Annotated in this window: 53 protein-coding genes (1 of these 53 running past the window's edge); 26 read left to right on the top strand and 27 right to left on the bottom strand. The window is 42.2% G+C overall.

What is annotated here, in order from left to right; translation table 11 throughout:
• From PI95_RS12280 to PI95_RS12265, 4 genes are all read right to left on the bottom strand, one after another.
• Positions 1-310: the 5' end (the start) of a diflavin flavoprotein gene (locus PI95_RS12280; protein WP_039747852.1), read on the bottom strand. It extends 1,400 nt beyond the left edge of the window; 310 of the gene's 1,710 nt are visible here — the first part of the coding sequence; it begins with the start codon at positions 308-310; its stop codon lies off the left edge, out of view.
• A complete protein-coding gene (locus PI95_RS12275) occupies positions 250-606 on the bottom strand; it encodes a hypothetical protein (protein WP_236117042.1) in 357 nt (118 codons plus the stop codon). The genes PI95_RS12280 and PI95_RS12275 overlap by 61 nt, the downstream gene beginning before the upstream one ends.
• Positions 607-739: 133 nt before the next feature.
• Positions 740-2,464, bottom strand: a complete 1,725-nt coding sequence (locus PI95_RS12270; RefSeq protein ID WP_039747850.1) for a diflavin flavoprotein — start codon at positions 2,462-2,464, stop codon at positions 740-742.
• A gap of 92 nt (positions 2,465-2,556) precedes the next feature.
• On the bottom strand, positions 2,557-2,712 hold the full coding sequence (locus PI95_RS12265; RefSeq protein WP_163518837.1) for a hypothetical protein: 156 nt from the start codon (positions 2,710-2,712) through the stop codon (positions 2,557-2,559).
• 27 nt (positions 2,713-2,739) lie between these two features.
• On the opposite strand from PI95_RS12265, the gene PI95_RS12260 reads away from it, so the two are divergent.
• Positions 2,740-3,504, top strand: a complete 765-nt coding sequence (locus PI95_RS12260; RefSeq protein WP_039747849.1) for a pantothenate kinase — start codon at positions 2,740-2,742, stop codon at positions 3,502-3,504.
• A gap of 32 nt (positions 3,505-3,536) precedes the next feature.
• Here PI95_RS12260 and PI95_RS12255 read toward each other — a convergent pair whose 3' ends face one another.
• From PI95_RS12255 to PI95_RS12245, 3 genes are all read right to left on the bottom strand, one after another.
• Positions 3,537-4,046, bottom strand: a complete 510-nt coding sequence (locus tag PI95_RS12255; protein ID WP_052325235.1) for a phosphate-starvation-inducible PsiE family protein — start codon at positions 4,044-4,046, stop codon at positions 3,537-3,539.
• Between the two features lie 314 nt (positions 4,047-4,360).
• Positions 4,361-5,212: a DUF6671 family protein gene (locus PI95_RS12250; protein WP_039747847.1), complete on the bottom strand. Its 852-nt coding sequence runs from the start codon at positions 5,210-5,212 to the stop codon at positions 4,361-4,363.
• 679 nt (positions 5,213-5,891) lie between these two features.
• Positions 5,892-6,119 (bottom strand): hypothetical protein, encoded by a 228-nt coding sequence (locus PI95_RS12245; protein WP_039747846.1) that lies wholly within the window; start codon positions 6,117-6,119, stop codon positions 5,892-5,894.
• Positions 6,120-6,233: 114 nt separating this feature from the next.
• On the opposite strand from PI95_RS12245, the gene PI95_RS12240 reads away from it, so the two are divergent.
• The gene (locus tag PI95_RS12240; RefSeq protein WP_163518836.1) at positions 6,234-9,080 is read left to right on the top strand and encodes a HEAT repeat domain-containing protein; all 2,847 of its coding nucleotides are present in this window, start codon (positions 6,234-6,236) and stop codon (positions 9,078-9,080) included.
• A gap of 334 nt (positions 9,081-9,414) precedes the next feature.
• Positions 9,415-9,717 (top strand): hypothetical protein, encoded by a 303-nt coding sequence (locus tag PI95_RS12235; protein WP_163518835.1) that lies wholly within the window; start codon positions 9,415-9,417, stop codon positions 9,715-9,717.
• A gap of 94 nt (positions 9,718-9,811) precedes the next feature.
• Here the strand turns inward: PI95_RS12235 and PI95_RS12230 are convergent, their stop codons facing one another.
• Both PI95_RS12230 and aroB read right to left on the bottom strand, forming a co-directional pair.
• Complete coding sequence (locus PI95_RS12230; protein ID WP_039747842.1) at positions 9,812-10,378, bottom strand: Uma2 family endonuclease; 567 nt, start codon at positions 10,376-10,378, stop codon at positions 9,812-9,814.
• A gap of 143 nt (positions 10,379-10,521) precedes the next feature.
• Entirely contained in the window at positions 10,522-11,619 is a 1,098-nt protein-coding gene (gene aroB / locus PI95_RS12225; RefSeq protein ID WP_039747840.1) for a 3-dehydroquinate synthase, read from the bottom strand.
• 129 nt (positions 11,620-11,748) lie between these two features.
• Here aroB and petL point away from each other — a divergent pair, with 129 nt between their 5' ends.
• Positions 11,749-11,844 carry a cytochrome b6-f complex subunit PetL gene (petL, locus tag PI95_RS12220; RefSeq protein WP_063842387.1) on the top strand — a complete coding sequence of 32 codons (96 nt, stop codon included), beginning with the start codon at positions 11,749-11,751 and terminating at the stop codon, positions 11,842-11,844.
• 72 nt (positions 11,845-11,916) lie between these two features.
• Here the strand turns inward: petL and bioB are convergent, their stop codons facing one another.
• Positions 11,917-12,927: a biotin synthase BioB gene (gene bioB / locus PI95_RS12215; protein WP_039747839.1), complete on the bottom strand. Its 1,011-nt coding sequence runs from the start codon at positions 12,925-12,927 to the stop codon at positions 11,917-11,919.
• Positions 12,928-13,055: 128 nt separating this feature from the next.
• Complete coding sequence (locus tag PI95_RS12205) at positions 13,056-13,238, bottom strand: hypothetical protein (protein WP_052325287.1); 183 nt, start codon at positions 13,236-13,238, stop codon at positions 13,056-13,058.
• Between the two features lie 360 nt (positions 13,239-13,598).
• On the opposite strand from PI95_RS12205, the gene PI95_RS12200 reads away from it, so the two are divergent.
• A complete protein-coding gene (locus tag PI95_RS12200; protein ID WP_039747838.1) occupies positions 13,599-14,678 on the top strand; it encodes a M4 family metallopeptidase in 1,080 nt (359 codons plus the stop codon).
• 175 nt (positions 14,679-14,853) lie between these two features.
• The gene (locus PI95_RS12195; RefSeq protein ID WP_039747837.1) at positions 14,854-15,147 is read left to right on the top strand and encodes a protealysin inhibitor emfourin; all 294 of its coding nucleotides are present in this window, start codon (positions 14,854-14,856) and stop codon (positions 15,145-15,147) included.
• Between the two features lie 169 nt (positions 15,148-15,316).
• Here PI95_RS12195 and PI95_RS12190 read toward each other — a convergent pair whose 3' ends face one another.
• Positions 15,317-16,243: a cobalamin-binding protein gene (locus tag PI95_RS12190; RefSeq protein WP_039747836.1), complete on the bottom strand. Its 927-nt coding sequence runs from the start codon at positions 16,241-16,243 to the stop codon at positions 15,317-15,319.
• A gap of 209 nt (positions 16,244-16,452) precedes the next feature.
• Here PI95_RS12190 and PI95_RS12185 point away from each other — a divergent pair, with 209 nt between their 5' ends.
• The 3 genes from PI95_RS12185 to PI95_RS12175 are packed head-to-tail and all read left to right on the top strand — an operon-like array spanning position 16,453 to position 19,223.
• Positions 16,453-16,854, top strand: a complete 402-nt coding sequence (locus tag PI95_RS12185) for a PAS domain-containing protein (protein WP_163518834.1) — start codon at positions 16,453-16,455, stop codon at positions 16,852-16,854.
• Positions 16,836-18,986 (top strand): GAF domain-containing hybrid sensor histidine kinase/response regulator, encoded by a 2,151-nt coding sequence (locus tag PI95_RS12180; RefSeq protein WP_039747834.1) that lies wholly within the window; start codon positions 16,836-16,838, stop codon positions 18,984-18,986. The genes PI95_RS12185 and PI95_RS12180 overlap by 19 nt, the downstream gene beginning before the upstream one ends.
• A complete protein-coding gene (locus PI95_RS12175) occupies positions 18,987-19,223 on the top strand; it encodes a hypothetical protein (RefSeq protein WP_163518833.1) in 237 nt (78 codons plus the stop codon).
• Here PI95_RS12175 and PI95_RS12170 read toward each other — a convergent pair.
• The 3 genes from PI95_RS12170 to pruA form a co-directional block, all read right to left on the bottom strand.
• Entirely contained in the window at positions 19,151-21,865 is a 2,715-nt protein-coding gene (locus PI95_RS12170) for a glycosyltransferase family 39 protein (RefSeq protein WP_163518832.1), read from the bottom strand. The two genes, PI95_RS12175 and PI95_RS12170, sit on opposite strands and share 73 nt — an antisense overlap.
• A 99-nt stretch (positions 21,866-21,964) precedes the next feature.
• The gene (locus PI95_RS12165; protein WP_039747833.1) at positions 21,965-22,399 is read right to left on the bottom strand and encodes a GNAT family N-acetyltransferase; all 435 of its coding nucleotides are present in this window, start codon (positions 22,397-22,399) and stop codon (positions 21,965-21,967) included.
• 116 nt (positions 22,400-22,515) lie between these two features.
• The gene (gene pruA, locus PI95_RS12160; RefSeq protein ID WP_039747831.1) at positions 22,516-25,536 is read right to left on the bottom strand and encodes an L-glutamate gamma-semialdehyde dehydrogenase; all 3,021 of its coding nucleotides are present in this window, start codon (positions 25,534-25,536) and stop codon (positions 22,516-22,518) included.
• Positions 25,537-25,853: 317 nt separating this feature from the next.
• Here pruA and PI95_RS12155 point away from each other — a divergent pair, with 317 nt between their 5' ends.
• The 4 genes from PI95_RS12155 to PI95_RS12140 all read left to right on the top strand — a co-directional run bounded on the left by PI95_RS12155 (position 25,854) and on the right by PI95_RS12140 (position 30,828).
• Positions 25,854-26,669, top strand: coding sequence for a Uma2 family endonuclease (locus tag PI95_RS12155; RefSeq protein WP_039747830.1), 816 nt, complete (start codon positions 25,854-25,856; stop codon positions 26,667-26,669).
• Between the two features lie 89 nt (positions 26,670-26,758).
• Complete coding sequence (locus PI95_RS12150) at positions 26,759-28,369, top strand: tetratricopeptide repeat-containing S1 family peptidase (protein WP_039747829.1); 1,611 nt, start codon at positions 26,759-26,761, stop codon at positions 28,367-28,369.
• 379 nt (positions 28,370-28,748) lie between these two features.
• Positions 28,749-29,006, top strand: a complete 258-nt coding sequence (locus tag PI95_RS12145) for a hypothetical protein (RefSeq protein ID WP_039747828.1) — start codon at positions 28,749-28,751, stop codon at positions 29,004-29,006.
• Between the two features lie 46 nt (positions 29,007-29,052).
• Complete coding sequence (locus PI95_RS12140) at positions 29,053-30,828, top strand: serine protease (protein WP_052325234.1); 1,776 nt, start codon at positions 29,053-29,055, stop codon at positions 30,826-30,828.
• A gap of 123 nt (positions 30,829-30,951) precedes the next feature.
• Here PI95_RS12140 and PI95_RS12135 read toward each other — a convergent pair whose 3' ends face one another.
• Positions 30,952-31,806, bottom strand: a complete 855-nt coding sequence (locus tag PI95_RS12135; protein ID WP_039747827.1) for an HIT family protein — start codon at positions 31,804-31,806, stop codon at positions 30,952-30,954.
• A gap of 236 nt (positions 31,807-32,042) precedes the next feature.
• On the opposite strand from PI95_RS12135, the gene PI95_RS12130 reads away from it, so the two are divergent.
• Both PI95_RS12130 and PI95_RS12125 read left to right on the top strand, forming a co-directional pair.
• On the top strand, positions 32,043-32,831 hold the full coding sequence (locus PI95_RS12130; protein ID WP_039747826.1) for an ABC transporter permease: 789 nt from the start codon (positions 32,043-32,045) through the stop codon (positions 32,829-32,831).
• A gap of 226 nt (positions 32,832-33,057) precedes the next feature.
• Complete coding sequence (locus PI95_RS12125) at positions 33,058-35,505, top strand: bifunctional serine/threonine-protein kinase/ABC transporter substrate-binding protein (RefSeq protein ID WP_163518831.1); 2,448 nt, start codon at positions 33,058-33,060, stop codon at positions 35,503-35,505.
• Positions 35,506-35,516: 11 nt separating this feature from the next.
• Here PI95_RS12125 and PI95_RS12120 read toward each other — a convergent pair whose 3' ends face one another.
• From PI95_RS12120 to PI95_RS12110, 3 genes are all read right to left on the bottom strand, one after another.
• A complete protein-coding gene (locus tag PI95_RS12120) occupies positions 35,517-36,377 on the bottom strand; it encodes a GDSL-type esterase/lipase family protein (protein ID WP_039747824.1) in 861 nt (286 codons plus the stop codon).
• Between the two features lie 356 nt (positions 36,378-36,733).
• Positions 36,734-38,452 carry a serine/threonine protein kinase gene (locus tag PI95_RS12115; protein WP_039747823.1) on the bottom strand — a complete coding sequence of 573 codons (1,719 nt, stop codon included), beginning with the start codon at positions 38,450-38,452 and terminating at the stop codon, positions 36,734-36,736.
• 94 nt (positions 38,453-38,546) lie between these two features.
• Positions 38,547-39,386, bottom strand: coding sequence for an alpha/beta fold hydrolase (locus PI95_RS12110; protein WP_039747822.1), 840 nt, complete (start codon positions 39,384-39,386; stop codon positions 38,547-38,549).
• A 157-nt stretch (positions 39,387-39,543) separates the two neighbouring features.
• Between PI95_RS12110 and PI95_RS12105 the strand changes: the two genes are divergently transcribed.
• Positions 39,544-40,089, top strand: coding sequence for an NADPH-dependent FMN reductase (locus PI95_RS12105; RefSeq protein WP_039747821.1), 546 nt, complete (start codon positions 39,544-39,546; stop codon positions 40,087-40,089).
• A gap of 100 nt (positions 40,090-40,189) precedes the next feature.
• Here PI95_RS12105 and PI95_RS12100 read toward each other — a convergent pair whose 3' ends face one another.
• Positions 40,190-41,302 carry a ferrochelatase gene (locus PI95_RS12100; RefSeq protein ID WP_039747819.1) on the bottom strand — a complete coding sequence of 371 codons (1,113 nt, stop codon included), beginning with the start codon at positions 41,300-41,302 and terminating at the stop codon, positions 40,190-40,192.
• A gap of 252 nt (positions 41,303-41,554) precedes the next feature.
• Here PI95_RS12100 and PI95_RS12095 point away from each other — a divergent pair, with 252 nt between their 5' ends.
• The 7 genes from PI95_RS12095 to PI95_RS12065 all read left to right on the top strand — a co-directional run bounded on the left by PI95_RS12095 (position 41,555) and on the right by PI95_RS12065 (position 49,624).
• On the top strand, positions 41,555-42,118 hold the full coding sequence (locus PI95_RS12095; RefSeq protein WP_039748875.1) for a hypothetical protein: 564 nt from the start codon (positions 41,555-41,557) through the stop codon (positions 42,116-42,118).
• Between the two features lie 212 nt (positions 42,119-42,330).
• Complete coding sequence (locus PI95_RS12090; protein ID WP_039747816.1) at positions 42,331-43,590, top strand: MFS transporter; 1,260 nt, start codon at positions 42,331-42,333, stop codon at positions 43,588-43,590.
• 30 nt (positions 43,591-43,620) lie between these two features.
• On the top strand, positions 43,621-43,770 hold the full coding sequence (locus PI95_RS12085; RefSeq protein ID WP_236117041.1) for a hypothetical protein: 150 nt from the start codon (positions 43,621-43,623) through the stop codon (positions 43,768-43,770).
• 72 nt (positions 43,771-43,842) lie between these two features.
• Positions 43,843-45,732 (top strand): biosynthetic-type acetolactate synthase large subunit, encoded by a 1,890-nt coding sequence (gene ilvB, locus PI95_RS12080; RefSeq protein ID WP_039747813.1) that lies wholly within the window; start codon positions 43,843-43,845, stop codon positions 45,730-45,732.
• Between the two features lie 152 nt (positions 45,733-45,884).
• The gene (locus PI95_RS12075) at positions 45,885-46,820 is read left to right on the top strand and encodes a GNAT family N-acetyltransferase (RefSeq protein ID WP_052325232.1); all 936 of its coding nucleotides are present in this window, start codon (positions 45,885-45,887) and stop codon (positions 46,818-46,820) included.
• Between the two features lie 696 nt (positions 46,821-47,516).
• Positions 47,517-48,803 carry a sedoheptulose 7-phosphate cyclase gene (locus tag PI95_RS12070; protein ID WP_163518829.1) on the top strand — a complete coding sequence of 429 codons (1,287 nt, stop codon included), beginning with the start codon at positions 47,517-47,519 and terminating at the stop codon, positions 48,801-48,803.
• Positions 48,803-49,624 (top strand): O-methyltransferase, encoded by an 822-nt coding sequence (locus PI95_RS12065; protein WP_039747812.1) that lies wholly within the window; start codon positions 48,803-48,805, stop codon positions 49,622-49,624. The genes PI95_RS12070 and PI95_RS12065 overlap by 1 nt, the downstream gene beginning before the upstream one ends.
• A gap of 31 nt (positions 49,625-49,655) precedes the next feature.
• Here the strand turns inward: PI95_RS12065 and PI95_RS35890 are convergent, their stop codons facing one another.
• Positions 49,656-50,021 carry a hypothetical protein gene (locus tag PI95_RS35890; RefSeq protein ID WP_236117044.1) on the bottom strand — a complete coding sequence of 122 codons (366 nt, stop codon included), beginning with the start codon at positions 50,019-50,021 and terminating at the stop codon, positions 49,656-49,658.
• Between PI95_RS35890 and PI95_RS12060 the strand changes: the two genes are divergently transcribed.
• Complete coding sequence (locus tag PI95_RS12060) at positions 49,909-51,192, top strand: ATP-grasp domain-containing protein (protein WP_236117043.1); 1,284 nt, start codon at positions 49,909-49,911, stop codon at positions 51,190-51,192. The two genes, PI95_RS35890 and PI95_RS12060, sit on opposite strands and share 113 nt — an antisense overlap.
• Before the next feature lie 70 nt (positions 51,193-51,262).
• Here PI95_RS12060 and PI95_RS12055 read toward each other — a convergent pair whose 3' ends face one another.
• A complete protein-coding gene (locus PI95_RS12055; RefSeq protein ID WP_039747810.1) occupies positions 51,263-51,871 on the bottom strand; it encodes a hypothetical protein in 609 nt (202 codons plus the stop codon).
• 211 nt (positions 51,872-52,082) lie between these two features.
• Here PI95_RS12055 and dacB point away from each other — a divergent pair, with 211 nt between their 5' ends.
• Positions 52,083-53,552, top strand: coding sequence for a D-alanyl-D-alanine carboxypeptidase/D-alanyl-D-alanine endopeptidase (dacB, locus tag PI95_RS12050; protein WP_336507206.1), 1,470 nt, complete (start codon positions 52,083-52,085; stop codon positions 53,550-53,552).
• Positions 53,553-53,829: 277 nt separating this feature from the next.
• A complete protein-coding gene (locus PI95_RS12045; RefSeq protein ID WP_039747809.1) occupies positions 53,830-54,099 on the top strand; it encodes a GlsB/YeaQ/YmgE family stress response membrane protein in 270 nt (89 codons plus the stop codon).
• Between the two features lie 122 nt (positions 54,100-54,221).
• Here the strand turns inward: PI95_RS12045 and PI95_RS12040 are convergent, their stop codons facing one another.
• The 5 genes from PI95_RS12040 to PI95_RS12020 form a co-directional block, all read right to left on the bottom strand.
• Positions 54,222-55,001, bottom strand: coding sequence for an FHA domain-containing protein (locus tag PI95_RS12040; protein WP_039747808.1), 780 nt, complete (start codon positions 54,999-55,001; stop codon positions 54,222-54,224).
• Positions 55,002-55,246: 245 nt separating this feature from the next.
• Positions 55,247-56,944, bottom strand: a complete 1,698-nt coding sequence (gene cobJ, locus PI95_RS12035) for a precorrin-3B C(17)-methyltransferase (RefSeq protein ID WP_039747807.1) — start codon at positions 56,942-56,944, stop codon at positions 55,247-55,249.
• A gap of 159 nt (positions 56,945-57,103) precedes the next feature.
• Positions 57,104-57,295 (bottom strand): hypothetical protein, encoded by a 192-nt coding sequence (locus PI95_RS12030; protein WP_163518826.1) that lies wholly within the window; start codon positions 57,293-57,295, stop codon positions 57,104-57,106.
• 40 nt (positions 57,296-57,335) lie between these two features.
• The gene (locus tag PI95_RS12025) at positions 57,336-57,488 is read right to left on the bottom strand and encodes a hypothetical protein (RefSeq protein WP_163518828.1); all 153 of its coding nucleotides are present in this window, start codon (positions 57,486-57,488) and stop codon (positions 57,336-57,338) included.
• A gap of 1 nt (position 57,489) precedes the next feature.
• Positions 57,490-57,671: hypothetical protein (locus tag PI95_RS12020; protein ID WP_163518827.1), on the bottom strand; the 182-nt coding region annotated here is incomplete at its 5' end.

Genomic DNA, 57,671 nt, shown 5'->3' with positions numbered 1-57,671 from the left:
GTGCAAGTTCTAATAAAGCTTTGATAGTTGCAGCGCGGTTGGGATTGACGTGACCGAGAATCACATAATCAATATCTTTAACATTAAACCGCTGTTGCAACGCTTGCAGGTAAATTTCTGTAAACGTTTCTCCCGGAGGATCGATAAGGGCAATTTTATCACCTTGAATCAAATAAGAGTTAGCAGTTGTACCTTTGGCAAGCGCGTATTCAATTTCAAATCTTAACCTTGTCCAACTGCGCGATCGCATTACTGTTGTATCTGTACCAATCGGTAGAACCTGAACGTCACGGGGTTTATTTGTTTGCATAGCTTTGTGGGGAATGGGGAGTGGGGAATGGGGAGTGGGGAGTGGGGAATGGGGAATGGGGAGTGGGGAATGGGGAGTGGGGAATGGGGAGTGGGGAATGGGGAGTGGGGAGTGGGGAATGGGGAGTGGGGAATGGGGAATGGGGAGTGGGGAATGGGGAATGGGGAGTGGGGAATGGGGAGTGGGGAGTGGGGAATGGGGAATGGGTAATTGCTACTCTCCTCCCTTGTCCCCCTTGTCCCCCAAGTCCAGTGCCAGTCGCTACAACTCTGGGAACCTCCCAACGGGAGAGCCACTACGAATAGACGGTACAGGCAACCGCGCCCGTGGACTCACCGCAACGCGCTGGCTCCCCTTGTCCCCCTTGTCCCCCACTCCCTACTCCCCCCACTTCCCCCACTCCCTACTCCCCACTCCCCATTCCCTTCTTTAATAGTGGTTTCCAACTTTTCTATGATGTACTGCTGTCAACGAATCTGGTTTGCTGACGCGACCGGCATCAACGGTACAGTAAACTATCCAATGGTCGTTGACTTCCATCCGACTATTGACTTCGCACTCAATGTATGCTAAAGCATCAGTTAAAATTGGGGAACCGTTACCAGCTGGCTGAGTTTTAACACCTTCAAAACGATCCGCACCTGGGGCAAACCGTTTCAAAAAGTGCTTCATCAGCGGTTGATAATTGCCTTCTTCTAAGACGTTGAGAACAAAGCGATCGCCTACTTGCATGAGTGATTCTATCGCTCTATCTTTGGCGACGGCAATGCTTAATCCTAATGGTTTGAAGCTGGCTTGACTTACCCAAGAGGCAAGCATGGCGCTTTTGACATCGCCTTTTTTTGCCGTTATGATGTATAATCCTCCGGTGATTCTGCCTAGTGCTTTATCTAAGTCAGCAGCGAGGGATTTCATCGCTTTCATGCTGCGATCGCGTGTCACCCATTGTCCTAAGTCTGTTCCTGCTTCTTCACACAGCTTGTATTTATTTTCGTTGGGTGCTTCTCTGATTTCAATCACCGGAAATGATACATGCAAACCCAAAGCGCGGAATTTGTTCAACAGAGGATAAGTTGGTTCATCATCACCACCCCCAGTTTCAAAGATGCCTACAGCTTGTTTTTCTTTGGCAGATCCTAAAACTGTGCTGAGTGCAGCTTGGATAATAGAATTACTCGAAGCTGCGGACATTCCCAAGACAATTCCACTACAACGGCTGACAAGTTCGCGTAATTCTTGTAAGTCTGTTGCCGATCGCAAGTCTACCATTTCTACAGCAACGCCGGTTTTGGTGATACCTGTGGCAATTGCTTGGGCAAGGCGATCGCTATATCCGTAATCGGAAACGTAAAATACGGCAACGGTAGTTTCTGCTTTTGTTTGGGTTTTGCTCCAATTGCGATAACGCTGAGTTAATTCTTCAACGTTGTGGTATAGTAGGGGTCCGTGACCGGTGGCGATCGTGCCGATTTTTGGCAGTTCGTCCATGCGCTTGAGGGCAGAAAGTACTGACCGCGCATTCGGTCCCATCAAACAGTCGTAGTAATATTGATAATCTGCTTCAATCGCTGCCAAATCATCATCAAAGGTGCTATCTGTGCAATAATGTAAGCCGAAAGCATCGCAAGTAAAGAGAATTTGGGTTTTGTGGTCGAAGCTGAACATGGTATCGGGCCAGTGTAAGTTTGGTGCAATCACGAATTCAAGTTCGTGTCCGTTGCCCAAATCTAGGCGATCGCCATTTTTCACAATCCGTCGTTTAAATGGACCGTGTACCATATCCTCTAGAAACTGAATTGCTACTTTAGAACCGACAACGGTGATTTCTGGGGCGATTTGTAACAAATCTTTAACTAAGCCGCTGTGGTCTGGCTCGGTATGACTGATAATTAGATAATTAATTTCAGTTGGGTTAATCAGTCCGGTGAGGGTATCGAAGAACAACTGACGAAACTTTTCATGAGAGGTATCAACTAAAGCCGTTTGTTCACCACGGATGAGAAACGAGTTGTAGGTAGTACCGTTTTGCAAACCAAACTCAATATCAAAGCGATCGCGATCCCAATCCAAAGACCGAATTGCTGTAGTTTGGTCAGCAATATCGGCAGTCTGCATAGTCAGTTTTTTTTCAGTTCTTTCGGTGAGTGCTACCATGACTCCCCTCCTTACGCAAATGAGTATTTTCCCTCTAGTTTTATTGTGACACGAGTTAATTGTTAATTTTTTTTAAAAAATCTATGGTTGACTTAAGAAAAATAAAAGTGTAAATCAAAACTGGGGAATGGGGAGTGGGGAATGGGGAATGGGGAATGGGGAATGGGTAATGTGTAATGGGGACGCTTAAAAAGAATTATTACCAATGCCCATTGCCCAATGCCCAATGACCAATTACCAATGCCCAATTACCAATTACCAATGCCCAATGCCCAATGTCAGAAAATCTTTGGCTAGCTTTAGAAATTGGCAATTCTCGCTTACATTGGGCATTATTTGCAGGTGAGAAACTTTGCCAAGTTTGGGATAGTGTCTATCTTCGTGCAGAAACCGTAGAACAATTAGCCCAAAAAGCAACCTTAGGTAATTTACTGTCTGTAATTTCTCCCCCCTCCCCCTCTCCCCCCCTCCTCCTCTCGTCCGTTGTTCCCAGTCAAACGCAGATTTGGCAAAGTTACCCTAATGTTCGCGTTATTACTTTAGACCAAGTACCGCTCAAGGGTATGTATCCGACATTAGGAATTGACCGTGCCTTGAGTTTATATGGTGCTGGAAGGACTTTAGGGTTTCCGATGCTGGTGATTGATGCGGGGACAGCACTGACATTTACAGGTGCTGATAGTCACCAAAGTTTAGTTGGTGGCGCAATTTTACCGGGATTGAATTTGCAGTTTGCGAGTCTTGCTCAAAAAACCGGACAATTACCACTTGTAGAGTTACCGCAAGAACTACCTCGGAGGTATGCTCTAAATACACAAGAGGCGATCGCTAGTGGGATAATTTATACGTTAGTAGCTGGAATCAAAGACTTTGTTGAAGCGTGGTGGTGCGATTTTCCCGAAAGTAAGGTTGCGATTAAAGGAGGCTCAAGCACGTTAATAGTAAATTATATGCGATCGCAGTATCCGGAAATTGCAGCGCGGTTGATTGTGGAACCGAATTTGATATTTTGGGGAATGCGATCGCTATTTTTTTTGTAGAGACATTTTGGTGAAACGTCTCTCCAATGTCTTCAACTTTTAGAAACAATCTCACTATCTATATGATAATTATTTTCATGAAATTGAAATGGCTTATCTGTTGAAAGTAGCTGATTTCTCTGAGATAATAGCTTTTCTGGGTCAATACCGCTGAAAGTTGGTGGTAGCCAAACTCGAACTACTAGCAGAGCTCCCATAACTAATAAAAAGACACATGCTGCTAAAATCTGAGTCCAATGTGTTTCTAGAACTCCTCGCACAATTACTTCTCGCAGCACCGAAACAATCGACACTTCCACCGCTACACCAATAGACACTCGTTGTTCTTGTAAGTAAATAATTAGCAATCGAAATAACTCGACCAAAATCAACAGAAAGAGAATATCTGAAGTGAAAACCTTAAAGTTTAAGGGAGGTAGCAATGAGTAAAACATTGCTCGCAGTTGAATTACCATAAAGCCAAATAAACCAAGACACAGAGAAACCACTATTAAATCTTGGATGGTTTCAAGACCCCGAACAATCTGACTGCGATTTAGCATTTTTGTTTTCCTTTTATAAACTTTTATACAACTTTATTACCCAAATACACGTATATAAACCAAGGGCTGAATTTAGTAAGGGTTTCAGCCCTTAAAACTGAAGATATGAGCGGTAAACCGCTCACTACAGTTAGTTATTAACTATGTTTGGTATTTATTGCATCTTTAAAAAAATATATAGATAAATTCCCAAAATAACAAGCCAATTAAAATATAAGTTTCTTTTATTAAATATAGAGACAGCTTAACTGTGAGAGAAAGTCACAGAATTTAGCTTAATTCCAACTAAATCAAGGATTTAACACTCTTTAGCATCAAGGATTACAATACATACACTGTCCGGGATCGGCATATTGACCATCAGGAAATAATTCTTCTTGACTAAAACCGCATTTTTTGCATTGATATTTGACAGCGCGAGTTAGCAAAGTAGGTGTATAACAACTTGCACAGGGTAATCCCTTAATTCGTTGAGTTATTTCAAAACCGGGTATACCACAACTGGGGCAAAAATTGTTAATCTTTTTTAATAAATTACGAGTGGCTTTTTCTATATTCTTCATTCGTGTGGGGTTATACATCGCTCGCATATCAGTTTCTATGTGTACCTTTCCAGTGGATGAATTTTTTAAGGCATAATTAACAGCTTCTTCAAGTTGTTCATTTGTAGTAATACCCTTGAATATTTCATGGCTATCTTTGGGTGAAGCAAGAACAATTAAACCATGTTCGGGAAAGCCAACTTTAAAAGCAAAGTTATATGCTTCTTGAAGATTTTGAACAAGCTGATAATTATGATTAGTGTCAAGAGAGAATTCTTCTCCAATAATTTCTAGTTCGTTTTCTTTATCTATAAAAATAACAATTTCTCTATTACTAGAAATATAAGGTAAACTAGGATGAGGACAAAAAGTACCTTCGCTAGCGATCGCTAAACTTTCACCTGTAATAGCAAGTGCTTTTTCCGCTTTTAATCTTGCAGCTTCAATTTGTGTCCCAGAACGTTCAATTTCTCTAGTAAATGTACCGAAAACGTCAGTATTTAAATTCGTCGGAACTATAACTTTAATTCCTAATTGTTCTATAAGTGGCGCAATGACTATCTCTTTTTGATGCATAGTAGCCAATATTGCGACTCGATTACTAAACAATTGCTGATTTTTCATTATCATCTAATTTGAATTCTTTGACTAGTTCAAGGGTACGTACCAACGATTGTACTGCCTTGACCCGCAGTGTCTGCACTTTCTCTTCTACTGTCACCTCAATCACTTCTGGTTTGCGATCGCGCGGGAATGACGCTAATAAGTTAACTCCTGATTTTTGATAAATTCTCGAATATCGAAGAGCGACAATACCAGCGCAACATTCTGGTAAGTCACTTTGACCGTATGCGATCGCAGTATCCGGAGATTACAGCGCGGTTGATTGTGGAAGCGAATTTGATATTTTGGGGAATGCGATCGCTATTTTTAGGGCTTACGCAAAGCCCCCCTTTATAAGGGGAGTCACTTGCACAAAAAGGGGTTTCCCGACTTTAGCTAGAAATAAGTTACAAGAAAAGTTGATGGCTGAGATAAATATTTGGATTAAAGAATATGTGGAAAAGTTGTTTTTCAGCCAATAAATGTCCCGACAGGTGGTTATCAGCAATTTGACGCAGGAGGACACCAAATATTGCTCAATTATCGCTCCTCACGCCAAATTGCCTCACAACTCACTAACCAACAACCCTTCGGGTTCACCACTTGCTACAACGGGGGGAACCCTCCGAAGTTCTGATCGGAGGAAACCTCCGCTCAGACTTCTCTTTGCAACGCAGTGGTTCACCAACAACTAACAATATTATTTGTTGTCCTTTTTCTGTTTATCTTGCAAGCTGCTGGCTTGTTTCAGCACCGGGATGCACTGATTAATCATCCACATCAAAACCTCGATTCGTGAGTCTCCCTGCTGAATGCGGTTTTCCGCTTGGATGCCAATAAGTGTTGTTTGCATCAGTAACAACACTATAATGATTTGGCGATAAAGCTTTTGACGAGTGCTTTGGCTTTGCTTGTGCTGAGTTTTCATTTATTTACCTCACCTCGATTTCAAATCCAGGTTAAGGTTGGGATTAATTGACAAGTAAATTTTCCCAAGCGTTGATAAAAGCCGTTTAGAATCTACATAGGGTGCTTGGGAAAGATGTCTGGCTTGGGAAAGCGAAGAACTTTTTGGAAAATTTTTTTTCTTTTCGATGACGGTACTTACATGGGGCGGAATCTTAGCTACGATACTGGAAGAAAACACGCAAAGATATTGCTCTGTGCTTTACTGTCCTTTGTGGAAGCTGGGGAAGAATCAAAAGACTGTAAAGCCGATTGGCAAGCGGGTACTCAGTTATGGGTAACGCATTCTACATTAGAAGGACTGGCAGAACTGACGAAGAGGTATAACGACAGCTTAGAGGCTGAAGAAATTAGGAATGCGCTCAACTGTCTGATAAGCTTGAAAATTCTTGATGATACACGCGGACAAAACAACGCTAAGACTAGAACAAACTCAAAGGTGTGGAGTTTCACGCTCAAGTTTCCCAGCATCGATAAAGAAAAGAACCTCAAGTGGTTGTTTGATCAAGGTGGGGAATGGGATAAATGCCGAAAAGCTCAAAAAAATTACTCTGGTAAAGTTGCCAAAGCTTCGGAAGAAAAATCTCAGGGTGCTAACTGGCAAGAAATCTGCCGCACGATGCTGGAAAAGCACAAGCGTCTCACCACAAATGAGTTGCTGTTTGATGATGATGACATGAAATTTGAGTTAAAGGAAATTCATGTCCCTTTAGCATTGGTGCAGCGTAGCAAGCCGAAGAAGTGCAGCCAGGATATTGACCCAGAACAAGGTTCGCGACTTTACGAACCGAGTTATGAAGAGAAGCAGCGGTTTGAACATCAGGCTTTTTTAGGGCAAATTATCCGTGATGGTGTTGGTAAAACCCAAGGACAACGCATTGCTTTGATTGGGGAACCGGGTGCGGGAAAAACTACTCAGTTGCAAACTATAGCTTTCTGGATATTAAACAACAATCTCGGTTTACCAATTTGGATTTCTTTGGCAGACTTGCAAGGAAAGACTGTAGAAAATTATCTGCTGCAAGATTGGCTGAAGAATGCTTTAGAAGTGGTGCGTGTAACAGAAGAAGAGGAAAACGCTATTGCAAAATTATTCAAGAATAATTGTGTGTGGTTGTTGTTGGATGCGGCAGATGAAATGTCCTCACTCCAACCATTAACTGAGATTTCCCAGCAGTTGACGGGATGGGTGAAAAATGCGCGGGTTGTGCTGACTTGTCGGGTGAATGTTTGGGAAGCAAACGCCGGCGCTTTAGCAGATTTTGAGACGTATCGATTGCTGAATTTTGAATATCCGCAACAGGTGCAAGAGTTTATTCGGCGTTGGTTTCACAATAAGGATGCAGACAAAGGGGAAAGATTATGGCAGGAATTAGATAAACCTGAACGTCAGCGCATCCAAGATTTAGTGAAAAATCCTTTGCGGTTAGCGCTGTTGTGTAGCACTTGGCAAGGTTCCGATAAAGGTTTACCGGAAACTAAAGCCGGACTTTATCAGCAGTTTGTGGAAGAGTTTTACAAGTGGAAAGAAAACCGCTTCCCTACTACCGAAGAGAAGCAAGAAGAATTAAACGCAGCGTTGGGACGTTTGTCAAAAAAGGCAATCGACCAAGAAACGTCACGGTTTCGGCTACGTCATAAGTTGGTGCGTGAGGAATTGGGTGATGCAAAACAGCCAAATTCTTTATTTTGGTTAGCGTTACAGTTGGGATGGCTAAATGAAGTTGGACTGGCTGCGGAATCAACAACGAAAGAGAAAGTTTACGCTTTCTACCATCCCACATTTGAGGAATATTTTGCAGCGTTAGCGGTTGATGATTGGCACGAGTTTCTGAATCATCCCCTCCCACTCCCCACTCCCTACTCCCCACTCCCTGCCGAAGGGGTTTATCGCATTTTTGCACCGCAGTGGAAAGAGGTGATTTTGCTGTGGTTGGGACGTGAGGATGTGGGGAGGAAGGAGAAGGAGGAGTTTATTAGTGCGTTGGTGGAATTTGATGATGGGTGTGGGGAATTCAGTGCTATTGATAAAGTCAAAAGGGGATTTTACGAGTTTCGCGCTTATTTTCTCGCTGCTGCCGGCATTGATGAGTGGAAAAATTCTTTAAAGGCAGATGCTATTGTGGCGGAAATCGTTAAGTGGGGCTTTGGTGAGTTTAAAGTTGAACAAAACGAGTGGGTAGAATTTCTCTACCCAATCGAAGAGGCAGCAAAGACAGCACTGACTCAGACAAATCGCATAAAAGCGATCGCTGCTTTAGTCGAGTTAATCGCCAAACCAGAACTGAATGATTCTATCCGAAGGCTAGCGGCATCTAGCTTAGGGAAAATTGACCCAGGCAACGAAAAAGCGATCGCTGCTTTAGTCGAGTTAATCGCCAAACCAGAACTGAATGATTCTATCCGAAGGCTAGCGGCATCTAGCTTAGGGGAAATTGGCTCTGGCAACGAAAAAGCGATCGCTGCTTTGGTCAAGTTAATCCACAATCCACAACTGGATGATGATACCCGAAGGCTAGCGGCATATAGCTTAGGGGAAATTGGCTCTGGCAACGAAAAAGCGATCGCTGCTTTGGTGGAGTTAATCGCCAAACCAGAACTGAATGATTCTATCCGATGGCAAGCGGCATCTAGCTTAGGGGAAATTGACCCAGGCAACGAAAAAGCGATCGCTGCTTTAGTCGAGTTAATCGCCAAACCAGAACTGGATGATTATACCCGAAGACGAGCAGCATCTAGCTTAGGGGAAATTCTGTCAGAGGAACAGATGCCGAGTGTTGTCACCAGGCTAAAGAATTGCTTATCACCTGAAGCTTACAAAAATGACTTTAAGCGATTTAATAATTGCTACTCCCTTATCTGGAAGTACGCCCAAAGTATGCCCTACCCCGCTTTTTATCAAGCTTGGCATCAGCAAGAGTAAGTGAAAGATGGAGAGTAGGAAAGAAAAATACTTTCTCCAGCCAAAACCGAAATCACGCACATCTCACGTCGCGGTAAGTTTTGCTCCACATTACATTCCTTTAACCTGACATTTTGCACCAATCCCAACAACCGCCTTAGAATTCATTCTAAGGCTAATAGCTAAAGTCGTCTAAAGACGACTAGATAAAGGTTTTAGTCCACTTAAGTGGACTTGAGCTATTAGCCCTGAGTTTTAACTCTGGGCGGGTCTGGACGTTAATTGAGAATAGTGCAAGATATTAGTTTAAGCGCACTCTTCATTTTTTCGCTAATTCTCGAAGTTTGACCTTCTGATGCTCATCGTTGACCTTCTGAAGCTCATCGTTGACCTTCTGAGGCTCATCGTTGACCTTCTGAAGCTCAACTTTGACCTTCTGAGGCTCATCGTTGACCTTCTGAGGCTCATCGTTGACCTTCTGAGGCTCAACATTGACCTTCTGAAGCTCATCGTTGACCTTCTGAGGCTCATCGTTGACCTTCTGATGCTCATCGTTGACCTTCTGAAGCTCATCGTTGACCTTCTGAGGCTCAAATATTGCGCTTTTTGTTTGTATACAATACAATCTGACCTCTCTGGTAAACCTCTTTCCCAATAGGGTTCGGATAAGGTTTTTTGATGAAAATTATAAATCGCAAAGACGCGATAAATCGCCGTCTCTACAAAAAACTGATTATTGTAAAGACGGCAATTTATCGTATCTTCGCCTTTTGAAACACTTGCTCAACACTAAATTCTAATCCCGCAAACAGCGAATCTGTAAGCAATTCCTCACCCATATAAGTCACAGGCGCCGCATCTGGATAAAAAACAGTGATGCTTCTTGCCTTACTATCTACCACCCAAACCCGCTGCACTTTAGCGTCTAAATAGTCTTTTGCTTTGGCTGCCATTTGTCCAAAGGTTTGTCCTGGGGAAATAATTTCAATTACTAAATCAGGTGGAACAGAACACGCTACGTCTTCATCCCAATCGGCGGGTAAATTTTCATTGGAAATGTACAATAAATCAGGTGTCGGTACCCAATTTCGCCCCCGACAGGTTAATGTAATTGCTAATTCTGGACAAACTTCACCTTTTCCCTCACACCAATCATCAATTAGGTAGAGAAAGGCACGAGTAAGTTTAGAGTGAAATTTTTTTGGGGACATCTTCGGAATTGCTTGTCCATTGACGAGCTCGTAGGTGATATCTCCCTCACCTGGGGGAAGATTCAAAAACTCTTGCAAGGTGAGTTGATTGTTTGCTGAGAGTATCATGGCACAAATCGGCTGGCGGGTAGTTTAATGGTATTGAGTTAGGATTTACGCTGTTATACACATTGATTGAAGTTTTATTCGTAGTAGGCACTTTAGTGCCTTTTTGAGCGCTGAAGCGCTCACTACGAATATATAAGCGATCGCTAACCTTGCATCCCGCGCAACACAGCTGTGATAATATCCGATGGTACTTCATCAGTCACCGTCACTACACCAATCTGCGTTGGCAAAACAAACCTAACTTTACCGTCTTTGACTTTCTTATCGGTTTGCAACGCCTCAATTATTCCTTCAATATCCACCCCTGCGGGTAACTTTGTCGGTAAACCGGCTTTAGCAATCAAAGCATCTTGCCTTTGTGTATCTTCTTTTTGCCACATTCCCAATTCCGCAGCAATTTGCCCTGCTGCTACCATCCCAATACCTACAGCTTCACCGTGATTTACTAAACGATAACCTGTCAAGCTTTCTACGGCGTGTCCGATGGTGTGACCATAATTAAGAATAGCCCGCAGTCCGGCTTCTTTTTCGTCTTTACTGACAACATCAGCTTTTGCTTGACAAGAACGAGTTAAAATGCTATCTATTAATTCTGGCTTGACGTAGCGGTGTTGATTTAGGTTCTTACTCGCTTCCATTTGGGCGAATAATTCCGCATCCCAAATCACACCGTACTTGATAACTTCTGCCATTCCAGCGCGAAACTCTCGCATGGGAAGGGTTTTCAGCACTTCTGGATCGATTAAAACCAAACGCGGTTGATGAAACGCACCAATCAAGTTTTTACCTTGGGGATGATTTACGCCAGTTTTGCCACCGATCGCCGAATCTACCATTGCTAAAAGTGTAGTCGGCACTTGCACAACGTTAATCCCCCTGAGCCACGTAGCAGCCGCGAAGCCTGTCATATCACCAACTACACCCCCCCCCAAAGCCACCATAGTTGAGGAGCGTTCTAGGCGGTTTTCTAGGGCAACGTCGTAGATTTTTTGAATTGAGTTCAGGTTTTTATAGCGTTCTCCAGGTGGAAGGGTGCAACTGACAACTTCAAAATTAGCAGCTTTTAAAGATGCGATCGCTCTTTCTCCATAATGCTTAAAAATCGTCGGGTTAGAAACTAGCAGTATTTTCTTACGTAGCTGCAAACTGCTCATCTGTTCGCCGAGATTATCCAGATTACCAGATGCGATCGCAATCTCATAAGACTGCTCCGGTAAATTTACGTTAATACGGTTCATCACTAAACCCCCCTATGCCCTCTTTTTTCGCATTCTACGCAGGTGGAGACAAGAACACAAGGGGGAAAAGTGACTAATAACTGTTGACTAATGCTTGAATAGATATTAGTAAAGTCTTATGGAGAAACGTAAATGTTTGCTGTGATATCTTATATTGGCTTTTTGGCTTTGTTCTTTGGTATAGCTGTTGGTCTGCTGTTCGGTCTGCGTAGCGCGAAGATTATTTGATGAATGATTATCTCACGCAAAGGCGCAAAGGCGCAAAGAAAACCTTTGCGTCTTCGCGTCTTGGCGTGAGATTTAATTAATAACTGCTTGAGGTGCTAGTTTATCGCGAGTTTTCGGAGGACGCATTTCTAAACCAAGTAAATTGAGCATTTCTTGGTCGGCGTTGTATCCTGGGCAAGGAGTGGTAACGGTTAACATGTGACCGTCGTCGCTAGAAAAGATAGAATTTGCTCCTGCCATGAAGCATAAGGCTTGTTCAACTTGGGAAAGTCTGGCTCTACCTGCACTGAGGCGGACATCAGAAGCTGGCATTAAAATACGAGCAGTGGCGATCGCTCGCACGACATCCCAAATGGGGACATCTGGCTGATTTTCTAATGGTGTGCCTGGAACTTGCGAGAGAATATTAATTGGTACGGACTCTGGATGTGGCTGTAGTGTTGCCAGAGTGTGCAACATCGAGACGCGATCGCCTACTGTTTCGCCTAAACCAAGTATACCGCCAGAACATACAGTTACATTTGTCGAGCGGACATTATCGATGGTGTGAAGGCGATCGCCATAAGTTCTGGTTGTAATGATAGTGTTGTAATATTCTGCTGATGTATCCAAGTTATGGTTATAGGCATACAATCCGGCATCTTCTAAGCGCTTTGCTTGAGATTCGGTCAGCATTCCCAGAGTGCAGCATACCTCTAAACCTAATGCTGTCACCTCTTTAACCATTTCTAACACTTGATCAAATTGCGAGTTATCGCGTACTTCTCGCCAAGCAGCACCCATACACACACGACTTATACCACTTTCTTTCGCTTTTTGGGCGATGTTAAGTACTGTTTCTTTTTCTAAAAGTGCTTCTGGCTTCACTGCTGTTTTGTAGCGAGAAGATTGAGCGCAATAGCTGCAATCTTCTGGACAAGCTCCTGTTTTAATAGAAATTAGCTTGCAAACTTGAATTTTTGTTGAGTCATGATATTGACGATGCACGCTAGCAGCTTGATAAATCAGCTCTAGCAATGGTGTATTATATATTGCCCCAATCTCTGAAGAGTCCCAATCGTAGCGTATTCTACTCACCGACATCACTATCCTTGTTGTAGAGTGGATTGATCGCAAGAGCGTGGGTAATTGGTAATTGAGAATTGGTAATTGAGAATTGGTAATTGGTAATTGAGAATTGGTAATTGGTAATTGGTAATTGCTAATAGTTTTTACCCATTCCCCATTCCCGATTTTCCTTTACCGATTCCCCATTCCCCATTCCCCCTTCGGGTTCGCCAGTCGCCTGCGGAGGGAAACCCTCCCGCAGCGCTGGACTCACCATTCCCTATTCCCCATTCCCCATTCCCCATTCCCCATTCCCCATTCCCCATTCCCCATTCCCCATTCCCCATTCCCCATTCTCCAATCCCCTTTATTAACAAAATAGTAATAAATAGCACAATTGTCCTTAATAGGAACTATTATATAAACCCGTTGGGTGTATTTAACGAGGTGTTGCTGATTGACGCTATTGTTTTGGGCTGAAACTCGCCGCATCAACGTTTCCCTTGTACTTTGATGCAACACCCTAACACAAAAGTACCCTGCGAGGGTACTGTAAAATCGATAGCGGATCTGTCGAAAATAGAAAGTAGAAGATTTTCTGAGAGACAAACCACGGATACGCTGTTGGTATTGGTTTTTCTGCTCCTTTCAACAGTGGAGTTTAAGCCACTTCTCATCACTTACTTTTAAAAAGGAGAACATCTTGCATGGCTAGAAGCAATAAAAGATCGTTAGGGTTTGACTGTAAGCATCAAATTTATTCTCGCTGCCCTATTTGTTGTATCATCCCCCCACATGTGCTGGAAAAGGTTGCTGTTAATGGCAATCCTGAACAGCGTCAGTGGGCTTTTCATACATTAAATGTTTCCGCACAGCTTCGCGGACGTCGCGATGTGGTAGGTGGTATTACATTTGAAGCCCAACCCGGTGTAAAGCGTCGCACCGTCTATGATGCTAAAAATGGCGAACAACTCCCTGGCACGCTAGTACGTAGTGAGGGCGATCCTGCCAGCAGTGACGTGATGGTGAACGAGGCTTACGATAGTGCTGGGGCAACTTATGATTTGTATTATGATGTCTTCGAGCGCAATTCTGTTGATGATAAGGGGCTGCGTTTAGACTCTACCGTGCATTTCGGTAAGAAGTATGACAACGCCTTTTGGAATGGCAGTCAGATGGTTTATGGTGATGGTGACGGAGAGCTTTTTCAACGCTTCACTAAGTCAATTGATGTGATTGGACATGAGTTAACTCATGGTGTGACTCAGTATGAAGCTGCTCTAGTATACTTTGGCGAATCTGGCGCACTCAATGAGTCGATGTCTGATGTCTTTGGTATCATGGTCAAACAAAGAGTAAATAATGAGACCGTAGATAAGTCGAGTTGGGTTATTGGGGAAGGTCTATTTGCGCCAAATGTCAAGGGTGTAGGTATCCGCTCGATGAAAGCGCCTGGGACAGCGTATGATGATCCGGTGTTGGGTAAAGACCCGCAACCAGCGAATTATAAAGACCTTTACAGGGGGATGCAAGATAACGCTGGAGTGCATATTAACTCAGGTATTCCCAACAATGCGTTTTACTTAGCGGCAATGGAGATTGGCGGTTATGCTTGGGAAAAAGCAGGCAAAATTTGGTACATAAGTTTACGCGATCGCCTGCGTTCTAAAGCAAATTTTAAACGCGCTGCTCAAATAACTATTCAAGTTGCTGGCGAACTCTACGGCAATAATGGCAAGGAACAAAAAGCAGTGCAGAATGCTTGGCAAAAGGTCGGAGTTCTGTAGAGACGTAAGGCGTGGAACGTCTGTACGGGGAATTATGTACAGACGCAAGGAATTCATAATTCATAACTTCTAATTGTCTGCGTGTTGTCTTTTATTGCTAAACTAGGAGATAATACTGTTTTCCTCCTAGTTTTTGTATTTTTCGCAGCGCATACAACACGACGGAGACTTAAAAATGCGGATCTCCTTAGAACGCTCGGGCGGTTTTGCTGGAATAATCAGGACAACAAATATTGACACAGCTACTCTGCCGCCAAACGAATCTAACCAGGTTTCTCAACTAATTCAATCTGCGGGTTTCTTTGAATTACCGCAAACGATCGCTTCAGATACACGAGGAAGCGATCGCTTTCAATATACCTTGACTGTAGAAGATAACGGTAAGCAACATACCATCACCGTAGGTGAGTCTGCACTCTCCGGTGACTTAAAATCCCTAATAGAATGGCTGAAAAACGCTAAGGACTAGGGACTAGGGACAAGGGGGACAGGGGGGACAAGGGAGACAAGGGAGACAAGGGAGACAAGGGGACAAGGGGGACAAGGGGGACAAGGAAGAATTTATCCGATTTCCATTACCCATTACCAATTACCCATTACCAATTACCCATTCCCCACTCCCCATTCCCCATTCCCCATTACAAAACTTCCCAGCCGGTTCCTTTGTAACCGTATTCAAAGATTTCCGGATGCAGAATTTCTGCCAAAATTTCTAAAGAATCTGCTAGTCGCGGTCCTGGACGGTTGAAATAGGCATTACCATCAGTAATATACACCCTACCACTTTGGGTGGCGTGGAGTTTTTGCCATTCTGGATTTTGAGTTAATAATTGTGCTTCTTGACGAGTGCGATTTAAATCAAAGCCGCAAGGCAGAAAAATGACTGCATCTGGATTGCTAGCTATGAGTGTTTCCCACTGCAACTGAGTTGAAGGCTGACCGGCAACGCTAAACAGCGATTGTCCTCCGGCTAAGTTTACTAATTCCGGAATCCAATTGGAAGCAACCATTAAAGGTTCAGTCCATTCGATACAAGCGACTTTGGGCAGTTCTGTTAAAGAAAGTCCTTGGACTTTTTGCTTGACAATTTGGACGCGAGCTTCTAAATTTTCTAATACCTTGACTGAATCAACGTTGAAGGCTTTGCTGACTCGCTCAATATCCGTCCAAACATCCTTGAGTACATTGGGTTGCAAGGAAATAATTTGGGGTGAATTGTGGGTAAGGCTAGCAACTGCCTTTTCGACATCACCCAGACTGACAGCACAAACGTCACACTGGTCTTGGGTGACAATGTGAGTGGGCTGCAATTGTTCTAAAACATCTGTTTTGATTTGATAGATGCTGAGGGCAGATTGCAACAAGTTGTTGACTTTATCATGAATTTCGGCGCTGGGTGCATTGGTGTTTAGTCTTGCTTGGGTGCAAACAGGGCGATTTTTGATTTCTGGAGGGTAGTCACATTCGTGCGATCGCCCCACAATCATATCAGTTAAACCCAATGCGGCTAAAATCTCCGTTCCACTGGGAATTAGGGAGACAATTCTCACGTTACTCTCTGTCATTGCTCCACCTTCGCAACAGCTTATTATTTCAATTCTCGCAAAATTCGGTCTTATATGTATCTTTCTTTAGGAGAATGCACAAGTCTCAGTGGGAAGATATAAATATGGACAGAGGGTAGATAAAGAGTATCTTCATCACTTTTTTACAGTAAATGGTCATTTGGAACAACCGAAATTAACCAGTACTAGAAAAATAACCAAATTTCTTTGTGTTTGCGAACACGGAAAATCTTAATCTTATAGCTATATTAAATTTATCATTTAAGGATAAAAATATATTATATTCTTCTATTATGTTTGATAGCAAAATCAATATATGTTGCTTCTGTGCAGCAATGTTTGAAAAGATAATAGCACATAATAACGACGAAATTACTTTCAATGCGAATCATGCTTTCGTGACAATGAGTAGTTATCAAGTTAAAAACCTGATTGGCAAAAACAGTTTTGAAATTATACCAGAATCACAAGAGTTAATCATAAAAAATATTCTTGATAATTATGAAAAACCCGATGAAGTCGTTGTAGTTAAACAAAACGGTTTTACTTTGACCGTTGAACTACAAGCGAAAGTCATTCCCAGGAGCAAGAAATGCGAGTATTGGCAGTGAGAGATATTAGAGAACGCAAGCAAACAAAAGAGGATTTGCTCATACCGGAAGATTGTCTGCCGCAAAGCCAGACACTGATGCAACTGGCAAAAAGCAATACGTTCGAGCAAGGCAATCTTCAGGCAACATTAAAGGAAATCACCGAAGCAGCAGCGCGATCGCTTTTAGTGCAGCGAGTTGGGGTATGGTTGTACAACTCAGACTATTCAAAAATTGAATGCATTGATTTATATGATGTTAGCACAAACCAACATACCGCCGGTCTTTCCCTTTTAAAAGCAAGTTGTCCCGCTTATTTTCAAGCTTTGTCAGAGGAACGTAGCATTGCAGTAAATGATGTTTTCAACGACAAAAGAACCCAAGAATTCTCCTCTCATCTTTCTATGTTTGGGGTTACATCGGTGCTGTATGCACCGATTTGGTTAGGAAGTCGATTGGTGGGGGTAGTTTGCCACCAACACATTAATAGTGTTCGGCAATGGACTTTGGAAGAAGAGAATTTTGCTGCCTCAATTGCAGATTTCGTCAAGCTAGCAATCGAAATCAGCGAGCGAAACGCTGCACAGTCAGCACTAAGAAAAAGTCAGGCAAAATTCCGGGCAATGTTTGAGCGTTCTTCTATTGGTATTAGCTTGGCAAATATGGATGAAAAGATAGTAGATAGTAATCCGGCTTTATGTCAGATGCTAGGTTACAATCAAGAAGAACTATGTGACAAACGCCTTAGAGATTATATTTATTATGAAGATTTGACTACAGATTTACAGTACCAACAAATAGTAGCAGAAAATCGCGATTGTTTCAAGAAAGAATTGCGTTTTCAACATAAAGACGGTAGCTTAGTTTGGACTGACATTTCCGTTTCTTTGATTGACGACACAAATAATCAACCTGAATTTTTCCTCACCATTATAGAAGATATCACAGAACGCAAGCGAACTGAGTTAAAATTGCTTAAAACTAAAGAAGCAGCAGAAGTAAGCAGTCGGGCAAAAAGTGAATTTTTAGCAACTATGAGTCATGAACTGCGTACACCTCTAAATGCAATTATGGGTTTATCTCAGTTGCTGCAACAAAAAATAGTAGGCACGCTGAATGATAAGCAAGAAGAATATGTAAATTATATATATAGTAGTGGTGAACAATTGCTGGCACTGATTAACGATATCCTTGATTTGTCTAGGGTAGAAGCCGGCAAAGAAGAATTAATGCTGTTACCTTTGCAAGTGGAAGATATTTGTAACTCTGTAATATCGACAGTGCGCGATCGCGCTTTTGAAAAAAAATTGCAACTCACAACCGAAATATATCCAGAGGCAGATGTTTGCATTGCCGACGAGCGACGAATTAAACAAATGCTACTAAATCTGCTCACCAATGCGATAAAATTCACCCCAGGGGGTAAAGTCTCGCTAACGGTGAAAAAAGTACCGCAAGGGATGATATTTACAGTTGCCGATACGGGTATTGGTATCGACTCAAGTCAATTTCAATTTTTGTTTGAACCGTTTAAACAGCTTGACAGTCGCTTAAATCGCGAGTATGAAGGTACTGGTTTAGGTTTAGCTTTGACACGCAAGTTAGCACGAATGCATGGTGGAGATGTGACAGTAGAATCGACTTTGGGAGAAGGTAGTCGATTTATGCTGTTTCTACCAAATCAAATTCATCAGTCAGCAGCGGAGTGGGGGAAAGAAAATAATTCTTCTAAAGTTTCTTTTCCTGTATCTTCTAATCCGAGTGTCCCCGCTACTACAATTAATAAACGCATCTTGCTTGTGGAAGACGAGGAAAACACTGCTACATTGCTGCAAGATTATCTTCAGACAATTGGCTATCAGGTCCAGAAAACTCGCGACTCAAACAGCTTTTTGCATCGGGTAAGAAATTTTCAACCAGATTTAATTTTGTTGGATGTGCATTTAAGCGGAGATGTCAGCGGATGGGATTTGCTGAATCTTGTGCGACAAATACCTTCTTGGCAAGATTTGCCAGTGGTAATTATGACACCAATGGGAATGACTGTAGATCGCGATCGCTTGTGCCAAGCTGGTGCTAGCGACTATCTCAGCAAACCGATTGGTATCGTTCAATTAGAGTTAATATTGATGCGATATTTGGGGAATGGGTAATTGGGCAATGGGCAATGGGCAATGGGCAATGGGCAATGGGCAATGGGCATAGGTTTGGCTGTGCGGTCTTGGGGTTCACCTGCGTGGAGTATCTGCCGTCATTGGGCATGGGGACTGGGGACTAAAAAAAGAAATATTACCAATTACCAATTACCAATTACCAATTACCAATTACCAATTACCAATGCCCCATGCCCATTGCCCCATGCCCTAGTCCCCATTCCCCATTCCCTATAAATCTGCCATGCTTTAATTATGTTTCCTTGCATGAGGTAGGCAACTGCTGAAAGTCCTTTTAGTTCAGTGATGTTGGGGTTTTTGGCTAAACCAGGTTGTAGGGATTTTTGTGCTGCTGCTGGTTGCCAATTGTAGAGTTGGACAAAAGCTAAATAGCCGTAAGCGTAGGGATTTTCTGCGTCTAATTGAGTTACTTTAGTTAAAGATGCGATCGCATCATTCACTCTTCTTTGCAATACGTTTGCTAAAGCTAAAGCATACGCCCAATCACGGTTTTGAGCAATATGCTCTAATCTATATCCTAAAGTTAATCTTCCTTGTACCAAATAATCCTGATTTGGGTCGTATTGATTGATACGTCCTACTTCCTCAAATATTTGCTCTAATGCCGATGCACCCTTGGATAAATTAGCTCCTAATATGCGTAATTGCGTTACTAAATCTAACTCTGGTGCTGGTGTAGCGGTGGCTTGAGGGTCGATTTGCAAAGTAACTTTGGGCACTTTCAGCGGATAACTTTCGCCAGAAACTCGATTGAGATAAGTTGCTTCTAAGGTGTAAGTTCCTGGTGGTGTATCGGCACTTGGTAGCATCGCCATCCTTTCAATAACTGATAAATGCTGATTTGAAGTGGAATGCAAATTGCCCATTGCGATACCGTGGTCGTGTAACCATTTTGAATTATCGGTGTTTCGCCAAGTTAATAATACTAAACCTTGTTCTAACTCTTGCGAGGAGCCAGACCATTCATAAGTTACAGGTACAGGTATTCCTGGCGGCGCTTTTTTTGGGACTGTGACTCGTGATAGAATAATCCGACGGGGGGTTATTGCCGATAGAGATTTTACTTCTATTGGTGGCAGCTTTTGATGATAAAGTTTCAGAAGACTGCGATCGCTTAACTTCCAAGACTTATTTAGCTGGAAATCTGGTGATGTTTCCACAGCTTCGACTATGGCAGCTTGGTTTTCTGGAATTGAACCTTGATTGCCGGTTTTGGTGAGAAACCAAGAAAGCGATCGCCTATCTTGTTCAAGAAACTTTTTTCTTGTTCCTACCTGTCGTCCATAAACTTGAAAGTTCTCTAATGCGCCATAATAATTCAAATTGTGCTGGTTAATTTCTGCGGTAGAAGGCAAAACTCCCAGCGTAGAACGCAGATACGGTTCAGTTTGGATAATTTGGGCAATTACTTGTCGGTGTGGTAACTCAATTCCTAAATAAGGATAATACTGCGATCGCGGACTTAAAGTTTGCGTCATCCAACTACCCAAAATACCTCCCACAGGAAACAGATTGAATAACATCAAAATTATTGCCAAACCAACAGTATAAAAGCGGGTACGCTTTCCCCAAAGATGACGAGAACAAGTTAACCCATAAGCCAAGAATAATGATAGTACTGGTAAATAGGGTAAGACATAGCGATCGTCCTTGTTAGGGTTGAGCGATGATAATAGATAACTTCCTACCCAAAATATTGCGATCCATTTCAGGGAGTAGGAGAGAGGGGGAGATAAGGGAGACAAGGGAGACAAGGGAGATGGAGAAACAAATTCCTCTTTGTCTTCTTGTCCTCCTTGTCCTCCTTGTCCTCCTTGTCCTCCTTCCTTAACATGTCCCCAATAGAGTAGTAAGGCAAATATAGGTACAAGTAATAAAGGTAAAGAAACTTGATTGGGTAATTGATGCCAATAATAAGTCCAAGCTTGTAGTGTATTTAAAGGTGCTTCATGTTCAGCAACAGCAGAATCTAATGTTGCTCTTTTACCAGAAGTAAGGATAATTAACCAATTCGTGCGATACCAGGGTGCAAACACCAATACCGACAAGCATAAACTACCTAGTAGCTGTGCTAAACGTCCCCAACGCCGTTGACGTAATGCTGCAAATCCTACCCAAGCGATCGGCGTTAACAAAAAGAATAACGCAGTTTGCTTCACCAAAAACGCCAATCCTAACGATAAACCAAAAGCAGCAGCCCAGAGAAGAGAGGGGAGGAGGGGGGGAGGGGGGGATGGGGGAGACAAGGGAGACAAGGGAGGCAAGGGAGACAAGGGAGATAAGGAAACAAATTCTTCTTGTCCTCCTTGTCCTCCTTGTCCTCCTTGTCTCCAAATCTCCCTATCTCCCCTAACTTTCCAAACTGTGAGGCAATAAAAACTTAAGGTAACGACAGATGCGAGAGGATAATCTAAGAGAAATTCTAAACGCAGGCGATAAAGACCTGGTAAAATTTGACATAATGCAGCTGCCCATAAACCTACAGACTCGTTAAACAGCACTTTACCCAAGCCATAAACTGACAAAAGTAAAATTCCGCTAAATAACAGCATTACTAAAGTAGCTTGATCTGCACCAGTGCCAAAGATATTTTGAACAATAGCTGTAATGATGTAAGTTAAAGGCGGTATTTTAGAAGATAGCAGCCAAAAACTTTGCCACCATTCTGCATCTGACCATTGAGCATTTTGTAACGCTTGCCAGTAGTTTAACGTGCCGGTTAAGTAATCTGCTTGATCCCAACTTGGAACTGAGCGATCTAGTGTAAACCAAATGCGATCGCATAAAGCCGATATCAGCCAAATTATCCCCAGAATCAGCAGACTATTATATTTATTTCCCTTTTTTTTGGCAGCCATAAATCGCTTCGCTTCTGCGATCGGTTAAAAATGAAGAATTATAAATTATAAATTCATATAAAATCCTAACTTTGGTACAGACGTTGCACCGGAACGTCTCTACAATTTTTTCCTCATTTTGACATGGGGAATACCCGCTTCTATAAATATTTCTCCCTCTTCGGCAAAACCCAATTTGTAGTATAAATTTTTTACATACTCTTGGGCGTTAATCACAACTTCCGGAATCTTCTTGTTTGCTATAATTAACAACGCCTCATTTATAATTTTCTTACCAATACCTTGACCTCTAGCCGTAGATAAAACAGCAAGCCTTTCTATTTTGACAGTTTTATCATCCAAATATCTTATCCTCGCCGTTCCCACAGCTTTATCATCCAAAAAAGCAATCAAATGGTCGCATATTTCATCTTTACCATCAAACTCTAAATCTTCTTCTACCCCTTGTTCCTCTTGAAAAACGATTTTTCTAATAGCCTTAATCTGCGAAAACTCAAAAGACAAATCCGCTAACCTAATAACTAAATCACTCATCAAACTCTCTCTGCGCCACGCCAGTCGCCACAAACTCCTCCACCCCCGCAAGGCGCTGGCTCCTCTGCGCCTCTGCGGTTCGATATAAAATGAGGTGGGGAAACCCCACCCCTAGATTAATCTGCACCCTCAATCGGTGCAAAACCTTGACGTTGAATATTTTCCGTTATTGTGCGCGGTTCCAAGAATTGTAACAGGTAATCTGGTCCTCCAGCCTTAGAACCCACCCCCGAAAGCTTAAAACCACCAAACGGTTGACGGGCAACGATCGCACCTGTAATATTGCGATTAACGTACAAATTCCCGACTTCAAACTCTGACTGCGCTTGTTCAATGTGCGAAGGAGTTCTTGAATAAAGTCCTCCAGTCAAAGCATAATTTGTCCCATTCGCAACTTCCAACGCTTCCTCAAAATCCTTCACGCGAATTACCGCAACAACTGGACCAAAAATCTCTTGTTGAGCAATTGTTGAATCTGGCGATACTTCACTAAATATCACAGGTCCGATAAAATAGCCATTATCGGGCGCTGGCATTTCCAAAGCAGCTTTTGCTTCAGCGTGTCCTTTTTCAATATACTCGCGGATGCGATCGCGTGCCGCAGCATCAATACATGGTCCGACTTGAGTACTTGGTAACTCAGCCTCGCCAATATTCAACGATTTTGTCGCTTCGACAAAGCGCTCCACAAAGGTATTATAAATCGGTTCAACCACAATTACACGCGAACAAGCAGAACATTTTTGTCCGCTGTAACCAAACGCCGATTGGACAACTCCCAAAACAGCCGCGTCTAAATCAGCACTTTCATCCACAACAATCGCATTCTTGCCTCCCATCTCCGCAATTACCCGTTTCATATGCTTTTGACCGGGTTTGAGAATTGCCGCTTCTGCGTAAATTCGACAACCTACTTCTTGCGAACCTGTAAAAGCGATGACATGAGTATCAACATGATTCACCAAATAAGCGCCGACTTGCGAACCCTTACCCGGAACGTATTGAAAAACACCTTTAGGTATTCCCGCTTCAACCAAGACTTCTGTAAGTTTAGCGGCAATTACAGAAGAAGTTTCCGCCGGTTTGAGAAGCGTGCAATTACCCGCAACCAAAGCAGCAACAGTCATTCCGCAAGCGATCGCCAAAGGAAAATTCCAAGGCGAAATCACCACCGCAATTCCTCGTGGTTGGTAAATATAACGATTATTTTCCCCCGGAACGTCGTAATTAACACCTTTATCCAACCGTTCCATCTCATCCGCATAGTAGCGACAAAAATCTATCGCCTCAGAAACCTCCGCATCCGCTTCCCGCACAGGCTTACCGACTTCCAAAACAATCCAAGCGGAAAACTCAGCGCGGCGTTGTTCCATCAAATCCCCAGCTTTCCGCAAAATCTCCGCACGTCGCTTCACCGGAGTTTTCCTCCAAGCAGGAAAAGCAGATTTAGCAGCTTTCATCGCTTCTTCTGCTTGTTCCACACTCAGAAGCCCAATTTTCCCAACTATTTCGCTAAAATTCGACGGATTAACAGAATCAACAAAATCCTGAGTTTGGACATACTCCCCATTCACCAAAGGTAAATAAGTCTTGCCAAACTGCCGACGCACATCTTGTAAAGCTTGCTGAGAAAGCTTTATTGCTTTTTCCTCAGCATAATCCGTATCAGCCACACCAGCAAAACCCTCCTCCTCTTCTTTGCGCCTCTGCGCGGCAGTCGCTACAAACTCCTCCACCCCCGCAACGCGCTGCCTTGCCTTTGCGTGAGACAATTCTAAATTAGGCGCAGCAATTAACTCCTCAACCGGGCGATTTTCCATATTTTGCCGCAAAAACGAACTATTTGCCGTATTTTCCAACAAACGGCGAATTAAATACGCCATTCCCGGCAACAACTCCCCATAAGGACAGTAAACTCGAACTCGATAACCTCTATCAACCAACGCTGAAGCTAGTTTATCACCCATACCGTAGAGAACTTGCATTTCAAAGCAACGCCGGGGGACATTTAAACTTTCAGCTATAGCGATCGCTCTGGCTTGCGATCGTACATTATGACTACCAATAGCAGCATACACATATTCATGATTCTCCAGCAACAACTGCGTTATCGTTTCAAAATTCGCATCCGTTGCTGCCTTATCATTGTAAACTGGTTGTTGCCAGTGTTTTTGTGCAGCTTTAATTGTTTCCTGATCCCAATACGCGCCTTTCACCAAACGAATTGTAATCGGATAACCGCGCTGTTTTGCCCAGGCAATCAAGTTACGTGCATCTTCCTCACTGTCACGCAGATACGCTTGAATTGTCATCCCAATATCTGTGCGTTGCTTAAACTCGTCTTCCAGCAAGATTTTTTTCAAGATGCTAAAAGTTAAGTTTTTATAAGCGTACTGTTCCATATCAAAGTGAACAGCAGCACCCAACTCTTTCGCACGACGTAACAAAGTACGAATCCGCGAACTTACTCGCTCTTCACTACCTATAGCATCTAACGGGTCAAATTGCGAATAAAACGCGGTTAACTTTACAGAAACCTGGACTTTTGCCACATCAGCTTCATCAATTGCCGGAACTTTATTCCAACTCTTAGATGCTTCTACAAGTTGTTGCATCAATTCCAAATAACGGTCAAGATAAAACTGCGCTTCAGTTTCAGTAATTACCGCTTCACCCAGCAAATCAATGGTGAAAGCCATTTTTTCTTTACGCAGTTTCTCAACAGTTTTAATGACTTGTTTAATATTTTCCCCAGAAATATATTTATGCGCTAGAGTTTCAACCGCTGTCCCGACGGTTGTCGCAGCAACTTGTCCCGGCATAGAATCAGGGTTAGCAAAGTTTAGCATTCCTTTGAGAGCAGCCGGTAACTCTACAGATTCATCTCCCAAATATTCTTGCAAATGCGCGGCGATTTCTGCTTTACTGTGTAAAGCGGGTAAAGTATCGATAAAGCGAAATAGCTGCACCCGCAATCCAGGATTGCTCATCGCCCAAGCTAGCAATTTATCATCCCAGCGCATTTGATCGCGCAGAGAAGCGAAGAAAGAGCGATTTTCTTGCGTCGCTGCTAAAAGCTGTTTGGCGATTTCTTGAGTTTTCGCTTCGTAAGTGCTTTTTTCTACTTGTAATACCACTGATGACAGACTCCAGTTTTAAGGCGAGGCTTTTTTAGCAAAGCGTATATTTTCTATTTTGACTCTTGGATTCTGTGAATACCACATGTATATGAAATTCACGAGTGATGCAAATAGTCAAGGCTCATAAGGAAGAGAATCGCGAAAATCACAAAAGAAGACTCTGCGTAACTTTGTCTTGAAAAGTTGTTCATGGGGGAAACCCCCAAGACCACACTTTTCGCTGCGCTAACCTTAGCGTTCCTCTGCGTTGAAAAAAGCTACGAAAAAACCTCACGCCGATAAAATAAAAGCAATTCCACAAAAAGGCAGCATTTATGGCAACCCAAATCGGTGAAGGAAAATCTTTGACTGAACTGGTAATTTCTTGGGAAGCTTTACCAGAAGATTTTCAACTTGAGGATAAACCTGTGGAAAATACATCACAACCAGTTTTAGCTGGTGCTTTGCGTGAAATTTTAGAACTTGCAGGATTTATTCAACCTCAAATGTTGATTGCGTCAAACTTTGCTCTTTGCGCTACTTTAAATGGACAATTTATCGCGAAAGCACCTGATTGGATTTATGTTGCAACTGTTAATCAAAATTTAGGAGAACGCAAAAGCTATACACCGAATTTAGAAGGTGATATTCCCGCAATTGTGATGGAATTTATTTCCGATAGCGATGGAGGAGAATATTCAGTTAAACGAACTTATCCCCCTGGAAAATGGTTTTTCTACGAGCAAATTCTCAAAGTTCCCATTTACATAATTTTTGACCCAAATGGGGGGTTATTAGAATTTTACCAACTCGAAAATGGACGATATGAATTGCAGCAACCTAATTCTGATGGACTTCATTGGATTGATTCAATGAGGTTATTTTTAGGGACTTGGCAAGGAACAAAAGAAGCTAGAACGGGTTACTGGTTGCGCTGGTGGGATGAGTCAGGTAATTTGTTGCCGTGGGCAGTAGAAAGGGTAGAACAAGAAAGCCAACGCGCTGAACAAGAACGCCAACGTGCTGAACAAGAACGCGATCGCGCTGAACAAGAAAGCCAACGCGCTGAACAAGAACGTCAGCAGAAAGAAAAACTTATTGCCTATTTGCAATCTCAAGGCATCGATCCTGATACTTTATTATCAGAGTAAATCGATTCCAAATATTGTAGAGACGTTCCGATGAAACGTCTCTACGATGGTTGTAATCTTTTTATTAGTATTAATTAAACAGACATAATATGAAATATTATTACGCGCTTTCACCTGCGGTAATTGGTGTATCGATAGTATTAATATCGCAAGTTGCACTAGGATTATCTGCACAAGAGGTAGAACAGATTGGTAAAGAAATTACCGTGCGGATTGTTGATGCTCAAAATCCGAGTATTGCAGGTTCGGGAGTAATTATCAAGCGTGCTGGCAATACTTACACTGTGCTGACGGCATATCATGTGGTGAAAGCTGCGACAAAATATCAAATTATCTTGCCTTCTTTGCAAAGTTATGCAGTTAATAATATCAAACCTTTAGATAAAGAAGGTGACTTGGCGATCGCCTCCTTTAGCAGTAGCAACAGTTATAAAGTCGCGAAAATCGGCGATTCTGACAAAGCGACGCGAACTACTACTGTTTATGTAGCTGGATATCCCGCGAAGTCAGCAAGTATTAGCAACCCCGATTATTTTCTCAATAAAGGACAGGTAAACGCTAACGGTGCAGCACAACGTGAAGGTTACAACATCCTTTATGATAACGTAACGCGAAAAGGTATGAGCGGCGGTGCGGTGTTGAATGAACAAGGGGAACTGATAGCAATTCACGGTAGGGCAGATGAGGAAAGTATCACAGAAAAAAGCGAGAGTAAGATAATTACAGGTTTAGGCACTACTATTTATTCAGCATTGCGGCAGTTGATCGCGGTGGGGGTGGATGTGGGAGTGCGTCCACCGAGTATAAATGTTGCTGCTGCACCGAAAGCTGATGACTTCTTTATTAAAGCCGATCAAAAGTATCGGGATAAAGACTTTAAAGGGGCGATCGCAGACTACACAGAGGCAATTCGCCTTAATCCCAACTACGCCGATGCCTACAACGACCGGGGTATAGTCCTTCATGAATTAAAAGACTTGCAAGGGGCTGTTGCTGATTACAACTCTGCTATTAAGATTAATCCCAACTATGCCGAAGTCTACAACAACCGGGGTGTTGCCCGCAAAGATTTAAAAGACTTGCAAGGGGCTGTTGCTGATTACACCCAAGCTATCAAGATTAATCCCAACTATGCGATCGCTTACTATAACCTGGGTCTAGTCCGCAAAGAATTAAAAGACTTGCAAGGAGCGATCGCTGATTACACCCAAGCTATCAAGATTAATCCCAACTATGCTTTAGCTTACAATAACCGGGGTGTTGTCCGCTATGATTTAAATGACTTGCAAGGAGCTGTTGCTGATTACAACTCTGCCCTCTTAATTAATCCCAACTATGCTCAAGCTTACTATAACCTGGGTGTTGTCCGCTATGATTTAAAAGACTTGCAAGGAGCTGTTGCTGATTACAACTCTGCCCTGACGATTAATCCCAACTATGCGATCGCTTACAATAACCGGGGTAATGCCCGCAAAGATTTAAAAGACTTGCAAGGGGCTGTTGCTGATTATAACTCTGCCCTGACGATTAATCCCAACTTTGCCGAAGCCTACGGCAACCGGGGTCTAGTCCGCTATCAGTTGGGAGATAAGCAAGGGGCAATTAATGATTTACAAAAAGCGGCTGAACTATTTCAACAACAAGGAAGAACTGCTGATTACCAAAAAGCGTTGGAGGTAATTAGAAAGATTCAGCAGTAGGTTTAGGATGATGGGGAAGAAGGCGATCTGAAAAAGCGTTAAAAGTAGGGTAGTTGTAGTGCGATCGCTTACCCTACCCCGTAGGAAAGGTGCGGTTTGCAATTGAATCCAATACACTCTGACCTCTCCCTGACTTTGCCTTGCGGCAAAGTCGTCCCTCCCCTACAAGGGGAGGGAGAATTTTCCCCCCTTCCCGCATCGGGAAGGGGGGTAGGGGGGTTAGGTCTGTATTTGATGCAAGCGAGTCGTTACCAATAAGGTCGTCCCTCCCCTACAAGGGGAGGGAGAATTTCCCCCCTTCCCGCATCGGGAAGGGGGGTAGGGGGGTTAGGTCTGTATTTGATGCAAGCGAGTCGTTACCAATACATAAGCTGTCGTTATGAAAATCAAAGCTGTCGTTACCAACGCTCTTTGCTTTACTTATGAAACAGAAGCTGTCGTTACCAACCCTCAAGTTGTCGTTATGAAAACAGAAGCGATCGCCCTTGTGTGCGGTTTTCATTCTGCCCCAGACCATCCCAGGGCAAAATATCTAGAAAACCAACACGAGGGCGATCGCTTATTTATACCAAACTGCGATAATGCTATAACTCTGATGTTATCTTTACACGCTCGCCTATTTCTTGCCAAAATATGATTTCTTTGCACCCGATATCACAAAATTACAAAACTAGATTAATCAAATGAAATATTACTACGCTCTTTCACCTGTATTAATCGGCGCATCAATCGTATTGGTATCGCAAGCCGCACTAGCCATATCTGCACAAGAAGTAGAAAAGATTGGCAGAGAAATCACCGTGCGAATTGTTGACAGTCAAAACCCCGGTAATTCCGGTTCGGGTGTTATTATCAAACGTGCTGGTAATTCTTACACCGTCCTCACTGCTTATCATGTGGTGAAAGACGCAAAACAATATCAAATATTTAGCCCTGACAAACAAAGCTATGCAATTAACATTGCCAAACGCTTGCAAGATGTTGACTTAGCGGTTGTTGAGTTTAGCAGCAACAAAAGTTACAGCGCAGCGAAAATTGGCAATTCCGATCGCGTGACGCGCACAACAACAGTTTATGTGGCTGGATTTCCGGCAAAAACTTCAGCAATCACTAACCCGGAATATAGTTTGATTAAAGGACAGGTAAGTGCTAACGCTTCGCCACAGCGTGATGGTTATAACTTAGCTTACAGCGTACCGACTTCATCCGGGATGAGTGGCGGTCCTGTATTAAATGAGCAGGGTGATGTTGTCGGCGTTCACGGTAGAGGTGTAAGCGATCGCTCCGAAACAAATCAGCAGCAACTTGTGATTGCTGGAGGTTTGGGAACTGATATTAACACGGCTTTGCGGCAAATAGCATCTATCGGAATCGATATTGGTGTGCGTGCGCCAAGTACTATTGCGACTGCGCCAAAAGAGGATGATTTATTTATCAAAGCCAATCAAAAGTATTTAAATAGAGATTATGTAGGTGCAATCAATGATTTAACTGAGGCAATTCGCCTTAATCCCAATTATGCTGAAGCTTACGCAGCACGCGGTAATATTCGCGCCCAATTGTATGACAGCCAAAAAGCAATAGCCGATTACACCGAAGCCATTCGCCTCAATCCCAACTACGCCCCAGCTTATCTTTATCGAGGAAATCTACTCCTTTCGGGAAATGAAGATGCAGCATTGAATGATTTTAAGCAATTCCAACAATTCGATGCTGAATCTGCTCAGAAAGAAGGCTTAAAAATAGTTAAACAAATAGCTGGAATCATCAAATATATTGATTCTATATCTGAATCATATTTCAAGCAAATGCGAGCAGCTACTGTATTAGCTCCTAAGAATGATGAAGTTTGGTCTATGTTAGGTATTTTATACTTAAAAAACAAGCAATATGATAATGCGATCGCTGCTCTTGATCGGGCAAAATCTCTTAACCCAAAAAACGGCGATGTTTTATTTGCTTTAGCTTCAGTTTACTTGCAACAACAAAACGACAAAGCTGCTGCCGAATCTTTAGAAGCGGGTTTAAAATTCAAACCAAATGAAGCTGGGTCATTGTTTAGTTTGGGAGTAGTTTACCACAGACAAGGTAAATTATCCGAAGCAATTACCCAGTATCAAAAAGCCAGCGCTCAAAATGCAACATCCTCGCAAATATCATTAAATTCTCTGAACAACATCGGCTTAATCAAATACGAACAGGGCAATATTGCAGGAGCAATGAGACAATGGCAAGCTGTTGTAGAAACCAATCCTTATCTACCAAACCCAGAAAGCCAATTTGCTCTTGCGGTGGCGTTATATAGTCAAGGCGATCGCCAACAAAGTCAAAAGTTAGCAGAAACAGCAATTCGTCGGGATAGACGTTATGAAAATGTAGAATTTCTCAAGCAAAATCTCTGGGGCGATCGCTTGCTTGCAGATACGAGAAAATTCCTAGAATACCTAGAAAAACGATAATTGTATATTCTGCCAAAATCAGCTATGACAAAGACTTTGAATCATAAATTAGAGTGCGATCGCCTCCGGCGGGCGCTTTGCGCGATCGCGCTTACTTTCAATACAATCGCTACAACCTACAAACTATTTTATTTTCGGAATCACATTTCTCATCCCACCTTTAGCACCGACGGTATCACTTTTGTAACGAGGGATGATATGAATACTCGCGTGCATTATATTTTGACCCGCATCTCGATTAATGTTCATCCCCACATTAAAACCATCAGGTTGAAATTTTTGGGTGAGAATTTCTTGTACTTTATTAACCATCAGCCAGCAAGCAGATTGCTCTTTCAATGGTAGCTCAAAATAATTACTGACATGCCGTTTGGGGATAACCAAAACATGACCTTTATTTACAGGATAACCATCAAACATTGCATAAGCTGTGGCAGATTCGGTTAAGAAACTTAAATGTGTATAAGGATTACAAAATATACAATTATTGGTTGAGTTTCTTTGGCGATTATAATGAATATACTCGTACACTTCACAGTTATCGTCTAATTTAATGGAATTAAAGGGAAGTTTTACAGTACACTGATAGGTAGGTTTTTTATGGATATAATGTTCTCGAAAACCTTCTCTTTTTATATCCCTTCTCACGGCATAATACGCTTTGCCTCCCGGTTTTAATAGGTGCGATACTCCCATGAGGACATTTGCTTGTTCTTCGGGAAACAAAACATTTAAAACATAAAAGCAAATTATTGTATCGAATTTTTCATCAGGATGTTCTGGAAAATAATAAGGATCGTATCCTGTAATATCAAAACCTTTTTGTTGTAATAATTTAACATCATTACCAAAGCCACAACCAAAATCTAATATTTTACCTTTCAGCAGGTTTTTTTCCAATAAAAACTTTGCCGGAAATGATAGGTAAATTCTTTCTATTGCAGTGAGGTGACTGAATTTGTTTTTTTGCTTTTGCATAGACACATAAATTTTCGGCGATTAAACGCACTTCAGGTGAGACGCTTTGCTTTTGATACAAACAGGATATTTTAAGATATGCACTATTAAATATTTTTAGCTCAGTACAAATACGGAAATAATCTGAGATTTGTCAGACAGCGAAAAAAGCGATCGCTCTTATTGATTTCAGCAAGCGATCGCAGTACCTAACAGATAAACTGTTTAATAATAAAGATGCTACCCTCAAAAGTAAAATGAAAAAAATTATTAAAAAAGCCCTAACTTTGCTTTCAGTGTATTACGCCTACATGCTTGAATATCGAGCCGAATCAATTTTATGGGTTCTTGCCGGCTCTTTGCCGATTATTTTGATGGGTGTTTGGATACAAGCAGCGCAAAATGGAAATTTCGGTTTGACACCAGTGGATTTTGCGCGTTACTTTCTGGCAGTTTTTTTAGTTAGGCAATTTACAGTTGTTTGGGTAATTTGGGAGTTTGAAAGGCAAGTAGTAGAAGGCAAACTTTCGCCACGATTGTTACAACCACTCGATCCAGCATGGCATTATATTAGCTCTCATCTTTCAGAAAGACTTGCGCGGACGCCGTTTACTTTATTCTTGGTGATATTGTTTTTTGTACTTTATCCTCAGACTTTTTGGTTGCCGAGTTTTGCTAACTTGGTGTTGTTTGCAGTGTCGGTAATGTTAGCTTTTGCTTTGCGATTTGTGATTCAATACACTTTAGCAATGTTCGCTTTTTGGACAGAACGAGCTAGCGCATTAGAAAATTTTTGGTATTTATTTTATTTATTTTTATCGGGAATGATTGCACCTTTGGAAGTTTTTCCGGAACCTGTGAGAGCGATCGCGCTTTTAACACCTTTTCCTTATTTAATTAATTTTCCCGCAAGTCTTTTAGTTGGGCTACCTGTAGATGTAACGCGGGGATTTTTGACAATGATTGGTTGGTTTTTGGTGTTTTTGGGTGTAAATCGCTTACTGTGGCGTCGGGGATTAAAGCAGTATTCTGGAATGGGAGCGTGAAAACTTGAAAATTAAGCGTTTTTGCCTAATTCTGTGACAACGGAACGTCTTTACTCGTAGTGGGCAATGCGCGTGCCCAATATAAGCGATCTTCTCGCTTACTACGGGTAAAATAATGTATATATTTATATGAAAATTCCCAAAATACATAGATGATTTTTTTATTATTTGCCGTGTCACAGCCTAGATAAAATGCCTTATTATACAGAAATCATACTCAGCTCAAATGAAAATTTACTGCACTAATCCTAACTGCCGATATCCGGAAAACGAAGTCCCTGATGAGTTCCGCAATCTTAGGAACCACCAGCAGAGATACTGTAGTAGCTGTGGAATGACTTTAATTTTGAAGACTCGTTACCTACCCAAAGAGCAAATAGGTTGGGGAGGATTTGGCAAGACGTTTAAAGCATGGGATGCTCACCTTCAGCAGCAGTGTGTTGTCAAGCAGTTGCAGCCGAGAAATACTAATAGAAATCCTTTTTCACAGTCGGAGCTTGAATCGATAAAAAAGTCTTTTGAGGAAGAGGCAAGAGCTTTGAGAGATATCAAGCACGAACAAATTCCTCAACTGTATGATTACTTTGAATTGCCAGCACCTTCTGATTCCCAAGAAGAATTCCGCAAAGAATTATTTTATTTAGTGCAAGAATATGTCCAAGGTGAAACTTTGGATAAGGAACTTAACAACAAAGGTCGATTTTCAGAACCTGAAGTTGTGCAGGATTTAGGACAACTCCTGAACGTACTCAAGTACATACATGAAAAAAGACAAGTTATTCATAGGGATATCAAGCTTTCTAATATCATTCGTCACGAAAATGGAACGCTTTATTTAATAGATTTTGGTGCTGCGGTGAAGCGGAAATTAGAGCCAAAAATACCTGTTGAGCAATCAATGGCAATGGGAACTCCGATATTTGCACCACCAGAGCAACTAGCTGGTAAAGGAATATTTTTTTCATCAGATTTATATTCTTTAGCTGCAACCTGCATTTGTTTGCTTACAGGTAGAAATGTAAATGAGCTTTGGAATCAAAATAGGTGGATTTGGAGAGAATACGTTAATGTAAACGACAATCTGGCAGAGATTTTAGATCGGATGTTGTCATATCAACCAGAGGATCGTTATGAGTCTGCTGAACAAGTAATTACTGCTCTTTCTGGGCAAACATCGCTAAATCCAAATTCAAAGCCTTCGGGTGCTAGGGAAAAATCTCAAGAATTTGATTTTACCACAATTCGCGATAGTACAAGTTATTCTTTGAGGCTGAATCGGCTGATTAAGAAACTCTTTTTGCCTATTGGATTAGTTTTATTAGGAAGCGCGATCGCACTTTTAATCAACTGGTCGCTACACCCCCCTATTTGTGATTTCCAAAAGAAATCGGGCTTTAGCTGCGGTGAGGCAATTTTGATTCCCCAAAATCCGAGAATTGCTGAGGCAATTTTTGCCAACAAGATAAGAGGAAGCACTGCATTTGGGCAAGGAGATTTCAACCAAGCTATTGTATATTTGAAAAAATACCTTGCTTCTAATCAAAATGACCCAGAAGCACGAATTTATCTAAACAATGCTAAAGCAGCTATGGCAAAAAATCCTCTAAAAATTGCCGCTGCTGTTCCAATTATTGACGATCAGCTTAATGGGTCAAATGACATTGCCGAACAAATGTTGCGCGGATTTGCTCACGTTCAAGATAATTTTAATCAGAATCAGGGGATTGACGGAAGACTGTTGTTTCTGGAAATTGTGAGTACAGGTTGGCAGAAAAATAAAATTAAGCAAATAGCTGATGCGATCGCTAGCAAAGAAAATATCTTAGGAGTCATTGGTTATTATACCAGCGATAGTATACAAGAAGCAGCACCATCTTATGACGGAAAAATGGTAGTTATATCTCCTACGAGTACTGCTGTTAGAGATTCTGCTTTTAAATTAAATAACTACATTTTTCGCGTATCTCCAGATAACTCTGCCGCAGCTGAAAAACTAGTTAAATTTATGGTACGTCAAAATCTGATAAAAACAGCTATTTTTTATGAACCTAATGAATCATTTGCTGCATCTTTAAAGAAAGAATTTGAAAATGTTGTCTTCAAATATAGAAGACAGCTTGTTAATGAATGTCCGGTGATTCAAAGCACTACTGAAGTCTTAAATTGTTTGCGAGAAGCAAAAGAAACTAATGCAGAAGTAATCATGTTAGCCTTTAGCGATAAAGTGTCAAGAATTGCGGCAACACTTATTATTAATCAAAGCGAAAATATCACCATACTCGGTGCAGATACTCCATATTTTGAAAGTGTCAGTCAAGCTAATATTCCAGTTGATAAACTGAGAATAGCCGTTCGCTGGCATAGAAGTAATAGTGCTAACTCTAAGTTTGAGCAGGAATCTGTGAAGCTTTGGGGAACTGGAGATGTGAACTGGCGAACTGCAATGTCTTATGATGCTACGATGGCGATGGTTGAAGCACTCAAACGCATTCAGGGTAATTATACTCGCCAGAAGCTCTACGAAGCGTTGAATGAGCGTGATTTTTCAGCCGATGGTGTGACTGCAAAAGTGGAATTTAACGATTTAGGCGATCGCAAATCATTACCCGGTATCGGTGTCTTAGTTAAAGTCGAAAATAACAGATTTATTGTCGATAAAACATCATATAACTAAGTGCCTAGATGTTAGTTTTTAGAAGTTGTCGGAATAATGGGCGTTTGCGTCCCTTGAAATACCGCTTTCAAGGCACGAGTCCACTCTTGTGCTACAAACTTATTGCCTTGATCGTTAAAGTGGAGACCGTCGTTGCTAAAAATATCGCCCTGTTTTAATCGAGCGAGTATTGAAGCGTGCATATCAAGGAAGAAGATTCGCTTGCCTTGTGCGGAAAGCTTTGTGACACGTTGCTTAAGAAATGTGTTGGCTGTAGTTTTAGTTTGATTCGCATCGACACCCTTATTTATATCCCATTTAAACGGAGGAATTGAGGCGATTACAACTTTGGCGTTGGGACGTAATAACAAGATATCATCGATAATTCCTTGAAGGGATTTTGTGAGAAAGCCTGAGGTGTTATCGCCTCGTGCATTACCACCAAAGAAATCATTAGTACCAAGCATTATCAGCACCACATCAGGCTTGGTCGTTTGAACCCATTCCCGAATGCTTCCTGGGTTTTTCTCCCATGAGGGAAGACGAATATTTGATTTCGGTTGTTGCAACACCTGCGCTGCCGACCAACCACCATGACACTCATTATCGGGGTCAGTATATGCGCCGTCTTTTTTAGTTCCTACCCAGTCTATGGTAGACCCAAATTTGGTTTGTGCTACCTCACTACGCAAAGCGGCAATGTTGTTTGCACATAAAGAGTCTCCTAAAGACATTACTTTGGTAGCTGCGGTGGCAGTTCCAACCGGAAGAAAACACAATAGTATGGCGGCTAGATTGAAGTTTGCCCACCTACAATTAGCTGTTTTTTCGCTTACGCGCTTGATACTCTTGTTTATGCTCAACAAGCAGCGAATTTGATTTTGGATAGTCATTATGTCGCCCACTGTGATTAACGCTATGAATGTTTTTAATTAAGCACACTTTTGAGTTAATAGAAAAGTTTATTCATGGTGTTAACTATCATTTTAGGAAGTTTAAGCGTCAGCAACGCAATCATGCGATCGCAAACCATTACCCGGTATCGGTGTCTTGGTTAAAGTTGAAAATAACAGGTTTGTTGTCGATAAAACATCATATAATTAACTTACTATAAATTACTCGCTACTTCTCGTTCCCATGCTCTGCATGGGAATGTCTTCCAAGAGGGCTGCTGCCTCCCAAATTATATCAGAGGCAGCAGCCCTCTAAATATGCATTCCCAGGTTGGAGCCTGGGAACGAGGAGAAGGCTACAAATTACTGGGTATCGTTTTAAATCTCTTTTCCGAACCCAGCGAATAATCCTCTAATTTAAAATCCGCAAAAGGCTTCTCCTCTAATCTATTTCTTAACGCTTCATCTAAAATCACACCTTCTGATTGTTTCTTCACACCAATAATAATAATACTTCTTTGATAAGCTGTGGAATCTTGATTTGCTTGACAATCACTCCGCTGAAATTGTCCCATATTTAACAACCGATAACCTTGCACGCTTCTCGTCTTACTAAATATTTTCTTCACTAAAAGTTGTAATTGCTGAGAACGTTCAAAAGCTCTTTTTTCTTCTACTTCTACATTACCTTCACAAGAAGCTGTGCCGACAGAGATAATTTCACTGGGATTTTCCATTATTCTCTGAATACCTTCTTCTTGTAAATTAGACTTTAAAGAGTCTAGATTAATCAGTTTATCGTTATATTTAACTTGATAACTACTGCCCAGCTGCCATTTATATTCAACTGATAAAACAGCAACGTTAAATTCAGCAACTCTGCCTTGGCTATCTTTACCTTCTTCATAAGGAAAATAATCAACTTTGCCTATTTTTTCTGGTGCTTGTCCGTAATCTTCAGGTAAAGAAGCTAATTTAGAAGAACGAGTAGCTAAGGCAACTAAACCTAATAATCCTAACGATACTAGCAACGCCGCAAATAATGCTAATAAAGGAAGCTTTTCCGGCTGCTTTTCTGGTTGCTTCTGCGGTGGTATCGTCGTAGTTGGTTGCGGTAATTGGGCAGTTTTTGGACTGACGACAATATTTACAGTCGCAATAGTTCCTGTTAATTGTTGTTCAATTGCCTCCAACCGTTTTATAATATCCTGAGCGGTAGCTGGACGCTGATTTACATCCCGCACCATCAGCGAATCAATCAAATTTAACAGTAACGGTGAGATTTGCATCGCATGATTGCGCCAATGCAATACGTTATGATGGCTGTCGTACATCTCCAAAGGATGATACCCAGTGAGCAAAAATACAAAAGTGCGTCCTAAGGCATAAAAATCTGATTGCGGTACAGCTTGAGCGTTTATTTGTTCTGGTGCGCTGTAGCCAGATGACATAATTGCTGTAATTCCCCCACCACCGCTGCTGACTTTGGCAAGGTAGGTTCTAGTAACTTCTCTGGCTGTACCAAAGTCAATTAACACTAACTGCCCATCAGGACGAATCATGATGTTAGATGGTTTTATATCTCGATGCAAATACTGTTTCGCATGTACTAGAGCTAAAATTTCTAACAACTGTCTTAACCAGGTTACAGCTTGTTCTTGAGAAATCGGTCTATTCTGCTGCTGTTTTAACCACTGTTCTAAGTTGGGACCTTCGATTTTTTCCATGACAATGCAGTGCAATACCAAGCCATTTCTGGTCTGATATTGAAAGTAACCATCCACTTTGGGAATACCCGGATGATTCAGATGTCCCAACACTGCTGCTTCTTGCTGAAATAGTTCTACAGCTTTCGCATCAGTTGATAAATCCTCTTTGAGGACTTTGAGGATTTTTGGTGTGTCTTGTTCGTATGCTTCATAAACTTTGCCAAAACCAGTTTTGTCACTCAAAAGACGCAACACCCGATAGCGTTTTAACAACTCAAGTTGGGAACCACAACTTTGACAAAAGCGGTTCTCATCGTTGTCTGGGTGGTTCGGTTTCGGGCAAACTGGATTAATACAAAAGCTCATGAATGTCGCTTCGCTCCAAGGATAAAGATTAATTTAGAATATTTTTAAATCGTAGTGAGCACTTCAGTGCTCAATCTAAGCGATGAATCGCTTACTACGAATGCCGTTTTAAGAAAGCTGCTACGGTTGAGTTAAATGCTTGACTTTCTGTCAAAAATGCCCAGTGATTACCGGGTACTTGGCAGATATCTAAGTTTGTTAGATGAGTTTTGTAAGGTTTAAGTTGCCATTGTTGACGGTTAACACCTTTTTCTGGTTGGATAAACAGAGTGGGGGTATCTATTGTAACTGTTAATCCAGGAACTCGCATGACTTCTTCAAAAATGCGATCGCGTGCGGCTATTGTAAATTTACTACCCCAACTACCATCGGCTTTTTGTTCGATTCCAGCTTGAAAGACTTGCTGCTGTAAAGAATTCCAAACAGCATATTGATTTAACTTACGCACTTGCATTTGTGCTTGTTCTAAACTGGCAAATGGTCCCATTCCTTTGAGAAATGGCAACACCCGATACAACAACGGAAATGTCAACTTGAAAAAACTCGGTATTTTCCAAATAAAAATCGGATCGACAAGAATCAGACTCCGCAAACGTGCTGGATTTTGCTTTGCCCAAATGCACGCTAGTTTACCACTCCAAGAATGCGCTACAACATGAGCTTTTGACCATCCCAAACGATCCATCAGTGCTTCTAAGTCAGCGATCGCACTCTCAAAACTATAATCTGTCTCCGGCTTGCTACTTTCACCATGACCGCGCATATCTGGAGCAACTATATGATATTCTGCCGCTAAGTAATCTCCCAAGCTTGACCAAACTACCGCGTTGTCGGCTAAACCATGTAATAGTAACAACGGTTCTTTACCTTGATTCCACTCTAAGTAAGATACTTGGATATCAGATTTCGATAAACTTTGACGTATAGGCTTCATTACATCACTTGTAGAGAGGCTTCGCGATTATATGGTACTCAATTAGAAAATTGATATTGTACACATTTTGATAATAATCGCTAAAATATATTTAGACGGAATGATTCCGACTTGCAATTAACTAAATGTTATTGAATCTATATTAGGATGTTGGGTTATGGTGAAAATTGTTGCCATTGCAGGTAGTTTAAGACCGGATTCTTACAGCCAAATGGCTTTAGAATTAGCAGCGCAAAGAGTACAAGCGCTGGGTGCAGAAGTCGAAATTTTGGATTTAAGGCAGATGAAGTTACCCTTTTGCGACGGGGGAAAAGAATATCCAGATTACCCCGATGTCAAACGGATGCAGGATGCTGTCAGTTCTGCGGATGGATTAATTTTAGCAACACCAGAATATCACGGCAGCGTCAGTGGTGTATTGAAAAATGCACTAGATTTGATGAGCTTCGATCAGTTTTCTGGTAAAGTAGCGGGATTAATTAGCGTCTTAGGAGGACAACCTAACAGCAACGCTTTAAACGATATGAGATTAATTCTCAGATGGGTTCACGCTTGGTGTATACCTGAGCAAGTAGCGATCGGACAAGTTTGGAAAGCTTTTAACGCTGAAGGTAAGTTACTAGATGATAAACTTTCTCAACGGTTTGACGAATTTGCTCAAAGTTTAGTTGAAAATACCCGCAAGTTGCGAGGCGTGAGTTAAATTGGGGAGTGGGGAATAGGGAATAGAAAGTAGGGAATGGGGAATAGAAAGTAGGGAATTTTATATTTCACCACTCCCCACTCCCCACTCCCCACTCCCTTTAATGATGATGATGATGTCCGCTGGCTAGTTGGGGATTAACTGCTGTTGCGTCCTCTGATAAGAGTTCAGCGATGTGAGGATTTGCCCATTGAGCTACCACTGCTAAAAATTCGGGATCGTCGTTGACGCAAGCCATTTGTACGTAGCCTACATCTGAATGTTTTTTCTCTAGGGCATGAATAATGTGGTGAACATCCAAGAGGGTTTCGTGATTTTCTGTAGCAAAGCCTATCGGCATAAAGATAATCACTTTCGCACCCAATTGGATGAGGTTTTTTGCAGCTTGTTCGGCATTTGGCTGCGTCCATTCAATTAAAGGTGTGTCATGGTTGAGCCAACCTACCGAGATGAGAGGATAGCGGTTAATTAACTTATCGCGTACTAAGTCGTAAAGTATCTGACTTTCGGTAATCCCGGAGGTAAAGCCTTTCGCTTTGTGGGGACAACCGTGATTCATCAAGACAATACCGATTTGAGAAGGTAGGTAAGCGTTAGCTAAGTCAGCGTTAATTTTTTCTTCAACCAGATGAGCCATCAAATCGATGTAAGCTGGTTCGTTATAGAAAGAAGGAATGTAGCGCTGTGCTTTAACCCAGTGTTCTTCACCTTCAGCTATTTGGGAAAGAGCATTGTTAACTTGCTCGATCGCTATGCCGCTGGTAAAGATAGAATCAACTACCAGTAACGGGTAAATTAGAAGTTTGTCGAAACCTTGGTTTTGAATTTCGGTTAAAACTTGGTGGGGGAGAAAAGGAGCGCAGAAGTTGAAGGCTTTGAAAACTTGAACGCGATCGCCCCATTTTTCTTGTAAATTTTTCTCAATTCCAGCGCGTTGCTTTTCAAATATGGCGTTATGTGGGGAAATAAAATCATGATGCGTGTGTCCCCATTCATGGCGATCGAATAACGCTAAAAGACGTGCCAGAGGTGGATAAATCCACGTTGGTACTGGTGCAAATTTTGCTGTCAGTAGATTTAAAGCTTGTTCGTTATAGTTAGCGAAGTCTTCATAACTTTCGACTTCGCCGTAGCCCATAAGCAATACAGCTACTCGCTCTTGACTTGATAGATGCTCGTGTTTATGATCCAGTTTTTCCGGCGTAGCAACCACGATTCAATTCCTCAATGTAACCATTTATATGGGATTTTGTTTTTCCCTTACTCGTATTTTAGTATCCTATCCAGGGGGATAGCATCTACGCAAACTTAAAAATTCAAAATATTAAATCTATAAGTGCGGTTTAATACATTTGCCTTGACTGAAAACCTAACGTTTTTAGATAGTTAAGTAAAAATGTTATATTTACGACAGTAAGAGGCACTAGGCAATAAGGGTTATGTGTAAAAAATGCTAGTTGAAAAGATGAGCATAATTATTTGCCCTGGAATTCATGAGCCAGCCTTAACGGAAAAGTTTATTTCGGGGGGGCTAGAAATATTTTCTCAAAGTAAAGAAGAAAAGGCAGTGAATATACTGAAAGTGCCCAATGATGGTTTTTCGGCGTTATCAGGATTTCATGTATTACAGGTTTTAAATAATCGCCTGGGCGATCGCCCTAAATCGCCAGTTATATTCATCAGCTTTAGTGCAGGTGTAGTTGGGGCAATAGCCGCAGCGTATTCCTGGCAAATGCTAGGTGGTGATATCAAAGCATTTATTGCTATAGATGGATGGGGAGTACCTCTGTGGGGCAGTTTCCCGATTCACAGAATGAGTCATGATTATGACACCCACTGGAGTTCTAAAATATTAGGAAGTGGGCAAGATAACTTTTACGCAGATCCACCAGTTGAGCATTTATCAATGTGGCGATCGCCCCAAACTACCCAAGGTAGATGGGTAGACTCATATGATGAAGTTTCCCCACCTAAAAGTCGCCTGACTGCGGCAGAATTTTTACAGATGCTTTTAAATCGTTATCAATAAAAATAGTCCGGAAAAAAGAGTAGGCAAATAGGAGTGAGAAATAGGGAATGGGAAATTTGAAGACGGGAAAAGGGAAAAGGGAAAAGGGGAAAGGCTAAGAAAAAAGAAATATTTCTTCCCCTGCTTCCCCTGCTTCCCCTGCTCCCCCTGCTCCCCCCACTCCCCCACACCACGCTTCCCCCATCTACCGTAGTCCTTATCCCAAATTTCTGATGTTCCCAACTGAACCTGCGGCTGTCAATAACGGGTTTAGCGCCCTGCTAAAAAATCGTGCTTTTATGCTTTTGTGGATTGGGCAACTGGTGTCCCAATTAGCAGATAAGGTTTTCTTCGTTTTGATGATTGCCCTGCTGGAATACTACCCATCTCCTGGGTTGGCGCAAAACTCCAAATACTCAACTTTGATGGTGGCGTTTACAATACCAGCAATTTTGTTCGGTTCTGCTGGTGGCATTTTTGTCGATCGCTTTCCCAAAAAGCTAATCATGGTTGGCTCTGATGTGGTACGCGGTATATTGACGCTGTGTCTGCCGTTTTTGCCACGAGAGTTTCTGATTTTGTTGATAGTCACTTTTGCCATCTCGACTGTGACGCAGTTTTTTGCCCCGGCTGAACAAGCTGCCATTCCTATAATCGTGCGCCGAGAGAATTTGTTGGCAGCTAATGCGCTGTTTAGCAGTACAATGATGGGCGCTTTAATTGTCGGCTTTGCAGTCGGAGAGCCGATGTTGAGTTGGGCAAAAGACTTATTGGGAGAAAAATATGGTCAAGAGCTTGTAGTCGGTGCATTGTACGTGTTATCGGCTATAATCATGCAGCCGATTAATTTTAAAGAAAAAAAAGCAACAGACGACGCTGAGGCGGTAATTCACCCTTGGGCTGACTTCAAACAGGGGTTGCGCTACCTGAAGAAAAACCGTTTAGTGTTGAATGCCATGTTGCAACTTGTGACTTTGTATTGCGTCTTTGCAGCTTTAATGGTATTAAGCATTAGATTAGCGGCGGAATTTGGTTTGAAAGAGAAACAATTTGGTTTTTTCTTAGCAGCTGCTGGGGTTGGTATGGTTTTGGGTGCAGCGAGTTTGGGTAACTGGGGCGAGAAATTACATGGCAAGCCTTTACCTTTAATCGGCTTTTTGATGATGGCGCTGGTTTTGGGCTTGTTTACTTTTATCAACCATTTAGCGCTGGCTTTAGGACTGTGTGCAATGCTTGGTATTGGTGCTTCTTTAATTGGCGTGCCGATGCAAACTTTAATTCAACAGCAAACTCCGCCAACAATGCTTGGTAAAGTATTTGGCTTTCAAAATCATGCTGTGAATATTGCCCTTTCTCTACCCTTAGCGATTACAGGTCCGATTACTGATGCTTTCGGCTTGCGAACTGTGCTGGTAGTAATGAGTTTTGTTGTTGCTGCTGTCGGTGTTTGGGCTTGGCAAAATACCCGCCGCGTCTTGAAAGATGTAATTTGATGGGGACAAGGGGAGAGTGGGGAGTGGGGAGTGGGGAGTGGGGAGTGGGGGGACAAGGGGACTCCTTGGAGACAAGGAGACAAGGAAGAATTTATCCGATTCCCATTCCCCATTCCCCATTCCCCATTCCCCATTCCCAATTCCCAATTACCAAATTATCGTTTGTTGACAAATTTATGAAGCTTTTCTATTAAAATGAATTCTTAACTACAGAATTTAAACATCAACTTAGTTATAGTCTGAGGTTTAAGAGTGCGATCGCCTTCCCCAATCAGTTCCCCACAAATCGAGATTCACGTTCAGCCGAATGTCTCCTCACCAATAGTCACGCCCAAGCGTGCCAGTGGTGGTTTTGCATTGCTGGACAGTTTGCGTCGTCACGGCGTTGAGTATATTTTTGGCTATCCTGGCGGTGCGATTCTGCCTATTTACGATGACTTGTATAAAGTGGAAGCCACAGGTGCAATTAAGCACATATTGGTGAGGCACGAACAAGGTGCATCCCACGCCGCCGACGGTTACGCCCGCGCTACTGGTAAGGTTGGTGTGTGCTTTGGAACATCAGGTCCGGGAGCAACTAATTTGGTAACGGGTATTGCTACCGCCTACATGGACTCAATCCCGATGGTGATTGTCACCGGACAGGTAGCAAGACCTGTAATTGGTACGGATGCATTCCAAGAAACTGATATTTACGGAATTACTTTACCTATCGTCAAGCATTCCTATGTAGTGCGCGACCCGAAAGATATGGCGCGAATTGTTGCGGAAGCGTTTCACATCGCCAGTACTGGGCGTCCGGGACCAGTTTTGATTGATGTGCCCAAAGATGTGGCGTTAGAAGAATTTGATTATGTGCCTGTGGAACCGGGTTCGGTAAAGTTACCCGGATATCGTCCCACAGTCAAGGGAAATCCGCGACAGATAAATGCAGCAATTAACTTGATTCGTGAAAGTCGCCGTCCGCTATTGTATGTGGGTGGTGGTGCGATCGCCTCAAGTGCCCACGAAGAAGTTAAGCAACTCGCAGAATTATTCAATATCCCCGTCACTACCACGTTGATGGGTATCGGGGCTTTTGACGAACATCATCCCCTAGCTTTGGGAATGTTAGGGATGCATGGCACTGCTTATGCTAACTTTGCGGTGACTGATTGTGATTTGCTAATTTGCGTTGGTGCGAGATTTGACGATCGCGTGACCGGCAAGTTAGATGAATTTGCCTCCCGCGCTAAAGTAATTCACATCGACATCGACCCGGCAGAAGTCGGTAAAAACCGCATTCCGGAAGTGCCGATTGTCGGCGATGTCCGGAATGTGTTAATTGACTTGTTGCGTCGCTGCAAGCAAACAGGTGTCACGGGGACACCCAACCAAACGCAAGAATGGCTGAATTTAGTTAACCGCTGGCGGGAAGAATATCCTTTAGTCGTGCCGCATTATCCCGACAGCATGTCACCGCAAGAGGTGATTGTGGAAATCGCCAGCCAAGCACCCCACGCCTACTACAGCACAGATGTGGGTCAACATCAAATGTGGTCAGCACAATTCCTCAAAAATGGTCCGCGTCGCTGGATTTCCAGCGCTGGCTTGGGAACGATGGGTTTTGGCTTACCTGCGGCAATGGGTGCTAAAGTGGCATTTCCCGATGAAGAAGTTATTTGTATCAGCGGTGATGCTAGTTTCCAAATGTGCTTGCAAGAATTGGGCACGCTGGCACAGTATGGCATAAATGTCAAGACATTAATTTTGAATAATGGCTGGCAGGGAATGGTGCGTCAATGGCAGCAAGCCTTTTACGGCGAGCGTTACTCATGCTCAAATATGGAAGTAGGAATGCCAGACATTGAGTTTTTGGCTAAAGCTTACGGCATAAAGGGGATGGTGATTCGCAACCGTGAAGAGTTGAAAGAAGCGATCGCCGAAATGCTAGCACACAACGGACCGGTAATCGTTGATGCGCGTGTCACCAGAGACGAAAACTGTTACCCAATGGTAGCCCCAGGCAAAAACAACGCGCAAATGGTTGGTTTGCCAAAACTTGCCCCGAAAGCTGCAATAGAACCGATTTATTGCAGCCATTGCGGTGCGAAAAACGCTTTCAATCACAACTTCTGCGCTGATTGCGGCACTAAATTGTAGAGCGGCAATCAATTAATAGTTAAATAATAGGGTGGGCAATGCTCACCCTATTTCGTTAGAATAAACTTGAGAATTTTTCGCTTCAAGGGGGTGATGTCTATGATGACTTTCAGTAAGCAAGTAATTATCGCTACAAAATTAGGAAATTCATCATGGTTATTCGTCCTATTCAGCGCGAGGAGTTGGAAGCTTTTGCGAGTCTAAGCGATCGCATTGATGCAAACAAACGTTTTCTTTCTTATTTAACAGACATGTGGGCATCAGGCTACATCCGCCCTGAGTGGTGTTTTGTCGCCGAGTCAGCAGGAAAGTTCATCGGACGTATCGTCTATTGGTCGTTACCATCGCTCTTCAAGCCTGTTATTGTTGATATTTTGGAAGTACCTTGGAGCGAAAACTACATTGAGGTTGGTACAAATCTCTTAAAACACAGCTTGGCACAGTTGCACTTTCAAAGCGGCGACAGCATAGAGTATGAACTCGATAGTCCATCGTCTGATTTTACATCATTACACAAACGAATTGAAGTGTTTGAACATTTTGGATTTTCAATCTCAAGGGAAACTATCCGTTTTGAGTGGAAAGACATTCAGACTGAGATCGCATCATCAAATCGGCTGATGTTTCGTTCTCTCGATCAAGTTGGTGATGATGCTTTTATTGAGGCGATCGCCCGGGTATCGTCGCAGAGTTTAGATCGTTCAATCTTACAAAACCAAGCCAAACTAGGTAAACAAGATGCACTTAAACAGTTTAACATGTTAAAGGCTTTCAAGTATCAGCCGACGTGGTGGCAACTAGCTTACAACTTTGAGGAAACTCTCATTGGTTTGATTATGCCAACAGAGAATGATGGTGGAGCAACCGTCGGGTATATCGGTGTACTACCAGAACATCGGGGAAAAGGGTACGTTAACGATTTGCTCAACCAAGGAACCCTCACCCTCAAATCTAATGGTGCTGCACGCATTCGTGCTGATGCTGATATCAATAATGCACCGATGATCCGCGCCTTTCAACGTGCTGGATATAAACAGTTTGCCTCAAGAAGACTATATCATTATCAGGTAAAAAACGATAATCGGTAACGAAAGTACCTGTAGTAAGCGTTTTTTAGCTTAAATCCAGGATTTTAGTACTGAAAATTGTGCATCGCTCTTTAGCCCGATTTTTTGGAGAAATCGGGCTTCTCATTTCTCACGAAAGATTTATTGCAGAAATAGGAAAACTTCTTAAAAAGATTTTATCAAATTATGGAAAAATAACAATCTCATTTTAGTGACATTTTTATTTGCAAATAAGAATTTAATTCCAAATCATGATATATCTTAAGAATGATGTGATTTAAAAAAGTGTATTGTAATGTAAGCATATCGCTGTTTGGCAAGCGATCGCGCGGCAGTGGCTCTTGCCCTACGCATCTGTTTACAGCAATCATTTAAAAAACTTGCAGACTAATCTGTGTAAACTAAAGCATAAGGCATTAGATGAGTAAAAAATCAAGTAAATTTTTGACTGCACAGCCTTATCTAGTTAGTTAGTTATGCCTGTAAACAGAAAATTATTTAACAAACCCGATAGTTTCTTGTTGTGGTATTAAATGGCTCAAATTAAAGGTGCTTTTGGGCTGTATTCCTCATGTTCAGTTGGAAAAGCCAGACGATTTCAAGTGTTTATCAGTTTTAGGTTTCAAGCAACGCGCTGGCTCAGGTTTGGGCAAAACCTAAGTAAATACCAGATAAATTGCTGAATTCTGTGAAAACTGTTGATTAAAGGCATAAAAAATGAGTATCGTCGAACCAAAGTTAACGGCAACTGAAACTGAATTTCACGTGGAAGGCTACGAGAAAATTGATTTTAGTCTTGCCTTCGTGAATGGACTATTTGAGATAAAAAACAAAGACCTAGCAGATACTTATGCAGGTTTTAAGCGTTGTCTTGCAGTGGTTGACCATAATGTGAATCGGCTTTATGGTTCGCAAATGCAAGAATACTTCAAGTATTACAACATCGATCTCACCATTTTTCCCGTAAAAATTGAGGAAAACGACAAAACTCTTAGCACATTTTCGTCGATAGCTGATGCTTTCTCGGCATATAATTTGCTGCGGAAAGAGCCAGTTTTGGTTGTAGGTGGTGGATTAGTTTTAGATGTCGTTGGCTTCACTTGCGCGGCTTATCGCCGCAGCACCAATTACATCCGCGTTCCGACAACTTTGATTGCTTTAATTGATGCGGGTGTAGCGATCAAAGTAGCCGTAAACCACGGTAAAGACAAAAATCGTTTAGGTGCTTATCACCCACCGAAAAAAGTTTTTCTCGACTTTTCCTTTTTGCGGACACTTCCTATAGATCAAGTCCGTAACGGAATGGCAGAATTGGTGAAAATTGCCGTTGTTTCCCACGCAGAAGTATTCGAGTTGTTGTATGAATACGGCGAAGATTTGCTGAATACACGCTTTGGGTACGTTGATGGCACTCCCGAATTGCAAGAAGTAGCGCAGCGCGTGAATTACGAATCAATTAAGAAAATGTTGGAGTTGGAAACACCGAACCTCCACGAATTAATGCTCGATCGCGTCATCGCCTACGGACACACTTGGAGTCCTACACTAGAACTAACTCCAGAAATACCGCTGTTACACGGTCATGCTGTGAATATTGACATGGCATTAAGTGCAACAATAGCCGAAAAACGAGGTTATATTACCGCCAACGATCGCGATCGCATCCTCGGATTGATGAGTCGTGTCGGTCTTGCTCTTGACGACGATTTGCTCGATGGCGATTTATTGTGGTACGCTACCAAATCGATAACCTTGACACGGGATGGTTTACAGCGTGCAGCGATGCCCAAACCAATTGGTGAATGCTTCTTCGTCAACGATTTGACTCGTGAAGAATTAGACGCTGCATTAAACGACCACAAACAAATTTGCGCCACATACCCCCGTGGTGGTGCTGGTATAGATGCTTACGTCAACAGCGTTGAGTCAGATATCAACAGCGTTGATCAAGAAATCAACAGCTACGTAATGAGCGATCAGACATTGGTAGGGAGTGGCAACTAATGCCTAATGTTGTCAACGTGGAAAAAGCCCGTCCCGTCACACCGCTGGGTATCTTGGTAGAACATCTAGAAACTGCCGTTACCCAAGCGCAAGACAATCCAAGTTTAAAAGAGCATTTACAGCAATGCTTGCGTCTAGCCGCTCTATTAGATCCTTATCTAGATGAGTGTACCACCTCGGAATCCCCAGCATTAGCGGCGATCGCCTTATCGACCCAGCAAGAAGCCTGGAAACAGCGATTTAGCGATGGCTCAACAGTGCGAGAATTAGAGCAGGAAATGCTTTCCGGACACGTCGAAGGACAAACGTTAAAAATGTTTGTCCACATGACACAAGCAAAAACTGTGTTAGATATCGGCATGTTTACCGGCTATTCAGCCCTAGCGATGGCAGAAGCAATGCCAAGTGATGGACGTTTGGTGGCTTGCGAGGTAGATGCATATGTAGCGGATTTTGCCAAGTCCTTATTCAAGGAATCGGACCACGGACAGAAAATTGAAGTTCAAGTGGGTGGAGCGCTGGAAACTCTTGGTAAACTGGCAGAGATGAAAGAGTCATTCGACTTAGTATTCATTGATGCCGATAAAAAAGAGTACGTACAGTACTTCCAGATGCTGCTAGACTTAAACTTGCTTGCTCCCAACGGCTTCATCTGCGTAGACAATACCTTATTGCAAGGACAGCCTTATCTTCCACCTCAACAGCGTACAGCAAATGGAGAAGCGATCGCCAACTTCAACTCAGTTGTCAAAAACGACAACCGCGTTGAACAGGTAATGCTACCCTTGCGAGACGGTTTAACCATCATCAGACGATTGTAGGGACTGGGGACTGGGGACTGGGGACTAGGGACTAGGGAATAGGTAATGGGTAATGGGTAATGGGTAATGGGTAATGGGTAATGGGTAATTGGTAATGGGTAATGGGTAATTGGTACTCCCCCATCTCCCCCATCTCCCCCATCCCCCTTATCTCCCTTGTCCCCCTTGTCCCCTTGTCCCCTTGTCCCCCCCTCCCCCCCTCTCCCCCTCCCCCACTCCCCCACTCCCCCCTCCTCCCTATGGCGCGGATTTTCGCATTGTTCCAAAATCTGGGTACGCTTTTATTGCTAGCGATCGCATTTCCGGTGAATTTAAGCTTGGTACTCGCATCATTAATATGGAGTTTATTAAAAGAGCCGAGACACAAGCAAGTATCAGCAGAAAACCCGAAAAACATCTTACTCACAGGTGGTAAGATGACGAAAGCTCTGCAATTAGCTCGTTTATTTCACGCTGCCGGACATAAAGTTTTTTTAGTTGAAACCAAGAAATACTGGTTATCCGGTCATCGCTTTTCCAACTCTATCGAAAACTTCTACACCGTACCCGAACCGCAGCAAGATGCAGACGGTTATATGCAAGCTTTGCTCGATATTGTTAAAAAAGAAAATATTGACATATTTATCCCCGTATCCAGTCCAGTTGCTAGTTTTTATGACTCTTTAGCAAAACCTGTATTATCGACTTACTGCGAAGCCTTTACTTTTGATGCAGATGTCACCAAGATGTTAGATGACAAATTCACCTTTAGTGAAAAAGCGCTAAGTCTTGGTTTAACAGCACCAAAATCATATTTAATTACAGATCCAGAACAAATCTTAAAATTCAACTTTGCGGAAAGCAACCGTAAATATATTCTTAAGAGTATTCCGTATAGCTCATTTTACCGCTTAGATATGGTCAAGCTGCCTTGTGCAGACATGGCTAACTACGTAAAAAACTTGCCAATCAGTGAAGATCATCCTTGGATGATGCAGGAATTTATTACCGGACAGGAGTATTGCACCCATAGCACGGTTCGAGACGGAGAATTGAAACTGCACGGATGTTCTAGTTCGTCCGCATTCCAAGTTAACTACGAACACGTTGATAAACCAGAAATGACAGCATGGGTTAGTCATTTTGTCAAAGAATTAAATTTGACCGGACAAATTTCTTTTGACTTCATCGAACAAGAAGACGGCACAGTTTATGCAATTGAGTGTAACCCCCGCACGCACTCAGCAATTACGATGTTTCATGACCATCCTGGGGTAGCAGAAGCATATTTGAGTAAAGATACTTTCAGCGCACCCGTGCAGCCTTTACCTGAAAGTAAGCCTACCTATTGGTTGTATCACGAACTGTGGAGGCTGACTAATGTTAAGTCGTTACAGCAATTGCAAGTGTGGTTCAAGAACATTTTCCGAGGTAAGGACGCGATTTATAGTGTTAGCGATCCGCTGCCATTTTTAACAGTACATCACTGGCAAATTCCTTTATTGATACTTCAGAATTTACAAAAGTTAAAAGGTTGGAGCAAAATAGATTTCAACATCGGTAAGCTTGTAGAATTAGGTGGCGATTAACTTCGTAGTGAGGACTTCAGTCCTTATATTAATAAGATGAGGACTAAAGTCCTCACTACGAATTTATCGTCTAATTAGAAATTGGTACATTTTGAAACGCTGCTGTATCTGGTACAAAGATATCCAAATTATTCACACCTTCGGGAACCCTTAACCAGACATAGGCATCAGCTGATGAATTTGTACGCAGCTCAAACAAAGAAACGCTTCCGGTTGAGCGATCGTAAGCAACTGCCTTGTATGTTTCGCTAGTGTCAGGATTACGAGCTGTTGTACTCCCAATTGATATAATATCACCACCACCAACTCTGTCTATGACACGACGCACCCGCATCTGCACATTCACTACATCACGGTTTCCGCTTTCTGGGTCTTTAATTCGCTTTACAGAAAGTAACTCTACTTTTGCTTTATTACCAAAAGCAGGTTGCACAAATTGACCGGGGGTAAATGTTGAGGCTGTGGTGGTTGCTGGTGTTGTCACCGGTGCTGGTGCAGTGGTTGCTGTCGGAGTTTCCGTTGGGGCAGTTGATGGTATGGGAATCGGAGCGATGTTAGTCCCTGTTTTGGTACTATTCAGTGTCTGCTGTAGTGTGAAAACTTGATAAGCTGCATAGCCACTACACATTAAAGCCAAAGTAGAGAGTAATACAGCCACACCAGACAAGAATGTATTCACACTTTTACCTCTATTCCGTATTTTTGTGTATGCAGGTTGGTTAACAAAAGCGATTTTATCATCTTATGAATTATTTTCAATTGACCGCTGTGTATTAAACATGTCAGCATCCTTCATATACTAATCAATTAGATGTACTTATCAGCTTCTCTCTGAGGAAATAAGTTTGATATCAGGGTGCTAAAATCTATCATTGGGATGAGGAGTGACAGTGAAACTTAAGGCATTCAATAAACCACTGGGTTGTTTGCTGCTATTTTTGACTACCCAGATAGCATTTAATTCTAGAGTTGCTCAAGCACAAATAAAAGTCGCGCCGGCAACCAAAACCAAAAATATTTGCCCTGCCCAACTAGCAGCAGCGGTGGATGAAGTGATAAACCGTCCGCAATACAGTCGGGTGCGTTGGGGTATTTTGGTGCAACCTTTATATAAAGGGCAAAATCTTTACAGTCGGGATGCCCAGAAATATTTTACTCCAGCTTCTAATGCCAAACTGCTGACAACGGCTGCCGCTTTACAGCAATTGGGGGCAAATTACCGCATTCGCACTTCTGTTTATCAAGATGGTAATAATGTTGTGCGTGTCGTGGGTAGGGGAGATCCTAGCTTTAGCGATACTCAGCTTGTAGCATTGGCAAAACAGTTAAAAGCAAAGGGAATTACCCAAATTACAAAGTTGATTGCCGATCAGGGCTATTTTCAAGGGGATATTGTCTCCCCTAGCTGGGAATGGGAAGATGTTTACTCTGACTATGGCGCACCTGTTAACAGCTTGATTCTCAATGAAAATGTGTTTAGTATCAACTTGGTACCGCAAGCTGTGGGTAAACCTTTACAAGTTGCTTGGACTGATTTTAACGAAGCGAGATTCTGGCAGATTATTAATCAGTCGGTGACAGTTGAGGAAAAACAACCAGCTTTTATCAATGTTACCCGCGAATTATCTGGAAACGTGTTGCGAATTCAAGGGCAACTAGCAGCGAAAGCCGATCCGTTTTTAGTTAAAGTGCCTGTGGTCGATCCTAATAATTACTTTTTGCGACGCTTTCGCACAGCTTTAGCTGGGGAAAAAATCCGCTTGCGAGAGACAGGGGTAGTATCTGGGGGTGTTAATCAACAGGAATTAGCTTTTGTTGAGTCACCTCCTTTATCAGACTTGCTGATGGAGACAAATCAAAATAGTAACAACTTGTATGCTGAGGCATTGTTGAGGGCGATCGCTTTACAACCCAAAAAACCAGACCAAACTACTGTTAATGCTGGTTTAGAAGTTCTCAAAACAACTTTAACTCAATTGGGAGTCAATCCCACTGGTTACGCTCTAGTAGATGGTTCCGGGTTATCGCGTCATGATTTAATTAGTCCAGAAGCTTTAGTGCAAGTTTTGCAAGCAATGGCAAAAACACCTTCCTCATCAGTTTATCGCGCATCTTTACCTGTTGCCGGCAAAAGCGGCACTCTGAAAAATCGCTTTCTCAACACGCCAGCGTATGGTATTGTACAAGCAAAAACAGGCACGGTGACAGGTGTTGTTTCTTTATCTGGATATGTAAATACTAACATATATCAGCCTTTGGTTTTCAGCATTATTGTTAATCAAAGCGAACAGAAAGCGAAAGCTTTGCGCGAAGGAGTTGATGAAATTGTCGTCTTGTTAACTCAACTACAGCGGTGTTGATAAGTAAAATGTACTTTCGTAGTGAGCGGTTTACCGCTCATGGTTATTTAACGGCTGAAGCCGTTACTACAAAAATAAGTTTTTTTACTCATTTAATTGATGAAGTAATTAGATAAAGACAAACCAAAAGATAGATATATCTACTCCAAAGCAGTTAACCAGAAGGAATAGTGGAAATTTGACATTTCTTTCGCCTGACAGATTGGTTTTTAATCAGGACATTGATATTCTGTATTCATCAAAAGAAAGGAAACATTGAATTCAAAGGAATAAAACAATGAATATAGTTGCATGGATTGTTTTAGGTTTGTTGGCTGGCGCGATCGCTAAAGCTATTTATCCCGGTCATCAAGGTGGTGGTATTCTCGGTACAATCTTATTAGGTATTATCGGCGCTTTCGTTGGTGGTACATTGGGAAGTTTTCTGACTACGGGAAGTTTACAATTGACAGCTACAAGTTTGAGCATTCCTGGAGTTGCTGTAGCTGTACTGGGTGCAATCATTGCCGTATTTCTGTGGAACTGGTTTAGCCGTCGCACCGCATAAGAATTTATCATATTGGAAATCAAGTAACAATCATAACCTGGGTGTAAGCGATTTTTTGATAAATTGTTACTTGATATTATCACCGATAAAATAACAGGGTGGGTAGCTAATTCCACCCTAATTTATTTTTTATTATTTAATAATCCGTCAAGCGATCGCAAACTATAATTAAACACTTTACCACTACTAAAAAGTTTATATCCAGCAAATAATAAAGCCGATGCAATCAGAATAGCAAGAAAATTAACTGATGCGAAGACATTGCCAGTAAAAACGATGACTGCTATTCCTAGCGCTATCAAAATCCATCCGTAATTACGTTTTATTCGCTGCTGCATTAAAACTACAACGCCGGCGATACATAGCAATACACCAGGAATACGCACAAAAAGACCCACTTGAGTATTTGCTGCAAAAATTATAATTCCTGCAACCATTAATGCCAAGCCGACAAACTTGCTTGGACGGTCTACTTGAGTTGATTTACCGTTTTCAGCTTCTCGCTGAATTGCTGTAGGATTGGCAGGAGAAAAAATATTTGCTTTGTGTTCTTTCTGTTGAAAAATAAACGTTACTTTACTTTCCTGACCAAGGTCTATTTTATCTCCTAAGTTAAGCTGATAACGAGTTTTAGATATTAACTTTGTATTGTTAATATATGTACCGTTAGTACTTCCTAAATCTTCAATATAATAACTATTTCCTTCTATATGAATCTCTGCATGAAGCCGAGAAACAACATCAGCATTTGGTAATAGAGAAACATCAATATCGACTGAAACTTGCTCATTTGGCTTACCAATACGAATTACAGAAATCGCTGGTAACTCCAAAGACGTATTCGTTTGAAGATGAAAAAGTTCTAAACTCAATGTTGTATTCAATATACCTAAATATTGCATAATTTATTTTCTAATCATCAATTTATTAATAATTTTTAATATTGTAGTACTCCTGACTGAGGTAATCTGTGTTTATCTTAGGACTTACGCAAAAACTCTCTTAAACTCTTATTCCTTGGCGTACTTGGCGTACTTGGCGGTTCGTTTTTTAGTCCTAAAAGCGTAAGTCCTACTGTAGTTTATTTTAATCTTATTCAGATTTTTGCAAGAGATATTTTTCTTCATATTTTCTCTACCCCACCTCTTTAATACTTGCGTGGTGTATAAACCCAAACACCCCCAGGATGCGGCACAGTCCGCGTCTTGCTGGAACCAACTAACACCAAAGTTCGCATATCTACCTCCTGGGGCGATAAATCAGCTAATGTCCGCACTACAACTGATTCCCCCACGCGCCCAACATTCCGGGCAAGTACGACTACAGTTTGTGGCGAACGATACCGCAACAAGATATCACGCGCAGATGCAAGTTGTGAGGTGCGTTGTTTGGATGCGGGGTTGTAGAAGGCGATCGCCAAATCAGCTTCAGCAGCGGCAATAATCCGACGTTCGATAATAGACCAAGGTTTGAGAATATCCGACAAAGAAATCACGCAGAAATCATGTCCGATAGGCGCTCCAATTCTCGCTGCGGCAGCTTGTATAGCAGAGATACCTGGGCAGACATGAATTTTGATACTTTGCCATTTGGGTTGATTGCAATCAAGCACCTCAAACACCGCTGCTGCCATTGCATATATACCAGGGTCGCCAGAAGAAACCACCGCAACTATTCGTCCTGATGCGGCTAAATCCAAAGCCATCTCTGCGCGTGCGAGTTCCTCACGATTATCAAACTCATGTCGTCGCTGTCCTTCTCGCAACGAACCAGCTAAATCAAGGTAAAAGCTATAACCCACCAGGTCTGTGGCTTCGCTGAGAATTTGCTTGACTTCTGGAGACATCCAATTTGCCGCACCAGGACCAGTACCAACGATAAATAATTGTCCCCTTGCTTTACCAATTGTGTTAATATCGATTACTTCCTGAGAAACAGCAACAGCAAGATTTATATCAGATTGTTGTTGTAGAAGTAATTTACCATTAGCACCTGTTGCAGTTAAAGCGATCGCAACTGCGTTTTTCTCATGACAATTGAACCAACGAACTGGTACATTTAAAGCATCAGCAATTTCCTCAATTACTGATGCGGCTTCTTCGTCTAACGCAAAGACACCCGCGACTGAGAAAATTGAAAGTTTAGCATCGGCTAGCATTTGCAGAATGCAGGATACCGCTTCTTCTGAGTTGACTTGTGAAGCATTGCTGACTCCAATTGCCAGAGTTGCTGGATGATAAACCAAACAATCTGGTGTTAGCGGCACTTGATATTCTGTAACCTGAATAGTTAGCTTTCCGTTAGGGTCAAAAGGTAATTTACTATTAATCAACCAAGATGCAGTTCCTTCTAGTTTAACTGTTGCACCTGCAAGTAAATCAGAAATAAACTTTTTGGCATCATCTGGATTCGCTAAATGATATCCTGGTGGAGGAGATAAAAGTGCTGTGTGAAAGCGGATATCTCCGGTTGTCGTAATTGCCGCTTTTACTTCAAGCACTGCGGCAATTTGTCTGGCTAAATCATTTACACCCTGAAGTCCTCCCAATAACGGGACGACAGCGCTACCATCTTCCGCTACAGCTAACACAGGTGGTTCTTGACGCTTATCTGATATAATTGGTGCAAGAGTGCGGATGAGAATTCCTGCTGCACAGATACCGATAATCGGAGTTCCCTTTGCAAATAATTCTCGCAGTGTTTCCCCAAAGTTAGTGAAACTGACATCGACATTTGATGTACGTTCCGCTAAACCGTAAATAGTAGCATTGAGCAAAGCGCTTTTTATTTGCTTTGCTATAGGTAAACTATTTTCACCGAGAACGACAATTGCACAAGCAGCCATATTGATAATAATGCAGCAATGTCTATTGTGTCATATGTAGTAAGGACTTCAGTCCTTTTCTTGATATGATATGAGGACTGAAGTAGTCTTGCGTAGGGTGCGTTAACGTAGTAACGCACCCTACATGAACTATTTTGACTAAGCGGTTTGAGCGCTCTTTTAATAGGACGTTTCTTGTATACTACTTTTCAAACGAGTCAACCTGCTTTTACGGATGCGATCGCTCTCACGAACACCACCCGCTATCTCATATTCGCTGCTGTTTCTGCCATACTTGAAAGCAACTCCCCTCACCAACTTGTCTGAATCCCCACATGAATGATAAGGCGATCGCTCATTTACGGCTGCCAAAGCTATAATTTGAGCTTATGAATCAAGTGAGCGTTTTGCTTCAGGTAGCAGCTGACCTAGATATCCGCCGACGCCAACTGAGCGCCAAGTCCCGAAAGGTGGGGCGGAAGTCATGATCCGCGATCGCTAGCACCAGCGCACCAATTACCAAAATAATTACAACCACAGACCTAACAGTAATGCGTGATAACATCTTAACCCTCATCTGATTTTTGCTTTGACTTTAGCTCTCCTTTGAGTTCTTTAATTTCACCCAAAAGCCGATTAGCCTTATGGTCAATTTCCTCTTGAAGGGCATGTATTAAATAATCAATTTGCTCTTTACGCTCGGCATAAGCAGCCATATGCATACCGAAACTAAGCTCATTTGCAGCAA

Source organism: Hassallia byssoidea VB512170 (assembly GCF_000817785.2).
Taxonomy (GTDB): domain Bacteria; phylum Cyanobacteriota; class Cyanobacteriia; order Cyanobacteriales; family Nostocaceae; genus Hassallia; species Hassallia carrinoi.
Note: the sequence above shows the minus strand (reverse complement) of the source record. Positions and strands in the feature narration are given on the sequence as shown.

Coding starts and splice junctions, on each gene's coding strand:
- PI95_RS12270 (WP_039747850.1), bottom strand. CDS start 2,464: ATGGTAGCACTCACCGAAAGAACTGAAAAAAAACTGACTATGCAGACT.
- PI95_RS12260 (WP_039747849.1), top strand. CDS start 2,740: ATGTCAGAAAATCTTTGGCTAGCTTTAGAAATTGGCAATTCTCGCTTA.
- PI95_RS12255 (WP_052325235.1), bottom strand. CDS start 4,046: ATGCTAAATCGCAGTCAGATTGTTCGGGGTCTTGAAACCATCCAAGAT.
- PI95_RS12250 (WP_039747847.1), bottom strand. CDS start 5,212: ATGAAAAATCAGCAATTGTTTAGTAATCGAGTCGCAATATTGGCTACT.
- PI95_RS12245 (WP_039747846.1), bottom strand. CDS start 6,119: ATGAAAACTCAGCACAAGCAAAGCCAAAGCACTCGTCAAAAGCTTTAT.
- PI95_RS12240 (WP_163518836.1), top strand. CDS start 6,234: ATGTCTGGCTTGGGAAAGCGAAGAACTTTTTGGAAAATTTTTTTTCTT.
- PI95_RS12235 (WP_163518835.1), top strand. CDS start 9,415: ATGCTCATCGTTGACCTTCTGAAGCTCATCGTTGACCTTCTGAGGCTC.
- PI95_RS12230 (WP_039747842.1), bottom strand. CDS start 10,378: ATGATACTCTCAGCAAACAATCAACTCACCTTGCAAGAGTTTTTGAAT.
- petL (WP_063842387.1), top strand. CDS start 11,749: ATGTTTGCTGTGATATCTTATATTGGCTTTTTGGCTTTGTTCTTTGGT.
- bioB (WP_039747839.1), bottom strand. CDS start 12,927: ATGTCGGTGAGTAGAATACGCTACGATTGGGACTCTTCAGAGATTGGG.
- PI95_RS12205 (WP_052325287.1), bottom strand. CDS start 13,238: ATGGGGAATGGGGAATGGGGAATGGGGAATGGGGAATGGGGAATGGGG.
- PI95_RS12200 (WP_039747838.1), top strand. CDS start 13,599: ATGGCTAGAAGCAATAAAAGATCGTTAGGGTTTGACTGTAAGCATCAA.
- PI95_RS12195 (WP_039747837.1), top strand. CDS start 14,854: ATGCGGATCTCCTTAGAACGCTCGGGCGGTTTTGCTGGAATAATCAGG.
- PI95_RS12190 (WP_039747836.1), bottom strand. CDS start 16,243: ATGACAGAGAGTAACGTGAGAATTGTCTCCCTAATTCCCAGTGGAACG.
- PI95_RS12180 (WP_039747834.1), top strand. CDS start 16,836: ATGCGAGTATTGGCAGTGAGAGATATTAGAGAACGCAAGCAAACAAAA.
- PI95_RS12170 (WP_163518832.1), bottom strand. CDS start 21,865: ATGGCTGCCAAAAAAAAGGGAAATAAATATAATAGTCTGCTGATTCTG.
- PI95_RS12165 (WP_039747833.1), bottom strand. CDS start 22,399: ATGAGTGATTTAGTTATTAGGTTAGCGGATTTGTCTTTTGAGTTTTCG.
- PI95_RS12155 (WP_039747830.1), top strand. CDS start 25,854: ATGGCAACCCAAATCGGTGAAGGAAAATCTTTGACTGAACTGGTAATT.
- PI95_RS12150 (WP_039747829.1), top strand. CDS start 26,759: ATGAAATATTATTACGCGCTTTCACCTGCGGTAATTGGTGTATCGATA.
- PI95_RS12145 (WP_039747828.1), top strand. CDS start 28,749: ATGAAAATCAAAGCTGTCGTTACCAACGCTCTTTGCTTTACTTATGAA.
- PI95_RS12140 (WP_052325234.1), top strand. CDS start 29,053: ATGAAATATTACTACGCTCTTTCACCTGTATTAATCGGCGCATCAATC.
- PI95_RS12135 (WP_039747827.1), bottom strand. CDS start 31,806: ATGCAAAAGCAAAAAAACAAATTCAGTCACCTCACTGCAATAGAAAGA.
- PI95_RS12130 (WP_039747826.1), top strand. CDS start 32,043: ATGAAAAAAATTATTAAAAAAGCCCTAACTTTGCTTTCAGTGTATTAC.
- PI95_RS12125 (WP_163518831.1), top strand. CDS start 33,058: ATGAAAATTTACTGCACTAATCCTAACTGCCGATATCCGGAAAACGAA.
- PI95_RS12120 (WP_039747824.1), bottom strand. CDS start 36,377: ATGACTATCCAAAATCAAATTCGCTGCTTGTTGAGCATAAACAAGAGT.
- PI95_RS12115 (WP_039747823.1), bottom strand. CDS start 38,452: ATGAGCTTTTGTATTAATCCAGTTTGCCCGAAACCGAACCACCCAGAC.
- PI95_RS12110 (WP_039747822.1), bottom strand. CDS start 39,386: ATGAAGCCTATACGTCAAAGTTTATCGAAATCTGATATCCAAGTATCT.
- PI95_RS12105 (WP_039747821.1), top strand. CDS start 39,544: ATGGTGAAAATTGTTGCCATTGCAGGTAGTTTAAGACCGGATTCTTAC.
- PI95_RS12095 (WP_039748875.1), top strand. CDS start 41,555: ATGAGCATAATTATTTGCCCTGGAATTCATGAGCCAGCCTTAACGGAA.
- PI95_RS12090 (WP_039747816.1), top strand. CDS start 42,331: ATGTTCCCAACTGAACCTGCGGCTGTCAATAACGGGTTTAGCGCCCTG.
- PI95_RS12075 (WP_052325232.1), top strand. CDS start 45,885: ATGGTTATTCGTCCTATTCAGCGCGAGGAGTTGGAAGCTTTTGCGAGT.
- PI95_RS12070 (WP_163518829.1), top strand. CDS start 47,517: ATGAGTATCGTCGAACCAAAGTTAACGGCAACTGAAACTGAATTTCAC.
- PI95_RS12065 (WP_039747812.1), top strand. CDS start 48,803: ATGCCTAATGTTGTCAACGTGGAAAAAGCCCGTCCCGTCACACCGCTG.
- PI95_RS35890 (WP_236117044.1), bottom strand. CDS start 50,021: ATGTTTTTCGGGTTTTCTGCTGATACTTGCTTGTGTCTCGGCTCTTTT.
- PI95_RS12045 (WP_039747809.1), top strand. CDS start 53,830: ATGAATATAGTTGCATGGATTGTTTTAGGTTTGTTGGCTGGCGCGATC.
- PI95_RS12040 (WP_039747808.1), bottom strand. CDS start 55,001: ATGCAATATTTAGGTATATTGAATACAACATTGAGTTTAGAACTTTTT.
- cobJ (WP_039747807.1), bottom strand. CDS start 56,944: ATGGCTGCTTGTGCAATTGTCGTTCTCGGTGAAAATAGTTTACCTATA.
- PI95_RS12025 (WP_163518828.1), bottom strand. CDS start 57,488: ATGTTATCACGCATTACTGTTAGGTCTGTGGTTGTAATTATTTTGGTA.